Consider the following 55,829-nt stretch of genomic DNA (forward strand, 5'->3'; position numbering starts at 1 on the left):
CCCCACGCTGGACCGGCCGTTCGCCGGTTCACCCGCGCTGAGCTGGGCGGACGGCGCGGCCGGTATCGTCCTGCCGCCGGCGAAGGCGGTGGGCGCGTTCTCCAAGGAGCGGGTCCAACTCGCCCTGCGACAGACCCGGAAGCTCCTCGTCGACGCCAACCTGAACCCGAAGACGCTCGCCGGTGCCCGCCCGGCCGTCGCGCTCTCGGTGCTCGACCCCGAACAGCCCGGGATAATCGAGGAGTTGAACACCTCCCTGAAGACCCCGGGCAAGGCCCACGACCCGCTGCACCTGTTCAGCCGCTTCGACCCCGAGGACGTACGGCTCGTCGGTGACGTCGTGAAGACCCGCGGCCGGATCACCTTCGAGGAGGGCGAGCACTCCGGCCTCCTCATCCACACCGACTACACCTTCGTCTACCCGGTCGTCCGCACGAACGGTTCCACCGAGGTCACCCGCACCATCGTCCGCCGCGTGATCGACCTCGAACTCCTCGACCCGGCCCGCTACCAGGTCACGTCCGGCCGCATCAGCGTCAACCGCTACAACTCGGACTTCGGCAACAGCGCCTGTGACGTCTACGACGGCTACTTCCACCCGGAGTTCTCCTCGCCGTCCGCGTCCGAGCCCACGGCGCCGGAGCCGTCCGGTCCGACGACGGACCCGTACGACCGGAGCAAGGAACTCGGCGGCGGAGAGAACGAGACGTGCGGGACGGTGAGCCGGACCTAGCGGCGCGTCGGCCGGGGGCAAGCGAAGGGCCCCGCGGGACGGAGCCGCGGGGCCCTTCTCCGTCAGCACCGACGTCAGGGCAGCGCCGGTGCCTGGCAGCGGCGCCGGGGGGTTGCGCCGCTTGTCTCGCGTGCCCTGGGTCGGCGCCCCGGCGCACACGGGGCGCGCGCTTGGTCTCGACCTTTGGCAGAAGGACAGTGCACTGCAAAACGGTTGTCTGCTCCGGGATTTGGGGGCTGTGAAGCCCCCGGTGCCCTCTACGCATCGTGCTGGATGGACGCGGCCTCCGCAACCGTTCGATCCGGCTTTGTGCATTTTTGCAGTTTCCGCCGGGCGGCCCCGGGCGTCCCCGGGACCGACCGTTCTCTTGGGTGACCGGGCTGCTGTCCCCTGCGGTCCGGTCACGACCCTGGAGCGAGGTCCCACGACGCACGGCACGTTCCGTACGTCTCATCGCCCCAGCGAGCCACGCGTGGTTCTTTCGGGCCCGCCCCTGGCTGGCACGGACACCACCACCAACGAAGCGGTTCACGGGCCGGTCACGCGCCGTACGGGTGAGAGCGGGACCGAACTCAGATACGACCCCGGGACAGTTCGAGCAGCGTCATCGCGAGGGTGGTGCCCGGCTTGCCGAGCGCGTCGCTGTAGTGCCGGAGGATCTCGTTCTCCCGGGCCAGGCTCACCCGTCGCCCGCCGGACGCGATCCGCGTCTCCTGCACCACGGCGGAGACGGCGACCCGTTCCTGGATCAGCCCGATGATGCGGTCGTCGAGGGCGTCGATACGGGCGCGGGCGTCGGTGATCGTCTGCTCGGGAGTGGTCGTCGGCGCGGTCGTGGATGCGGTCGCGGTCGCGGACGTCGTCGTCGGTGCGGCCGTCGATGTGGCCGTGATGGCGGTCATGCGGGGCTCCTTGTCGGAATGCGGACGCGGTACCCCGGGGCGGCGGATCCGGGAAGACAACAGGCGCCCCGGACCTGTCGGCCCGGGGCGCCTGGGAAGTCGCTTGTCAGTAGCTCAAGCAGCACGACCATGGCAGCCGGCGGGCCGGTTGCCATAGGTAAAGAGGTAGGTCGGGTGCGTGAGCATGGGGGCGAGTATGGCACAGAACGGATTCGGCGGCGGAGCGCCCGGGGACGACCAGGTGTCCCACCGGAGCCCCGTTAGAATCGATGACCAGAACCCCGCCCAACCGCCGGAAGGCCCCCGTGTCAGCAGCGACCCCCGCCCCCGACACCGTCCTGGTCGTCGACTTCGGCGCGCAGTACGCCCAGCTCATCGCCCGCCGCGTCCGCGAGGCCCGGGTCTACAGCGAGATCGTGCCGAGCACCATGCCGGTCGCGGAGATGCTCGCCAAGAACCCGGCGGCGATCATCCTCTCCGGCGGCCCCTCGTCGGTGTACGCGGAGGGCGCCCCCCGCCTCGACCGCGCCCTCTTCGAGGCCGGCGTCCCGGTCTTCGGCATGTGCTACGGCTTCCAGCTGATGGCGACGACCCTCGGCGGCACCGTCGACAACACCGGCGCCCGCGAGTACGGCCGCACGGGACTGCACGTCTCCAAGGCGTCCTCCACCCTCTTCGAAGGCACCCCGGTCGAGCAGTCGGTGTGGATGTCGCACGGCGACGCCTGCTCCGCGGCCCCCGAGGGCTTCACGGTCACCGCGTCCACGGACGTCGTCCCGGTCGCCGCCTTCGAGAACGACGAGAAGAAGCTCTACGGCGTCCAGCACCACCCCGAGGTGATGCACTCCACGCACGGCCAGCAGGTCCTGGAGCACTTCCTGTACCGCGGCGCGGGCCTCACCCCGAACTGGACCACCGGCAACGTCATCGACGAGCAGGTCGCCCTGATCCGCGAGCAGGTCGGCGACAAGCGCGCCATCTGCGGTCTCTCCGGCGGTGTCGACTCCGCGGTGGCGGCGGCCCTGGTCCAGAAGGCCATCGGCTCCCAGCTCACCTGCGTGTACGTCGACCACGGCCTGATGCGCAAGGGCGAGACCGAGCAGGTCGAGAAGGACTTCGTGGCCGCGACCGGCGTCCAGCTGAAGGTCGTGGACGCCGAGGAGCGGTTCCTGACCGCGCTCGCCGGGGTCTCCGACCCGGAGCAGAAGCGGAAGATCATCGGCCGCGAGTTCATCCGGGTCTTCGAGCAGGCGCAGGCCGAGATCATCGCGGACGAGGGCCCCGAGGTCGCGTTCCTGGTGCAGGGCACGCTCTACCCGGACGTCGTCGAGTCCGGCGGTGGCACCGGCACGGCCAACATCAAGTCCCACCACAACGTGGGCGGCCTCCCCGAGGACCTGGAGTTCCAGCTCGTCGAGCCGCTGCGCAAGCTGTTCAAGGACGAGGTCCGGATGGTCGGCCAGGAGCTGGGCCTGCCGGAGGAGATCGTCCAGCGCCAGCCCTTCCCCGGCCCCGGCCTGGGCATCCGCATCGTCGGCGAGGTCACCAAGGACCGCCTCGACCTGCTCCGCGAGGCCGACGCGATCGCCCGCGAGGAACTGACCGCGGCCGGTCTCGACCGCGACATCTGGCAGTGCCCGGTGGTCCTCCTCGCGGACGTCCGCAGCGTCGGCGTCCAGGGTGACGGCCGCACCTACGGCCACCCGATCGTCCTGCGCCCGGTCTCCTCCGAGGACGCGATGACCGCCGACTGGTCCCGCCTGCCCTACGAGGTCCTCGCGAAGATCTCCACCCGCATCACCAACGAGGTCGCCGACGTCAACCGGGTCGTCCTCGACGTCACGTCGAAGCCGCCGGGGACCATCGAGTGGGAGTAGTCCCCACCGTCACCGTCTCCGGAGTGTGCGCACCGGCGCTCCGGGGTGCCAGATCTGCATGACGAGATACGTCTCGTCCTCGACGAAGGTCCGCACGACCTCCGTCACCTCGGTGCGGAAGAGGTGGAACGGCTCCGGCGGTTCCACCTCTTTGCTGTACGCCCCCTTCACCCCGGCGTCGGTGACCTCCACCGCCCGCCCGCCGATCCGCACGTCCCCGCCGCCCATCTCCGTCCCCGCCCCCTGATTCGCCTGGAGCGCGAACCGCGGATCCCGCCGCAGATCCAGCGCCTTCAACGAGTCGGGCATCATCCCGAACCACAACTCCCCGTCCAGGAACCGCACTTCGATCCCGCTCGTCCGCGGCGACCCGTCCTTGCGCAGGGTCGCGAGGGTGTGGTGCGTGTAGTGCTCGGAGGGAAACGCCTCCGCACCCCCGCCCCCGCCCGCGAAACGCCTCTCCACGGTCGCGGCCAGCTCGGGTTCGGCGGCCACGAATACGGCCCAGTTCGATGTCATACGGTCACTGTCCCGCCGATACCCGACATCCACTGTCCGGATTGGAAGCCGCCCGGCACGCTTGGTGCCGCATCTTTACAGAACACCACTGCCCTTTTCGCCTCACCGACGGTAACTTCCGCCGGTAACCAGGAACCCAGTGCTGGAGGACCGATGCACGGGCCGACGCCGCCCTCCCCCCTGCCCACCGACCGGCTGCAGTTCGCCATGCCGCCGATGCACGAGTCGGTCGAGGACGAACGCCGGCACCGCAAGGAACGCCTCGCGGGCGCTCTGCGCCTGTTCGGCCGGCTCGGCTTCGAGGACGGGGTCTCGGGGCACATCACCGCGCGCGACCCCGAGTTCACCGACTGCTTCTGGGTCAACCCCTTCGGGATGCCCTTCCGGCACGTCACCGTCAGCGATCTGGTGCTGTCCAACTCGGACGGCCAGGTGCTCCAAGGGCGCCACCATGTGAACCAGGCCGCCTTCACCGTGCACTCCCAGGTCCACGCCGCCCGCCCGGACGTCGTCGCGGTCGCCCACTGCCACTCCGTGCACGGCCGCGCGCTCTCCGCCCTCGGCGACTTCCTCGACCCGATCAGCCAGGAGAGCTGCGCCTTCTACGAGGACCACGCGCTCTACGACGCCTACAGCGGGGTCTCCGTCGACGCCGAGGAGGGCAAGCGGATCGCCGCCGGGCTCGGCTCCCGCAAAGCGCTCGTGCTGCGCAACCACGGACTGCTCACCGTGGGCGACTCGGTGGACGCGGCGGCCTGGTGGTTCCTGTCCATGGAACGCTCCGCGCAGGTCCAGCTCCTCGCGAAGGCCGCGGGCCGTCCCCTCCTCATCGACCACAAGCTCGCCGTCGCCACCCGCGAACAGACCGGCGGCGACCTCGTCGCATGGATCAACTACCAGCCCCTGTGGCAGGACATCAGCCGCAGCGAACCCGACCTCCTCAGCTGAGGCACCTACCGGAAACCCCGCAGCACCGCCGCCTTGGTCATCGTGAACTCCTCGTCCGTGAGCACCCCTTCGCGGTGCAGCTCCCCCAACTCCCGGAGCCTGCGCAGGAGTACGTCGTGATGATCGGCCGGAGGCGGGATGCGGACCGCTCGCGGCGGACGGTCCCGGAACCCGCCGTCGCCCGCGCCCTCGCCGTCGCTCCCGCCGCGTGCCGACGGATGCGGCAGCCGCGAGGTCACCGCCGTGGCGACCAGCGCGGTGAGCAGATCCCGGCGGGTGCTGCCCCACAGATCGAGGGCGTACGGGTCCTTCTCCGGCGGCAGCTTCGAGAACACCGTCTCGCGGGTCACGAACCGCATGAACCCGTCCTCGTGGCCGGTGTTGGGCAGCCACTCCACCTGCACCAGATCGCCCACGGCCACGATTCGCGGCCCGGTCGCCCGCTTGACGCGCTCCGAGGTGTCGGACCAGTCGATCCGCACCTGCGCGCCGTCGAAGGACACCGTGCCGTCGGACGACCGCACCGAGACCGGGACCGGCGGGCCGGGCAGCAGATACGCCTTGGTCGGGTCCTTGGGGATCTGGTCGAGGAGCAGCGCGTGCCGGATCTCCTCCGCCAGGTACTCGGCGACCCCGGACCGGTCGATGTCCACCAGCAGCCGGTACGGATCCGCCGCGTCCGGCAGCCGTCCGCCGGTCGCCTGGAGCAGCGGGTCGGCGCCCTCGCGCAGCCTCAACCGCAGGCGGCCACGCCGGCGTTCGGGTTCGTAGACGACGCCCGCGACGGCTTCGAGGGGCACGGTGATCTCCCCGTACGTCTGCCGGAACAGCGGCACGGAGCGGTGAAGTCCCGGCGTGATCCGGACCGTTGTGCCGTCGAAGGCCCAGGTCCCGTCGCGCTGGATGATCTCGGCCATAGGGGAATTCTCGCAGCCGGGTCAACACGGCGGCCGTCACGTCACCCGCCCTGACCAGACCTGCCGAACGCGGGCCGTGTCCCGTAGGGCACAATCCGCTGTTGTCGTACGGGAGTTGCGAGGCGGTGGCCAAAGGCTCGGAAGCCGGTCGCCGAACAGGAGGGCCCGGGGTCGCGGGCCGCGGGGCATGGGGAAGGCAGGCGTCGGGCGTGGCGGTGCAGGAGGCGAGACAGGGCGGCGAGCACGTCGGTGTCCACGGGGGCGGCTGCACCTGCGGGGACTGCCCGCACGGAGCACGCGAGGGACACCGGCGCGCGGTCGCCGCGTTCCTGCTCAAGCGGGACGGGTTCGCCGCCGGGGAGGGGCTGCCGGCGGCGGTGGCGCACTCGGCGTCCGCCTCCCGGCAATGGGTCTCCGACGAGCTGACCCAGTCCGCCGACGTCGTCGCCGAACGCGGTCGCGCCGAGGGCGGCGCCTGGCTGGCCCGGCTCTGGCACCGCACGGCCTTCGCGGTGTGGGGCGCCTTCGTCGTGCTGCTCCTGGTGCAGGCGCTCACCGCGATCGGCGCGGGCTGGACGGCGGCCCGCACGGCGGGACTGCTCGCCGCGCTCGTGGTCGCGGCCGCGCTGACGGCGGCCTCCTGGTTCCACCGGGCGCGCGGCGGGGCGCTGGCCCCGGTCATCGGCGAGGACAACCGGCTGTCGACGTCCCGTGCCGTGGCCGTGTCCTGGGTGCTGTTCGTGGCGTACGCCGTGCTGGTCCTGGCCGGGCGCCTCGCCGCCGCCTCCGACCACGCCGAACGCGACGCCCTCATCTCCGGTCTCGAACTCGCCCGCGCCGCCGGTGCGGTGACCGTCCTCGCCGTGGTCTGCGCGATCGCTGTGCTCGTCCGCCGTGTCGTCGGCCTGCGGGTGCTGGGCCAGCGCCTCCAGAAGCTCCCCGCGGACCGTCCCCGCGCGGCCGACCTCCTCACCGACGACGCGGGCCGCGGCACCTTCGCCGACATCCAGTACGTCGCGATCAGCGCCGTCGCCCTCGTCTTCGCCGCCGTCCGCCTGGCCCGCCGCCCCGACCAACTGCCGGACCTGCCCTGGGGGCTGGCGGTCGTGGTGCTGATCTCCGCCGCGACATACCTGGCCGGCAAGTACGCCGAGGGTGGTCGCCCGGTCATCCTCTCGGTGGTGCGTTCCCGTGAGGCGGGCGACCTGGACGCCCCCATCCGGACCGGCGACGACATCGAGATCCGCGGCGCCGGTTTCGTCCCGCCGGGCGCCCAGACCGCCGACCGGCTCTCCCGCATGGTCGTCCGCATCGGCCCCGTCAACGTCCACGTCCCCCTCGTCCCGGTCACCGGCGGCTTCTCCAACCCGACGGACACCCTCCTCACCGTCCCGGTCCCGGCCGACGTCGAACCCGGCCGCGTGGAAGTACAGGTCGTGACGGCCGCCGGCCTGGAGACCAACGCCTGCGTGGTCGACGTCACGGACTGACGCCCCCGACGGGCCGCCCACCGCGCGAGCCGTGCCAAGGTCGCGAAAACTGGTTGAAGAATCATTGAGCGGGTCCCCCTATTCGTACGTATGGTCTGTTGAGGGGTCACGGCACAGCGGGCGAGAGGCGGCTAAGGGCGATGACTCACGGCACTCGAATGGATACGCAAACCCCGTACCTCGACGGCGACCGGAACTGGCGGGACACCGCCACCCGATACGCCCTGCTCCCCCTGCGCGTCTTCCTCGGCGTCACCTTCATCTACGCGGGCCTGGACAAACTCACCGACAGCGCCTTCATGAAGTCCTCCGGCGCGGGCTCGATCGGCGAGACGATGCGCGCGGTCCGCGACTCGTCGGCGATCCCGGCCCTGGTCGACCTCGCCCTGAAGAGCCCCGTCGGCTTCGGCTACGCCATCGCCTTCGGTGAACTCGCCGTCGGCATCGGCACGTTGATCGGCCTGCTGGCCCGCCTCGCCGCACTCGGCGGCGCCCTGATCTCGCTCAGCCTGTGGCTGACCATCAGCTGGGCCAACGACCCCTACTACTACGGCAACGACCTCGCCTACCTGATGGCCTGGCTGCCTCTCGTCCTCGCGGGTGCCTCCATGTTCTCCCTGGACGCGGTGATCCGCGGCAGGCGACGGCAACGGGGCGGGGGCTACCGGTAGTTCCGGGCGGTTGCTCCGGTTGCCCTTGTCGCTCCAGTTGCTCCGGTGGTTTCCGGTCGCTCGGGTAGGCCGCGAGAAGCCGGGTCCAAGTCGGAGTCCGGGGCCGGGGTCGGCCGTCCGTACCGTCCGTAGGTGATCGTCAGCCGGATATGTCCGGACCAGGGTCGGCCGTGTTCCTGCGGCCGGCCCCTCGGCGTCTGCGGATCGCGCCGTTGATGCCCGCCGTCACTCCGGCCAGGAGCAGGCCGACCGTGACCAGCGGGATCACCGCGAACCACTCGGTCACCCACAGGCCGCCCGCGTCCCCGGCGTAGACCACGCCCGCGGCGGCGAGGAAGAGGCCGGCGACCAGCTTTCCGGGCTGGAACTCATGACGCAGCACGGCTGACCTCCGCCTGTCCGAGGCCGACATGGAGATCCAGGGACAGGGTGCCGGTGCTCTTGACGCCCGTCTCCGGGGTCAGGGTGACCCGCTGGTGCTTGCCCGGCTCCACATCCACGTCCTTCTTGTCGTCACCGGGCAACTGGATGTCCCCGACGCCCACGTCCACATTCAGCTTCACCGTCACGTCCGGCGGGACGATCACGCGCAGCTGTCCGACGCCGACCTCCGCGTCCGTCGCGACCGTCTGTCCCTTGGCCAGGCGCAGGCCGGTCAGGTCGAGCGTCCCCACCCCGTTCCCCAAGTCGTACTTCTCCTGCACCTCCGCGACCGTCGTCGGCTGCCAGCTCACGCGCTCCCAGTGCGTGGTGAGGTCCTTGGGCAGGGCCGCCGAGGCGGCGAGCAGGCCGGCCGTGACGATCGCGAGGAACACCGAGCCCGCCCCTGTCCGCCCGAGGAACGCGCTGACCGCGATGCCCAGACCGAACACCACGAGCGCACAGGCGAGACCCGCTTGCAGGCTGGTGCCGAGCGCCTGGTCGTCCCACTTCGCGGCGGTGCCGACCGCTCCCGCACCGAGCGCGAGGAGGAAGATCCAGCCGCCGATCCAGCGCGGGCCGCGCGGCTTCGGGGGCGCCGGGCGCGGGGTGCGCTGGTCCTCGCGCCAGTGCGGGTACGACGGGGCGAGCCTCGCGTCGATCACGCCCGCGATGTCCCGGTCGCGGGAGTCGCCGGGACCCCACAGATAACCGGTGCCACCGACGTGCGTGCCGTCCTTGACGATCGGATCACGCCACCAGGAGGGATAGGAGGTGACCACCGGCGGTGCCTGGGCCTCCGGCGGAGCATCGGCGACGGCCTGCGCGGCCAGCGGGTCGGGGTCGGGGGCGCCGCGCTGCTGCGACCAGTACCCCGCGCCCGCCAGCAGGAGGGAGAGGACGACGGCGAACGTCAGCACACTCGCGTTGCTCAGCATCGACAGGAACACACCGCAGCCCACCAGCGCGAACAGCACGGCCGCCAGGGCCTGGCCGTCGACGCGGCCGGTGAAGAGCTTGCGGACCTCGTTCTCGTCCTCGTCCTCGTACGGGACGAAGAGCCAGGCGAAGCCGTAGAAGATGAGGCCGATGCCGCCCGTCGCGGAGAGCACCGCGAGGGTGATCCGGAAGATCACCGGGTCCATGTCGCACTGGCGCCCGAGCCCCGCGCACACTCCCGCGAGCACCTTGGACCGCCGGTCCCGCCGGAAGCGGTGCGGAGCCGCGGCCGCGGTGCCCTCGCCGGGCACGGCGTCCCGCGGCCCGCCGCCCGCTTCCGGGGCCGGGCCGGAGCCGGGTCCCGGACCCGTCGCGGCGTGCTCGTGATCTGTCATGCGTCCATGCTGCCCGCCGCGAGCCGCCGATGGCAGTCGGGACAACCCTGGCCGAACCCTGAGATCCGCCCCGACCCGGACCGGGGGAGTGTTGGACAGCGCCCACGATTCCGTGAAAGCTGCTGAGTGAGTTCGCGGACGCTGCTTCGCGATCGGCGCGGATGCTGTTCTGCGATCGGCGCGGATATCGCTCCGCGATCGGTGCGACCGCCGTTTCACGATTCGTGCTGACGTTGTTCCGCGATCGGTGCGGATGTCGCCTCACGGTCGGCGCGGTCGCCGTTTCACGATCCGTGCTGACGCTGTTTCGCGATCGGCGCGCCCGCCGCCCTACGATCCGCGCGCCCGCCGCTCCACGAGCAGCGCGCACCGTCGCTCGGCGACCCCGCCGAAGCCGCTCGCCGTGGGCCGGTTTCGGGGGCGCGGTCCGGCGGATTCGAAGATCAGGGGAGTCTCGGGGGTCGACCCTGATGCTCTGAACGGCGGGGCGTGTGAACATCGGTGGCATGCCGGAAGCCGCAGCTTTGCCAGTCGAGGACCCGCGGCCGCCGCGCAAGCTCTACCGCAGCAGTGACGGTCGCTGGCTCGGTGGAGTGGCGCGGGGGCTCGCCGGGCATCTCGGCCTGCCGGTGATCTGGGTGCGGCTGGTGTTCGTCGGGCTGTTCCTCGCGGACGGACTCGGCGCGTTGTTGTACGCGTCGTTCTGGTTCTTCGTGCCGCTCGGCGTCGGCGGTGTCGCCGGCCAGCGTCCCCCGTCGCTCGTCTCCACCGAGACCTCACCCGACGGCCGCCGCAGACTCGTCGCCCGCAAGCCGGACAAGGGCCAGATCGTCGCCCTGCTCCTCATGGTCGTCGTGGCCCTGGTCTTCGTCGGCAATGTGAACCTGGGCAACGGTGCGAAGGCCTACCTCTTCCCCACCGTCCTCGTCGGCGCGGGCGTAGCCCTCGTCTGGCGCCAGGCGGACAACGCGCGCCGCGCCCGCTGGGCCGAGGTCGGCAGCCGCCGCCGTACGCTCAGCCTGCTGCGCGCGGGCGGCGGGGTCCTGCTCGTCACCGCCGGGGCCACCGCGATCTTCGTGCTGCAGGGCTCCGCCGACCACCTCGGCTCGGTCCTCCAGGCGGCCCTCGCGGTCCTCGTCGGCATCACCCTGCTCGCCGGCCCCTATCTCGTGCGGATGACCCAGGACCTCTCCGAGGAGCGCCTGATGCGCATCCGCGCCCAGGAGCGCGCCGAGGTCGCCGCCCATGTCCACGACTCCGTGCTGCACACCCTGACCCTGATCCAGCGCAACGCCGACAGCCCCGGCGAGGTGCGCCGCCTCGCCCGCGCCCAGGAGCGCGACCTGCGCGCCTGGCTGTACAAACCGGAGGGCACGGGCAAGGACGAGGCCGACGAACCCGACACCCTCGCCGAGGCGGTCCGCCGCAGTGCCGCCGAGGTCGAGGACAAGCACGGCGTTCCCATCGAGGTCGTCGTGGTCGGCGACTGCCCGCTCGACGAGAGAATCGGCGCCCAGATGCAGGCCGCGCGCGAAGCGATGGTCAACGCGGCCAAGTACGGTGGCGAGGGCGGCGCCGTGCAGGTCTACGCCGAGGTGGAGGGGAAGAAGGTCTTCGTGTCCGTCCGCGACCGCGGGCCGGGCTTCGACCTCGACTCGATACCCGCGGACCGCATGGGCGTCAGGGAATCGATCATCGGCCGTATGGAGCGCCACGGCGGGACGGCACGGCTGCGTGCCGTGCCGGACGGCGGCACCGAGGTCGAGCTGGAGATGGAGAGGGCGGAGAAGACGTCATGAGCGACACGACCGAGACGAGCGAACCGGCGGAGCCGACCGGCGGGAGCGCGGGCGGGCGTCACGTGCGCGTGGTCCTCGTCGACGACCACCGCATGTTCCGTACGGGGGTCCAGGCCGAGATCGGCCGGACCGACGAGACCGGCGTCGAGGTGGTCGGCGAGGCCGCGGACGTCGACCAGGCGGTCACGGTGATCACCGCGACCCGCCCCGAGGTGGTCCTCCTGGACGTCCACCTCCCGGGCGGCGGCGGGGTCGAAGTGCTGCGCCGCTGCGCTCCGTTGATGAGCGACGCCGAGCAGCCCGTCCGCTTCCTCGCCCTGTCCGTGTCGGACGCGGCGGAGGACGTGATCGGCGTGATCCGCGGCGGCGCGCGCGGCTACGTCACCAAGACGATCACCGGTACGGACCTCGTCAACTCCATCTTCCGTGTCCAGGAGGGCGACGCCGTCTTCTCCCCGAGGCTGGCCGGCTTCGTCCTCGACGCCTTCGCGTCGACCGACGCCCCGCCGGTCGACGAGGACCTCGACCGTCTCACCCAGCGCGAGCGCGAGGTGCTCCGCCTCATCGCCCGCGGGTACGCGTACAAGGAGATCGCCAAGCAGCTGTTCATCTCGGTGAAGACGGTCGAGTCCCATGTCTCGGCGGTGCTGAGGAAGCTCCAGCTGTCGAACCGGCACGAGCTGACGCGGTGGGCGACGGCACGGCGACTGGTCTGACCCGCGAGGGAGTCCACCCGGGGACTCACACCACCCGGGTCGCCCCCGCGAACGGCATCTGGTCGATCGGTGCCAGCCGCACCGGGGCCGACGGGTTCGGGGCGTGGATCATCTGGCCATCGCCGACGTAGATGCCGACGTGACTGATGCCGGAGTAGAAGAACACCAGGTCGCCGGGGCGCAGTTCGGACCGGGAGACGCGCTGCCCGGCGTTGATCTGGGCGTACGTCGTGCGGGGCAGGGAGACGCCGGCGGAGTTGTAGGCGGCCTGGACCAGGCCCGAGCAGTCGAAGGCGTGGGGGCCGGTGGCGCCCCAGACGTAGGGGCTGCCGAGCTTCTGGTAGGCGTAGGAGACGGCCGCGGCGGCGCGGGAGCTGGGGGCGTCGGCAGCGGCGGCGGAGGAGCCGGGGGCGGCCAGCGCGCTCCGGCCCGCGGTGGAGGAGCGGGAAGCGCGGACGCCGGGCGTGGGGTCCGTGACCTGGGCCTGCTGCTGCGGGGTCAGGCCGGAGAGCAGGCGGCGGGCCTGGTCGAGCTTGCCGGTGATGGTGGTCTTCTGTTTCTTCAGCTCGGCCTGGCGTGACTTCAGCGAGGTCAGTTCGATGTGCGCGGCACCGCGCAACTGCTCGATCTCGCGCAGCTGTTGGCGTACGAGCTGCACGGCGGCCGTCTGCCGGTGGCCGACCCGGTCGGCGAACTCGGCGCCGTCCAGATACCGTTCGGGGTTGCTCGACAGCATGAGCTGCACCGCGGGGTCGATCCCGCCGCTGCGGTACTGCGCGGCGGCGACATAACCCAGCGCGTCGCGGGCCGAGTTGAGCTTCTCCGTCTTGCGTGCCGCTTCGTCCCGCAGGGTGTTCAGCTGCTTCTCCGCCGCGTCCGCCTTCTCTTTCGCGCCGTCGTACTTGTCGGTCGCGACCTCCGCCTCCTGGTACAGCTTGTCCACCTTCGCCTTGACCTGGGTCGGTGTCAGCTGCGGCTCGGCGTTCGAGGTGCCGTCGAAGGCCGTCGCCGTCGCCGCGCCCGCGAGGGCGATGGTGACGGCGGTGCGGGCCGTATTGCCGCTGAGCGAGCGCTGTCGGAGCTTGCGGTGCGCTGCCACGTGGACTGCACGTCCTTTCGTACGACCGCCGGGGGAGCGGGCGATTGCGCGTCCGGCGGCGGCCCGCACAGGGGGAGCGGGGCCGCCGCCGGACCTCTTCGGCGGTGGTGCCCGACTGCCGCCCCTGGTCCGGGCGGCGGTGGGGAGCCGGTCACCTGGTGGAGGACGCTAAACCTGACGGTGACAGCCCGGTAACGCATGTCCGGAACTGACAGGAGGTGACCGCCGATTGACCATGGATGACGGTGATCGCGGTCCGGGGCCGCCGCCTTCTCGCGGCGCGCTGACCGATGCGGCGGTTCCGGCGTGGGGCGGGAGGGCACGGTGCTATGGGCCGCATATATGCGACAACCAAGGGTCGGCCCGGAAGGCGGCCAGGAAAGCGGCCCGGGAGGCGGCTTGGGAATCGGGTCGGGAAACGGCTCGGGGCGCTACGCAGGGGCGGTGTCGGGCGGCCTCAGGACCCCGGATTAGGCTCCGGACCCATGGACGTACTCATCCATCTCTTCGTCGGCCTGCACATCATCGGCATCGCCGCGCTGCTCGGCGGCTTCCTCACCCAGATGAAGGCGATGGGCCAGGGCACGGCCCGCTTCGTTCCCGGCATGCTGCACGGCGCGCTGACCATGCTGGTCACCGGCGCGGTCCTGGTCGGCCTCAACCAGGCCGACGACCAGCACGTCAACAACATCAAGATCGGCGTCAAGCTCGCGCTGCTGATCGTGATCCTCGGGCTCGTCTACGTGAAGCGGGACGAGGAGACGGTCGACAAGAGCCAGTTCGCACTGGTCGGCGGCCTGACCATGGTGAACGTCTTCATCGCGGTCCTGTGGACGTGACCTGTCCCTCGGGCCCCGTGTAGCACCTCACCGCCTCGGCCGCGACCACCAGCCAGCCCGCCACCGCGATCCACACCAGCACCTGTCCGGGCGTCCTGAGCCACGGAATACCCAGCGCGGTCCCCACGGAGAGCACGGCCACCGCCGTCATCCCCAGGGGGAACACGGTCGCCCAGCGCCGCACGTCGTAGCGCGGCCGGGGCCGGACGACCTCCGCGACCGCCAGGACGACGTACCAGGCCATGACGATCACCAGCAGCGCCTCCGTCACGCCGCGCAGGACGCCTCGGTCGTCGGAGTTCCACAGGTACATCCCCGTGTCGCCCGCCGCGACCAGCTTCGACCCGGCCAGCGTCGAGATCGCCAGCGCGCCGCCCACCACCCAGTGGTCCCCGGCGCCCGTCACCACCTGCCGTACGTCGAAACGGGGCAGCGCGACCCCGTAGAGCACCAGTCCCAGCCAGAACAGCACCAGCGCGGTGTGGGCGAGCCAGGCCACCGACTCGGCCGCGGCGAGCGTGGCGCCCAGCACGGCGAGGCCCTGGGTGGCCACGCAGACGAGGAACACCGCGCCCGCCATCCCGCGCTTCCAGTGCCGTACGACGTCGATGAGCAGCCCTGGCCACAGCACCGCGGCCAGTGCGAGCAGCGCCTCCGCGAGGGTCTGCCAGCCGGCCGCCGAGAAGCGGGTGCCGATGACGGTGGTGGCGGCCACGGCGGTCAGTCCGGCCGGTGTCTCCGCCTCCGCGAGCCATCGCCGACGGTTGACCAGCAGCCGTACGACGAAGTCCGCGGCCAGGGCCAGCCAGGCGGCGCAGGCCAGGGCGAGGAGGATGCGGGACAGCGTCTCCCGGCCGATGAGGTGCAGGCCGATCGACACGATCGCGGCGGCCATCACGGCGGTTCCGGCCGCCGCGGGCCGCTGGGACCACCAGGCGCGGAAGCGGGACATACCGGTAGCGGACATGGGCCGATGCTAGGGAGCGGCCCCGGTGCCGACGACGGGCCACGCGCGCGTGGAGCTCAAAAACACCTGCACGCGTGTGTGCGTGCCGGGAACCGGCTCAGGCCGGCCGCACCACGCTGTGGACGATCGCCGTGCCGTCGTGGTGGACCGACTCCTCGCGGACGTAGGCGCCGGGCTTCGGGGCGTGGATCATCAGGCCGTCGCCCACATAGACACCGACGTGGCTGATGTCGTCGTGGAAGAAGACCAGGTCACCGGGTTGTGCGTCGGCCAGGGGGACCGTGGTGCCGGCGCCGGCCTGGTCGGCGGTCGCGCGCGGGAGGGTGACTCCGGTGGCCTTCCAGGCGGCCTGGGTGAGGCCGGAGCAGTCGTAGGAGCCCGGGCCGGTGGCACCCCAGACGTACGGCTTGCCGACCTGGGCGCGGGCGAAGGCTATGGCCTTGGCGGCCTTCGTGGCGTACGAGGAGTCGGCCGGGGTGACCTTCGCCGTCTCCGTCCGCTGCTCCTGCGCGGTGAGCTGCGCCAGCAGTTCGCGTGCGGTGGCGAGCTTCTTCTGGACGGCGGCCTTGGCCGTGCCCAGGTCGCACTGCGGGGCTTCGGGGGCTCGGAGGCTTTCGGTCGCCTGCTGGGGCTTCGTGGCGGCCGTCGGGCGCCCGGTGGCCGACGCGGCGCCCGCGTCCCTCCGGCGCATGGCCAGGCGGCTCATCAGCTGGGTCTGGTCGAAGTAGTCCGGCGGGATGTCCGCGAGCTGGAAGGAGGAGGCGTCCGGAGCGGAGGCCCCGGCGCGGTACGGCGCGGTGGTGAACGAACCCAGCCATTCCCGCGCGGAGTTGGGCCTCGCCCTGGGCGTGCTGTGCCGCTCGGTCGTCGACTCCGCCCGCCGGTAGAGGTCGTCGATCTTCCTCTCGACCTCTCCGAGGACCGGGTTGTCTGCGGTGCGCCTGCCCGAGGAACGCGGCTTGCGGTGCGACGACGCCAAGGATGCGACCCTTTCCAGATGGTGCCCCAAGGGCCGTGACCGTTCGGTGGGTTGTGTCTGTCCTGCGGCCGCGGTCGGCTACGGTCCGTGCCCGGAAAGGGAGTTGGACCGACGCGCCCCAGGTCGGCGGGGCCGTGCGGCTTGACCGAACGCTAACCAATATGTGTGGCTCATGTGAAGGTTGATGTTCGGTTTGCCCGGAACGCGCCCGTGACCTTGGCCATGTGCGGGACCGCTCCTCGCTGATCGTGACGGGGCGGTTCTGTTCCGTGAATTTTCCCGAGTTCTCGGGGTGGCGGCCGGTTGTCAGTGGGGCGCCCTAAACTCGGAAGGCGATGAGCAGCCTCTTTGACGACAGCTTCCTGGCGGATCTCCAGGGCCCCCGGGCCCACGAGGGAGAGCCCCCGCCCCCGCCCGAGGACGAGCACGGCCCTGAGCCGATTCCGGACGACCTGTTCGGCGGGAAGTTCGACGTGCCCGCGAGCAGGGACGCCCACTACCGGGACGGCGCCCCCCGCCCGGTGGCCGACCCGGCGGCCCTCCTGGACGGGCTGAACGAGAACCAGCGCGCGGCCGTCGTCCACTCCGACACCCCGCTGCTCATCGTGGCCGGCGCCGGCTCCGGCAAGACCCGTGTGCTCACCCACCGCATCGCCTACCTCCTCGGCGAGCGCCACGTGCACCCCGGGCAGATCCTCGCGATCACCTTCACCAACAAGGCCGCGGGCGAGATGAAGGAGCGCGTCGAGCAGCTCGTCGGCCCGCGTGCCAACGCGATGTGGGTGATGACCTTCCACAGCGCGTGCGTCCGCATCCTGCGCCGCGAGTCGAAGAAGCTCGGCTTCACCTCCTCCTTCTCGATCTACGACGCCGCCGACTCCAAGCGCCTGATGGCCCTGGTCTGCCGCGACCTGGACATCGACCCGAAGAAGTTCCCCCCGAAGTCCTTCAGCGCCAAGATCTCGAACCTGAAGAACGAGCTGATCGACGAGGAGGACTTCGCCGCCCAGGCCACCGACGGCTTCGAGAAGACCCTCGCCCAGGCCTACGCCATGTACCAGTCGCGGCTGCGCGAGGCCAACGCCCTCGACTTCGACGACCTGATCATGACGACGGTCAACCTGCTGCGCGCCTTCCCGGACGTCGCCGAGCACTACCGCCGCCGCTTCCGGCACGTCATGGTCGACGAGTACCAGGACACCAACCACGCGCAGTACGCGCTCGTACGGGAACTCGTCGGCACCGCCGCGCACGACGAGGACACCCCGCCCAGCGAACACGACCTGACCCCCGCCGAGTTGTGCGTGGTGGGTGACGCCGACCAGTCGATCTACGCCTTCCGGGGCGCGACGATCCGCAACATCCTCCAGTTCGAGGAGGACTACCCGAACGCGACGACGATCCTCCTGGAGCAGAACTACCGCTCCACGCAGACGATCCTGAGCGCGGCCAACGCGGTCATCGAGCGCAACGAGTCCCGCCGCCCCAAGAACCTGTGGACCAACGCGGGCGCGGGCGCGCAGATCACCGGCTATGTCGCCGACACGGAGCACGACGAGGCGCAGTTCGTCGCCGAGGAGATAGACCGTCTCACCGACGCGGGCGACGCGAAGGCCGGGGACGTCGCCGTCTTCTACCGGACGAACGCGCAGTCCCGTGTCTTCGAGGAGATCTTCATCCGCGTCGGCCTGCCCTACAAGGTCGTCGGCGGAGTCCGCTTCTACGAGCGCAAGGAGGTCCGGGACGTCCTGGCCTACCTCCGCGTGCTGGCCAACCCGGAGGACTCGGTCCCGCTGCGCCGCATCCTCAACGTCCCCAAGCGTGGCATCGGCGAGCGCGCCGAGGCGATGATCGACGCCCTCTCGCAGCGCGAGCGGATCAGCTTCCCGCAGGCGTTGAAGCGCGTCGACGAGGCCTACGGCATGGCCGCGCGGTCGACGAACGCGGTCAAGAAGTTCAACACGCTGATGGAGGACCTCCGTACGATCGTCGACTCCGGGGCGGGCCCGGCGACGGTCCTGGAGGCCATCCTCGAACGCACCGGCTACCTCGCCGAGTTGCAGGCCTCCACCGACCCCCAGGACGAGACCCGCATCGAGAACCTCCAGGAACTGGCCGCCGTGGCCCTGGAGTTCGAACAGGAGAACAGTGACGGGGAGGGCGAGACGCCGGTCGGGCTCGCCGCGTTCCTGGAGCGGGTGGCGCTCGTCGCCGACTCGGACCAGATCCCCGACGAGGACGAGGACGGCTCCGGAGTCATCACGCTGATGACGCTGCACACCGCCAAGGGGCTCGAGTTCCCGGTCGTCTTCCTCACCGGCATGGAGGACGGCGTCTTCCCGCACATGCGCGCCCTCGGCCAGACCAAGGAGCTGGAGGAGGAGCGGCGCCTCGCGTACGTGGGCATCACGCGCGCGCGGGAGCGCCTCTACCTCACCCGCTCGTCGCTGCGCAGCGCCTGGGGGCAGCCGTCGTACAACCCGCCCTCGCGCTTCCTGGAGGAGATCCCGGCCGCGCACGTGGAGTGGAAGCGGACCGGTGCCATGGCGGCTCCGCCGTCGACGGGTCCGGCCTCGGGCATCGCGGCCTCGCTGTCCTCGTCCCGCTCGCGCTCGTCGGCGTCGGGGGCCTCCGGCTTCGCCACCCGCCGTACCTCGGAGAAGCCGGTCGTGGCGCTGGCCGTCGGCGACCGGGTGACGCACGACCAGTTCGGCCTCGGCACGGTCGTCGGCGTGAAGGGCACGGGGGCGAACGCGGAGGCGACCGTCGACTTCGGGGAGCCGAAGCCGAAGCGGCTGCTGCTGCGGTACGCGCCGGTGGAGAAGCTGTAGCCCGTAAGGGAGTTGCCCTTACGGGGTCTGCCCGTAAGGGAGCCGGGGCGGCGGTCCAGGGGCCGGACAGGCCCTAGGTCGGGTCGAGTCCGTGGCTGCGGAGCCACGGGAGCGGGTCGATGGCCGCCCCGCCCGCCGGGCGCACCTCGAAGTGCAGGTGCGGGCCGGTGGAGTTGCCCGAGTTCCCGGAGTACGCGATCGGGTCGCCGGCCTTCACCGTCGTGCCGGAGGAGACCCGGTAGCTGGAGAGGTGGCAGTACCAGGTCTGCGTGCCGTCCTTCTCCGTGAGGATCAGCATGTTGCCGTAGGCGCTGTTCCACTTCGTGCTGACGACGCCGTCGGTCGCGGCCATCACCGTCGTGCCGTACGAGACGGGGAAGTCGATGCCGGTGTGCACGGACATCCAGTTGACGCCCGCCTGGCCGAAGTAGGCGCTGAGGCCCCTCTGCGTCACCGGCAGCACGTACTTGGGGCGCAGCCGCTCCTTGCGGGCCGCCTCCGCCGCCGCCTTCTTCTTGTCGGCTTCCTGCTGTGCCTTGAGGTCGATGCGTTCCTGCGTGCGGCTGGCCCGGTCGGCGAAGTCGTCGGCACCGGCCGACAGGCTCTTGATCTGGGCGTCCAGCTTGTTGTTCGCGACGGACGGCTGCACCGTGGTCGCGTCGGCGGCGGACGCGGTGGTGTCACTGCCCCCGGTCAGCGTGCCGACGGACGCGGCGGCGATCCCGGCGACACCCATCACACACGCGGACGGTACGGCGATGGTCATCAGCGCGGACCGCTTCGGGGGCGTACGGCGCCGGGAACGGCTGCCATTGCGGGACGCGACCTGTGAGGCGTTCTCCGGGCCGGGGGTGAACTCCTCCTCGTCTTCGAGGAGTTCGTGGTGCGGCTGGGCCTCGTCGTGGTCCGGGTCGGCGTCGTCGAGGGCGGGTAGCTCGCCGGTGGCGGTCAACTCGCCGTCCTCCGGGGCCGGTTCGCCGTACGACTCGCCCGCTCCGCCGTAGGTCCCGTCGTACGAGGCCTGTTCGAAGGTGGTGGTGGCCTCGGCGGGGGTGCCGTCGGCGTTCCACTGCGTGGCGTCGTAGGCGCCGGTGTCGAAGGCCTGCGTGCCCCATTCCCACTGCTGGGTCTGGTCGGCCGGGGCCGGGTGATGGGCCGAAGTGTCGGGCTGGAGCCAGGCGTTGGCGTCCCACTGGCCGCTCGCGTCGTGACCGGCGGTCTGCGGCGGGATGGCGGACAGCTGCTGGTAGTCGGCCGACCAGGCGGTGGTCTCGTAGGCGCCCGTGTCGTAGCCGGCGTGGTGCTGGGCCGCGTACGGGTCGTAGTTCAGGGTGTGCTGGGCGCCCGTGGACCAGGCGGCGGAGTCGTAGGCGCCGGTGTGGTGCGATCCGGTGCCGTGGCCGTGGCCCGACATGTCGCCGAAGAGGGGGTCGGTCGCGAAGCTCGCGGTGGCGTGGCCGCCGGCCGCGCTCTGCTGAAAACCCGTGGCGGTGTGGTCGCCGTAGGTGAAGTCACCGTACTGGGCGTCCTGCCCGCCGTACGACGCGTAGTGCGCCGAGGTGGCATCGGAAGCCGGAGCCGGGGTGGTCATGGTCCCCGACGGGTGACGATCGTTCACCAACTTCTCTATTCGCCTCGACAACAGGGGCTGCCAGAGCAGTGCGGTGGACTGTACCCGGCAGTATGCGGGCACGACAATCTTCGCCAGGTTTCGCGTCAGCAGGAAACGGGCATTCGGCCGTGTTTCGGGGGACGGCGGGCACGGGTTTGGCCGTGGGTTCGAATAGCGTTCGATCTTCTGGGGTCTGTGAGCCCTCCGTCGGTCTCCGGTCAGGCCACTGTCAGCCCGCCGGCGCGGGTCGCGGGCCGGGCTTCCGGCAGCGGGGTGTCGAGAGCCTGGCGGATGCCGGTCGCGACGGCCGGGTGGACCGGCAGGGCGAGATGGCCGATACCGCTGACCTGGACGTTCTGCGCGATCAGGTCGGGGTGGTCGACGCAGGCCGTCTCCAGCGGCTCCATCAGGTGGTCGAGATCGCTCCAGAAACCGACGAAACGCGTGCGGCAGCCGGGCGCGGGCCGGGTCAGCTCCTCGATCACCGGCGAGCCGGGCCGCATCTGGCGGACGATCGGGTGCGCGTTCGCCAGCGGGACCACGGCGGTGCCCGAGTGCGGTGTGCCGAGCGTCACCAGCGTGCGGACCCGCAGGTCGCCGCCGAGGCGCTGCACGTAGTAGCGCGCGATCAGGCCGCCGAGGCTGTGCCCGACGATGTCGACCTCCCGGCTGCCCATGCGCTCGCAGATCTCCTCGACGTGCCGGCCGAGCAGCTCGGCGGCGGCGCGGATGTCGCAGGTCAGCGGCGAGTAGTTCAGCGACTCGACCTGGCGGTGGCCGTGCTGGGCCAGGGAGCGGCGCAGCAGCACGAAGACCGAGCGGTTGTCGATGAACCCGTGCAGCAGCACCACCGGGGGCTTCGCCTCGGTCGGCAGCTGGGTCGCGTCCTGCGGGGACGGCGGCTCGGGCAGCGGTTCCCGGCGTTCCTGGGTGATGCCGGAGGGATAGAGGAGGAGGTGGCCCGCGAGGATCACGATCTCCAGGGCGGTCGCTTTGAGGAGGGTCATGGAGAGGTTCGCCAGCCTGCCGGGCAGGAGGCGCTGACCGAGCGGGAGAAAGGGCGCTGCGGCCCCGGTGACCTTCATGGCCGACCTCCTGTCGGCACACGGAACGACAGCTCCGTCCCCCGTGTGCCCTCATGGGAGGCCGCGACGAGGATCACCGACGGTGCGCGAAGGGTGGGCGTGGGGTGGGCGCGCCGTGCGGCGGAACCGATGCCGTCGACCGGACGGGGAACCCTGCCGAGGTGGCGACGAGGCTGCCCGCTGTCGTGCCGTACCTGCCCTGCGTGCCCTTCGTGCCTGCGCCGATGCGCCGCACCACCACGGCGCGCGGCCTGCGGCGCGGTGGTGCGGCGACCTCGTTGCGGCTCCCGGTGCGCTTGTTCCCGCTGGAACGTCGCGCGGTGAACGTGTCCCATTGTGTGATTTCCCCCTCGGTATCCGCCGCGAAACTGCCGGTTGCGGGATGCTGGAGATAACGTTCGTTCACTTCCCGCACTGACGCGGGTGCCGCGGTACCCGTGGGTAGGGATGAACGCAGTCGCTTCATGGAGGCAGTGATGGGTGTGGCAGCCGGTCCGATCCGCGTGGTGGTGGCCAAGCCGGGGCTCGACGGTCACGATCGCGGGGCCAAGGTGATCGCGCGGGCGCTGCGCGACGCCGGTATGGAGGTCATCTACACCGGCCTCCACCAGACGCCCGAGCAGATCGTGGACACCGCGATCCAGGAGGACGCCGACGCGATCGGCCTCTCCATCCTCTCCGGCGCGCACAACACGCTCTTCGCCGCCGTCATCGACCTGCTGCGGCAGCGCGAGGCGGAGGACATCCTCGTCTTCGGCGGCGGCATCATCCCCGAGGCGGACATCGCCCCCCTCAAGGAGAAGGGCGTCGCGGAGATCTTCACCCCCGGGGCGACCACACAGGCGATCGTGGACTGGGTGCGGGAGAACGTGCGACAGCCCGCGGGGGCGTAGGCCCCGGAACGGCAGGGGAGTCCGGGGGCCCAGCCCCCGGGCTTCTACGGCGCCTCCAGCTCCCGGACCATCGCGTCCCGCAGCCGCAGCGTCGTGACCAGCCGCTGGAACGCCTCCGCCCAGTAACTCCCCGCTCCCGGCGCCGCGTCCTCCGCCTCGTCCGGCACCGCCAGCAACCCGTCGAGCCGCCCCGCCTCGCCCGGATCGAGACACCGCTCGGCCAGCCCCATCACCCCGCTGAAACTCCACGGGTAACTCCCCGCGTCCCGGGCGATGTTGAGCGCGTCCACGACAGCGCGCCCCAGCGGCGCAGCCCACGGGACCGCACAGACCCCGAGCAGCTGGAACGCCTCGGACAGCCCCTGCGCCGCGATGAACCCGGCCACCCACTCCGCGCGCTCGCCGCCGCCCAACGTGCTCAGCAGCTTCGCCCGCTCGGCCAGCGACACCGCCCCGGGCCCGCCCGCCTCGGGCGCGGACGGCATCCCGAGCAGCGCCCGGGACCAGTCCGCGTTCCGCTGCCGTACGGCCGCCCGGCACCACGCCGCGTGCAACTCGCTCCGCCAGCCGTCCGCGACCGGCAGCGCCACGATCTCCTGGGGCGTACGACCACCGAGCCGCCGCTCCCACGTCCCGAGCGGCGTCGCCTCCACCAACTGGCCGAACCACCACGAGCGTTCACCTCGTCCCGCCGGAGCCTTCGCCACGACACCGTCTCGCTCCATGCTCGAGTCGCACTCGTGCGGTGCCTCGACGACCAGGCCAGGCTCCTCGCGCGTCCGGTCGACGGCCACGCAGGCCGACGCCCGCACCGCCATCCGCGCGGCGAGCGCCGAGTCCGGCAGCGCCGACAGCAACTCGGCCGCCGTGGACCGCACATTGCGGCTCCGGTCCGCCAACGCCTGCTCAAGGAACGGCTCGTCCCCGGCCGCGAGCCCCGCCCGCAGCGAGTCGAGGAACATCAGCCGGTCCTCCGCCCGCTCCGTCGCCCACGTCGTGGCGAGCAACTCGCGCGCGGCGTCCGGCTGGTGCGCCCGAATCGCGGCCAGCAGGGCGACCCGCTCGGCGAACAGGCCCTCCTGCCACAGCTGTTCCACCTGGTCCGGGGCGTCGAGATCAGGCAGCGCCGTGCCGCCGCCCGGTGTCGCGCGCAGGGCGAACCGCCAGTCCGGGTTCAGCCTGGACAGCCACAACGCGCGCGGGCCCGCGAACTCCAGCGCCGCAGGCCGCAGATCCGTACGCCCCCGCGCCGCGTCCAGCAACGCCGGCAACGCCTGGACGGGCGCGGCGAAACCCCGCGCGTTGGCCGCCGTGAGCCACTGGGGCAGCAACTCCATCAGATCCGGCGAGGTGCCCCTACGGCCGCCACCGCCGGCGCCGGGACGGTCGGCCAGCAGCATCGCCAGCCTGCGCGCCGCCGCGGCGGGCAGCGCCGGACGCGTGTCGGGCGCGGCCGGCTCCGGCCGCCGGGCCGCCGGCGCCGGACACAGCCCGGCCCGCCGCCGTACGGTCTCCACGGCCGCCGCGTCCAGGAGGGTCACGGGTGCGTCCTGGCCGGGGGCGTGCCCCGGAGGCGTACGGCGGTCCGTGCCGAGCAGGGCCGTGGTGACGAGGTCCTCCCAGTCGCCCGCGGGGGGCGCCGGAGCGGAGGCGCTGTTCATGCGGTGCCTTTCCGTCGGTGTGTCTGAGGGGTGGGGTTCAGCGGTTCAGCACAGGGACACGGCCTCTCCCGCCCCCTCCGGCCAGGCCGTCAGCGGGGTGAAGCCACGGTGGCCCAGCTCGCCGAAGACCTTCACCGGGGCACCCCCGGAGAGCGCGACGAGCCGCCACAGACCGGGGCGGGAACGGGTGCCCGGAGTGAGCGGCACCGCCAAGTCCTCGTCGGCGTCCGCCAGTTGCCAGGAGTCGCCGTCCGGGGTGGGTACGACCCGGTCCAAAGTCACCGGGACCGCGTCCAGCCACGGGTCGTGCCGGAGGGCCTCCCCGTAGCGGGCGGTCGCCCGAGCCGTCGACATCCCGCTCGGCCGGGCCGTCGTGGGAGACGGGGCCGCGAACTGCTCGCCCAGAGCCGCCCGGAGCTGCCCCGCGCCCGGGAACGCCGATATCTCCGCGTCCAGGGCCAACCCCATCGGCAGCGCCAGCTCGGGGGCGCGGCCCCCGGCGCCGTAGGAGAGGAGGAGGGACGTGCGGTCCGACTCCGTGCCGTGCAGCCAGATTCTTCGGGTCGTCAGTTTCGGGTCCACCGTGTCGTACTGGGCGAGGACCAGCCAGTGGTCGCGCAGGGGCGGGCCGTCCGCCGTGCCGGACAGGCCGATGCGGGAGCGGACCGTCGCCGCCAGGTCGTCGGGCAGCCGCTCGCGGCGCAGCCAGGCCTGGTCGAGGAGATGGAGCAGCGCGCACTCCTCCAGCAGCCGGACGGGCCAGCCGGGACCCGAGGCCGGGATCGCCCCCAACTCCCGCGCCCGCGCGGCCAGTCCCGGCGCCTGCGCGTCGACCATGCGGGCCGCCGTCTCCTCCCACAGCGCGTACCCGCCCTGCTCCGCCGAGGCCAGGCCGGTGCGCAGCAGGTCCGTCAGCCGCTGCTCCAGCTCACCCGCGCCCGCGCTGATCCGCTCGGCCCGGCGCTCCGCCCGGCGCCGCGCGGCCTCGGGATCAGCGGCGGCCTGCGCACCGGACGCGCCCGCCGCCCGCTTCTCCTCCGTCCGCTTCCGCCGCCCCGCGAGCCACTCCTCCGCCCAGTCCGGCGCCTGGTCCGACGACGGCACCGCGCCGTCCTCGCCGGCCCACAGCAGCAGCAGTCCCAGCGCGTGCTTGCACGGGAACTTCCGGCTGGGACAACTGCACTTGTACGCCGGACCCGCGGTGTCCGCGATGTCGACGACCGTCTGATACGGCTTGCTGCCACTGCCCTTGCACAGCCCCCACACCGTCCCCTCGTCAGAACTGCCCGCCTCGGACCACGGCCCCGCCGCCCCGAGCTTGCTTCCCGCTTTGCGTGACGCTGCGTCAGGCGCCAGTGCCAGCACCTGGTCAGCCGTCCAGCGCACCCCCTGCTGAGTCATGTCTTCGACGGTAGATCCCCCCACTGACAATCGGCCCGCGAGCGGAGGCCGATCCACTGGCGCGAACGCGTTTCCGCAGGTCGGAACGGATTGTCAGTGGCGTGGTGCACGGTGGACACCAGATCCGAACCGGCCGAGCTGGAGGGGGCCTCAGCCATGACTGTGTCCGTAGAACCCACACCGTCGACGTCCGCGGCGGCGAGCGGGAATCCGTCGAGCGAGGCGTTGCGGCCGCACGCCGAGGACGCCTTCGCCGATGAACTGGCCGCGCTGGCGGCGCAGGACGACCGGCCGCGTCCGGTCCGCTGGAAGATGTCGCCGTGGGCGGTCGCCACGTATCTGCTCGGCGGCACGCTGGCGGACGGCACGGTGATCACACCGAAGTACGTCGGCCCGCGCCGCATCGTCGAGGTCGCCGTCACCACCCTCGCCACCGACCGCGCCCTGCTCCTGCTCGGCGTGCCCGGCACCGCGAAGACCTGGGTGTCCGAGCACCTCGCGGCCGCGGTCAGCGGCGACTCGACCCTGCTCGTGCAGGGCACCGCCGGCACCCCGGAGGAGGCGATCCGCTACGGCTGGAACTACGCGCAGCTGCTCGCCAACGGCCCGAGCCGCGCCGCACTCGTGCCCAGCCCCGTCATGCGGGCCATGGCCGAGGGGATGACCGCCCGCGTCGAGGAGCTGACCCGTATCCCGGCCGACGTACAGGACTCGCTCATCACGATCCTGTCCGAGAAGACGCTGCCCATACCGGAGTTGGGCGGCGAGGTGCAGGCCGTCCGCGGCTTCAACCTGATCGCCACGGCCAACGACCGCGACCGCGGGGTCAACGACCTCTCCAGCGCGCTGCGCCGCCGGTTCAACACGGTGGTGCTGCCGCTGCCGGAGAGTGCCGATGCCGAGGTCGAGATCGTCGCCCGCCGCGTCGACCAGATCGGCCGCTCCCTCGACCTCCCCGCGGTGCCCGAGGGCGTCGACGAGATCCGCCGCGTGGTGACCGTCTTCCGTGAACTGCGCGACGGCATCACGGCTGACGGCCGCACGAAGCTCAAGTCGCCCAGCGGCACGCTGTCGACGGCCGAGGCGATCTCCGTCGTCACCAACGGCCTCGCCCTGGCGGCCCACTTCGGCGACGGACTGCTGCGCCCGAGCGATGTGGCCGCGGGCATCCTCGGCGCCGTCGTCCGCGATCCTGCGGCCGACCGGGTGATCTGGCAGGAGTACCTGGAGGCGGTCGTCCGCGAGCGGGACGGCTGGAAGGACTTCTACCGGGCCTGCCGCGAGGTGAGCGCGTGAGCGGGTTCGGGCGGCAGGACGACGAGGACTCCAGCTGGAACTACTCGAACTACCCGGCCTATGCGAACTACTTGAACCGCTTGAACCACTGGAACTGCTGGAACTGGCGGAGCGGGATCCGGACGGGAGGGGGACGACGTGGCAGGGACTGAGGGGGGCCGGGGCGCCGGGCCGCTGCTGCTCGGGGTGCGGCATCACGGACCCGGTTCGGCGCGCGCCGTACGGGCGGCCCTGGCCGCGGCCCGGCCCCGGGTCGTCCTGATCGAAGGGCCGCCGGAGGCCGACGCGTTGATCCCGCTGGCCGCCGACGAGGGCATGCGGCCACCGGTCGCGCTGCTCGCCCACGCCGTGGACGAGCCGGGCCGCTCGGCCTTCTGGCCCCTGGCCGAGTTCTCCCCGGAATGGGTCGCGATCCGCTGGGCCCTGGAGCACGGGGTCCCGGCCCGCTTCATCGACCTCCCGGCCACCCACACCCTGGCGTGGGGGAAGGACGACAAGGCCGACGACAAGGCCGACGCCGAGGACGGGCCGACGGGGGAGGAGCAGCCGCCGGACCCGACCGCCCCTGACCCCGCTGTCCCGGACCCCGCCGCCCAGGACCCCTCTGACCCGGACGCCGACATCCGCGTCGACCCGCTCGCCGTCCTCGCCGAGGCCGCGGGGTACGACGACCCAGAGCGCTGGTGGGAGGACGTCGTCGAGCACCGGGGCGCGGGCGAGCGGGACGCCTTCGCGCCGTTCACCGCGCTGGAGGAGGCGATGGGGGCGCTGCGCGAGACGTACGGGGTCGGCGGGCACGACCGGGATCTCGTGCGCGAGGCGTACATGCGGCTTCAAGTGCGCTCGGCGCAGCGGGAATTCGGGGACGACGTGGCCGTGGTGTGCGGGGCGTGGCACGTGCCCGCGCTGCGGCGGAAGGCGTCGGTCGCCGCGGACCGTGCGCTGCTGAAGGGGCTGCCCAAGGTCAAGGCCGATCTGACCTGGGTGCCGTGGACGCACCGCCGCCTGTCGCGGGCCAGCGGCTACGGCGCGGGGATCGACTCGCCGGGCTGGTACGGCCATCTCTTCGGCGCGCCGGACCGGCCGGTCGAGCGGTGGATGACCAAGGTCGCGGGGCTGTTCCGGGAGGAGGACCGGATCGTCTCCTCGGCCCATGTCATCGAGGCCGTACGGCTGGCGGAGACCCTCGCCGTGATGCGCGGGCGGCCGTTGCCGGGGCTCGGGGAGACCACCGACGCGGTGCGCGCGGTGATGTGCGAGGGCTCGGACGTCCCGCTGTCGCTGGTGCGGGACCGGCTCGTGGTCGGGGATGTGCTGGGCGAGGTGCCGCCGGGAGCGCCCGCGGTGCCCCTGCAGCGCGACCTCGACCGCGCGCAGCGCAGGCTGCGGATGAAACCGGAGGCGCTGGAGCGGGAGGTGGAGCTCGACCTGCGCAAGGAGATCGACGCCGGGCGCAGCACGCTCCTGCACCGGCTGCGGCTGCTGCGCATCGAGTGGGGCGAGCCGACGGCGTCGCGGGGGAGCACGGGGACGTTCCGGGAGACCTGGCGGCTGCGCTGGGAGCCGGAGTTGGCGGTGCGGGTCGCCGAGGCGGGGGTGTGGGGCACCACGGTGCCGGCCGCGGCCACGGCCAAGGCGGAGGCGGACGCCGTCGGGGCGGAGAGCCTCGCCGACGTCACCGCACTCGCCGAGCGCTGCCTGCTGGCCGAACTGCCGGACGCGCTCCCGGTGGTGATGAAGGTCCTCGCCGACCGCGCGGCCCTGGACACGGACGTCGGCCATCTCGCCCAGGCGCTGCCCGCGCTGGTCCGCTCCCTGCGCTACGGCGATGTCCGCGGCACCGACACCGGCGCGCTGACGGAGGTGGCGGCGGGCCTCGCCGAGCGGGTCTTCGTCGGGCTGCCCCCGGCCTGCGCGGCCCTCGACGGGGACGCCGCGGAGGAGATGCGCCGGCATGTGGACGCGGTGCACGGGGCGGTGGGTCTGCTGGGCGACGCGGGCGACCCCGGATCCGGTCATGGTGACCTGCGGGCCCGGTGGCGCGCAGTGCTCCGCACGCTCTCGGCGCGGGACACCGTTCCCGGAGTCATTCGCGGGCGGGCCGTCCGACTTCTGCTCGACGAAGGGGAGTTGGGGCCGGACGAGGCGGCCCGGTTGATGGGGCTGGTGCTCTCGCCCGGGACACCTCCGGCGGACGCGGCGGCGTGGATCGAGGGGTTCGTGGGCGGCGGGGGCGGTCTGCTCCTCGTGCACGACGAGCGGCTGCTCGGGCTGGTGGACGAGTGGCTGACCCGGGTGCCGGCGGAGGCGTTCACGGACGTCCTGCCGTTGCTGAGGCGGACGTTCTCGTCGTACGAGCCGGGGGTGCGCCGGACACTCGGGGAGTTGGTGCGGCGCGGGCCGGGGAAGCAGACGGGTACGACGACGGCGGCCGCCGGGATACCCGGCTTCGGCGCGGAGCCGGACGCCGGGCGCGCGGACGCGGTCGTGCCGGTGCTGCGGCTGCTGTTGGGGCTGGACGACAACGAGCTTGTGGAGGCGGCGGGATGACGAACAACGGCAGGCAGGCCAGCAGGAAGCCGGAGACGCCGGGTGCGGGCGAGGGTGTGCGCGGGCGGCGGGCCGAGGGCGGCCAGACGAAGGGCGTGCGGGTCGTACCGCTGTGGGAAGGGCTGCGTACGGGGGTGCGCGGATGAGTACGGGCACCACCGGGACGGCCGGCAGCACCGGGGCCGCCGAGGCGGTCGCGGTCGGTGGGGCCGGCGGGGTCGCTGACCCCGGGCAGGAGCGGTTGCGGCGGTGGCGGCTGGTGCTCGGGGGCGGGGCGGCCGACGGCACCGGGTGCGAGCTGGCCGGGCAGGACGTCGCGATGGACGGGGCGCTGACCGCGCTGTACGGCAGAGGGGACAAGGGGTCGACGGCGAAGGACCGTTCGGCGGGGCTCGGGGCGTCGGCGCCGTCCGTCGCGCGCTGGCTCGGGGACATCCGGACGTACTTCCCGTCCTCCGTCGTCCAGGTCATGCAACGCGACGCCATCGACCGGCTCGGGCTGTCCGCGCTGCTGCTCGAACCGGAGATGCTGGAGGCGGTCGAGGCGGACGTGCATCTCGTCGGCACGCTGCTCTCCCTCAACAAGGCGATGCCGGAGACCACGAAGGAGACGGCGCGGGCAGTCGTCCGCAAGGTCGTCCAGGACCTGGAGAAGCGGCTCGCCACCCGCACCCGGGCCACTCTCACCGGCGCGCTCGACCGCAGCGCCCGGATCAACCGGCCGCGCCACCACGACATCGACTGGAACCGCACGATCGCGGCCAACCTCAAGCACTACCTCCCCGAGTACCGGACGATCGTGCCGGAGCGGCTGATCGGCTACGGGCGCGCGTCCCAGTCCGTGAAGAAGGAGGTCATCCTCTGCATCGACCAGTCCGGCTCGATGGCGGCGTCCGTCGTCTACGCCTCCGTGTTCGGCGCGGTGCTCGCCTCCATGCGGTCGATCAACACCCGGCTCGTCGTCTTCGACACGGCGGTCGTCGACCTCACCGACCAGCTCGACGATCCGGTGGACGTGCTCTTCGGGACCCAGCTCGGCGGCGGCACGGACATCAACAGGGCGCTCGCGTACTGCCAGTCGCAGATCACCCGGCCCGCCGAGACGGTCGTCGTGCTGATCAGCGACCTCTATGAAGGGGGCATCCGCAACGAGATGCTCAAGCGGGTCGCGGCGATGAAGGCGTCCGGGGTGCAGTTCGTGACGCTGCTCGCGCTGTCCGACGAGGGCGCGCCCGCCTACGACCGCGAACACGCCGCCGCGCTGGGCGCGTTGGGTGCACCGGCGTTCGCCTGTACACCGGATCTGTTCCCGGAGGTGATGGCGGCGGCGATCGAGAAGCGGCCGTTGCCGATACCGGACACGGCGTGATGAACCGCCCTGCGCCCTCGTGGTGAACTGCCCTGAGCCGGAGGGGGCTTGTGCGGTCGCCGGACACCCGTGCGAGGATCGTCACCTCATGAACTGGCCCGCCGCACTGCCCGGTGCCGCTGTGCGCGTGACGCGTACGGCGGTTGGGCGGCGTGTGCGTCGACGCGTGCTTCAAGTCGCGCTGCTGGTGGGCGGGTTGTTCGTGCTCGGGTTCCTGTGCGGGGGACAGGCACAGGCGGCGGACGGGGTGACGGGGCACCGCCCGGTGACCCCGCTGGCACCTTCGCCGACCAAGCCCGCCCTTGCGGCCAAGCGGATTCCGACGGCCGAGCCTGGTTCGTCGGCCGGCCTCGTTCCGGTGGCCAGGAAGGCTCCGCTGCCCAAGCCGGTCCCGTCGGCCAAGCCCATCCTGGCGGCCAAGTCCGTCACGTCGGCCAAGTCCGTCACGGCGGCCGAGGAGGCTCCGTCGGCGCCGTCCGTTCCCGTGGCCGGGCATGCCCGGGCCTCGGTTCCTGTTCTCGGTCCGGTGCTGACCCCCGTGCTGGCTTCGGTCTCGGACACCGTGGAGCGGGTCGTGCGGCCGGTGACGGACGTGGTGACGCAGACGGTGACCGAGGTGTTGACCAGGACACCCTTGCTGCCGACCCTGCCCACGCTGCCGTCGGTCCCCACGGTTCCCTCGGTGCCCACGTCGCCCTCGGTCCCGGTGGTGCCGGGACAGCCGGCGTCTCCGGCACCGGCGTCTCCGGCGGACACCGCGCCCGTGCCGACCCCGGTGCCCGCGCGGTCCGCCCCGCAGCCCTCGGACGCCGGGCAGCACCCGGACGCGACGCCCGCCGAGGTGACGGTAGGCGTGGGCGACCCGTACGGGCCGCGCTTCGTGGACACCGGCGATGCGCCCGGCGCCGTAGGACATGCGGTCGTGAGGCATGTCCCGGGTCCGTCCGTCGGGGGCGCGCCCGCACGGCATCAGGCGCCCGCCGGTGATCCCGACGGCGCCTCGCGGGATCAGTCGGGTGTGGACGGCGGGGCGTCGCGGCACTGCGACGCGCAGGCCGTGACGTCGGAGTACCGGGTGGCCGTGCGGATCGTGCCCGGTGTCGTGGCACGGGTGGACGCGGCGGAGACACGGGACAGGTACCGGGACGTTCCCGTCTTCCCGGGTTAGGCAAGGCCCTTCCGGCAGCTGAGCTGTCCGGAATGTCGCCATGTCTCCAGCCCCGGAATCTCTGAGGAACCGACGTACGCATGAGCATCAACAGCCTGAGCGCGAACTCCGACTTCACCCCCGCCGAACTCCGCCGACGCCTCGTCGACGCCCATGTCTCCGTCCCCGGGCACTCCAGGGTCCGGGCCGCGGCGGCCATCCAGGGTGCCCAGGCCGCACGCAATGTCTGCATCCGGAAGACCGCCCCCGCCCCCGAGGCGCGCCGGGCCCGGCACTGGGAGTGACCGACTCCGTGAGGCGGTGACCCCGGACGGTCGAATGCCGTCGTTTCGTCCGGAGCACGTCTCACGGTCCGGGGCCTCGCCGGGCCAACCCCAACCCGGCGAGGCCCCTCACCCGTACCCTGGCCCGTCCCCCCACCCTTCCCTGGCCCGGGACCGCCTCCGGACGGCATCCGGTCCGCGTCCGGACCTCACGCGAACGACCTGCCCGTTCCTCCCCATGAGCGGCACTCCGTGTCACGAATTCCGGCATCATGTGACAGGTATCACCGCTCAGGTGTGACCCTCGATTTAGGGGCCCCCTGCAAGCAGGGATAACCTGCGAGACGGACATGCCGCGCGCTCGGTCACCGTGTGCGCCTCCCTTGTGACAGCGGACGTCACGTTGCCCTTCGCGGCACGCCCACGCATCCAACGAACCGCGATATCACTGAGGACGGAAGCGCGTGGACCTGTTCGAGTATCAGGCGAGGGACCTCTTCGCCAAGCACGATGTACCGGTGCTGGCCGGTGAAGTCATCGACACGCCTGAGGCGGCCCGCGCAGCCACCGAGCGGCTCGGCGGCAAGTCCGTCGTCAAGGCCCAGGTGAAGGTCGGCGGCCGTGGCAAGGCCGGTGGCGTGAAGCTCGCCGCCACCCCGGACGAGGCAGTCGCCCGGGCGACGGACATCCTCGGCATGGACATCAAGGGCCACACGGTCCACAAGGTGATGATCGCCGAGACCGCGCCCGAGATCGTGGAGGAGTACTACGTCTCCTTCCTCCTCGACCGCACCAACCGCACCTTCCTCGCCATGGCGTCCGTCCAGGGCGGCGTGGAGATCGAGGTCGTCGCGGAGGAGAACCCCGAGGCCCTCGCGAAGGTCCCGGTCAACGCCAACGAGGGCGTGAGCATCGAGAAGGCCCGCGAGATCGTCGCGCAGGCCAAGTTCCCGGCCGACGTCGCCGAGCAGGTCGCCGAGATCCTCGTGACGCTGTGGGACACCTTCGTCAAGGAGGACGCCCTCCTCGTCGAGGTCAACCCGCTCGCGAAGGTCGCCGACGGCCGCGTCATCGCGCTCGACGGCAAGGTCTCCCTCGACGAGAACGCCGAGTTCCGCCAGCCGGAGCACGAGGCGCTGATCGACCACGACTCCGCCAACCCGCTCGAGGCCGCCGCCAAGGCGAAGAACCTCAACTACGTCAAGCTCGACGGCGAGGTCGGCATCATCGGCAACGGCGCGGGTCTCGTCATGAGCACCCTGGACGTCGTCGCGTACGCCGGTGAGAACCACGGTGGCGTGAAGCCGGCCAACTTCCTCGACATCGGCGGCGGCGCGTCCGCGGCCGTGATGGCGAACGGCCTGGAGATCATCCTCGGCGACCCGGACGTCAAGTCCGTGTTCGTCAACGTCTTCGGCGGCATCACCGCGTGCGACGAGGTCGCCAACGGCATCGTCCAGGCGCTGCAGCTGCTCGCGGACAAGGGCGAGGAAGTCACCAAGCCCCTCGTCGTCCGCCTCGACGGCAACAACGCCGAGCTGGGTCGCAAGATCCTCTCCGACGCCAACCACCCGCTGGTCCAGCGCGTGGACACCATGGACGGCGCGGCCGACAAGGCCGCCGAGCTCGCGGCTGCGAAGTAAGGGACGAGGGACAAAACAGCCATGGCTATCTTCCTCACCAAGGACAGCAAGGTCATCGTCCAGGGCATGACCGGCTCCACGGGCATGAAGCACACCAAGCTCATGCTGGCCGACGGCACCAACATCGTCGGTGGCGTGAACCCCCGCAAGGCGGGCACGTCCGTCGACGTCGACGGCACCGAGATCCCGGTCTTCGGCACGGTCGCCGAGGCGATGGAGAAGACGGGCGCGAACGTGTCCGTCCTCTTCGTACCGCCGGCCTTCTCCAAGGCCGCCGTCGTCGAGGCCATCGACGCCGAGATCCCGCTCGCGGTCGTCATCACCGAGGGCATCGCCGTCCACGACTCGGCCGCGTTCTACGCGTACGCCGTGGCCAAGGGCAACAAGACCCGGATCATCGGCCCGAACTGCCCCGGTCTCATCACCCCGGGCCAGTCGAACGCCGGCATCATCCCGGGCGACATCACCAAGCCGGGCCGTATCGGCCTGGTCTCGAAGTCCGGCACGCTCACGTACCAGATGATGTACGAGCTGCGTGACATCGGCTTCTCGTCCGCCGTCGGCATCGGTGGCGACCCGGTCATCGGCACCACGCACATCGACGCGCTCGCCGCGTTCGAGGCCGACCCCGACACCGACCTGATCGTCATGATCGGTGAGATCGGTGGCGACGCCGAGGAGCGGGCCGCGGACTTCATCGCGAAGAACGTGACGAAGCCGGTCGTCGGCTACGTCGCGGGCTTCACCGCGCCCGAGGGCAAGACGATGGGCCACGCCGGTGCCATCGTCTCCGGTTCCTCCGGTACGGCCGCGGCGAAGAAGGAGGCCCTTGAGGCCGCCGGCGTCAAGGTCGGCAAGACCCCGACCGAGACGGCGAAGCTGGCCCGCGAGATCCTGGCCGGCTGATCCACCGCGCTTCACGTCGATGGGCCCGTTCCCCTGAGTGGGGGCGGGCCCATCCGCGTCATGGGGTGCCGGGTCCGGTTGTCGAGCTACTGCGCGACCAACCCCCACCGGCCTGCCCCCGACGACCTACCGGCTCAACGGGGCCAGTCTCTCCGGACCGCTGGTCATCCCGCTCCGCAACCGGTCCCGGAGGGCGATCTCCGCCTCCGACAGGGACCCCTGCACGACCCGTGCGGGCACCCCTTCCACCCGTTCCCCCACGGGAACCGGCGCCTCGTAGCGCGTGGGTGCCACCTGGAGCGTGAACGCCGTCGCCCCGATGATCGCGACGGTGAACGCGATCGCCGCCCGGGTCCAGAACACGGTCCGCCGTTCCCCCACGAACCGCACCGTCGGCGGCTTGGCGGCGTGCAACCGCCCGGTGGAGGCGAGTTCGGTCATCCGCCGGCGCAGCTCGCCCGGGTCGGACAGGTCGGGCAGCTGCGCGGCGATGGCCTCCCGCGCGTGCAGCAGCCGGTTGGCCGCCGCGGGCGTGCTCGCCTCCGTCTCCGCCGCCGTCTCCGCGAGCCCGAGCCCGACCCCGTCGTAGAGGAGAAGCGTGCGGCGGTAGGACGGCGGGAGGTTGAGGAGGGCGGTCAGCAGGGCGCGGTCGGACGTGTCGGGGGGTGGCGGCTCGGGGTGGCGGTATCGGGGGCGGAACCGGTGCCAGGGGGAAAGCGCGTACTCGTAGGCCACCGACCGCACCCAGCCGGCCGGGTCTCGGTCGACGGCGACCTCGGGCCAGCGCTGCCAGGCGGTCTGGAAGGCCCGCTCGACGGACTCGCGCGCCAACTCCCGCCGCCCGGTCAGCAGATAGGCCTGCCGTACGAGGGCGGGCGCGCAGAACGCGTAGAGCGCGTCGAAGGCCTGAGCGGGCGTCAGGGAGGCGCGCGCCGGTACCTCGATCGGCACGGGGACGAGGACGGGTGCGAGCACGGCGGTGTCGTCCGCCGTGACCGTCTCGTCAGCCGTCGCCTCCGCATCCACCGTCACGTCCTCGTCGACCGTCGCGCCCGCATCCGCCGTGACCGCCTCGGCCGGCACCACCGTCTCGGCCGCCGTCGGCACCTCGGCCGGTACCTTCGCCGCGAGGGTCTCGGGCACCGGTACCCGACGCTTCACCGGTGCGTCCGTCACCGTCGTCTCTTCACCCAGACCGGTGAGCAAGGTCGCGTACGCCTCCCGTTTCGCGCCGCGAGGTGTCGTCCGGCCGGTCTCCCACGACCGCACCGTCTCGCGGCTGACGCCCACCCGCTCGGCGAGCTGAGCCTGTGTCAGCGAGGCCGCCTCGCGCAGGCGTCGGCGTTCCTTGGGCGGGGGGAGGGGGGTTGCAGGGCTCTGCGTCACCGGACGCCCCTTCGTACGAAAAAGTACATAAACATATATTGAGCGACACTTCCGAGGTTCGCCTGTTACGACGGGAAAGCGCGTGTCGTTGGGAGCATGGCGGGTGTGATGCCGATGACCCACCGCCGAGCGCTGCTGTCGCCCCTGCTCACCCGGATGCGCGACCGATCCCCCGGACTGGCCGCCAGCCTGTTGGGTGGCGCGGTCGCGGCGGGCCTCGGACTCGGCTCGTTCGCGGTGCTCGTGATGGTGCTGTGGATCAGCTCGCCCTACCCCGACAGCGGACCCGGCGGCGCCCTGCACGTGGCCGCCGCCCTGTGGCTCCTCGCGCACGGCGTCGAACTGGTCCGCACCGACACCCTCTCCGGCGTCCCCGCACCCGTCGGCGTCACCCCGCTCCTGCTCCTCGCTCTGCCGCTGTGGCTGCTGCACCGGGCCGCACGGCACGCGGTGCTGGGCGGCGAGACCGGCGAGGACGACCCCGAGGGCCCGCCCCTGATCGCCGCCCGCACCGCCTGGACGGGCGTCGCCGTCGGCTACCTCGCCGTGGGCACCGCCGCCGCCCTCTACGCGTCCGGCGGCGAACTCTCCCCGTCCTGGAGCTGGACCGCGGTCTGCCTGCCCCTGCTCGCGGCGGGCGCGGCCGGCTCCGGCGTGTGGACGGCCTACGGGCGCCCGCGTGAACCCGTGCTGAGCGTGCTGATCCTGCTGCCGTCGGGGCTGCGACGGCTCGTCCTCGGCCCGGAGGCCCGCGAGTCCCGGGCCCGCATCGGCACCGCCGTACGCGCCGCGGCGCTCGGCACGGCGGTCCTGGTCGGCGGTGGCGCGCTGCTGCTCGGGACGTCCCTGATCTGGCACGGCGGTGCCGCCCGGACCTCGTTCCTCCAGCTGACGGAGGGCCTGTCGGGCCGGTTCGCCGTCCTGCTGCTCTGCCTCGCCCTGATCCCGAACGCGGCGGTGTGGTCGGCGTCCTACGGACTCGGCCCCGGCTTCGCCCTCGGCGTCCACCACACCGTCGCCCCCCTCTCCTCGGCCCCTGCTCCCCTCCTCCCGCCCTTCCCGCTCCTCGCGGCGGTGCCGGACGCGGGCGCCGGAACCCCGCTGAACTGGCTCGCCGGGCTGCTGCCGGTGGTCGCCGGGGTGATGGCGGGATGGTTCGTGGCGCGGGTCGCGGTGGGCGGCACCGCGGATCAACATGCGCACAGCACAGGCGAGTTGACGGAGGAGCAGCGGCGGCGGGCGGCCGGTGCCGGACTCAGGCAGCAGCCGGCCCAGACGTTCCCGGGGAAGGCCCACGCGATCCGGGCGCCCTGGGCGCGCGGCCGTACCGCCGCCACCGCCCTGCTCGCCGCCGCGCTCTGCGCCGTGGTGCTGGCGCTGCTCGCGGAGTTGTCCGGCGGGCCGCTCGGCGGTGCGGCGCTGGCACGGTTCGGGCCGGTGTGGTGGCAGACCGGGGGAGCGGCGCTGGTGTGGATCGCGGCGACGGCCGTGCCCACGGCGGTGGGGCTGCGGGCGTGGCGGCTGCGGGAACGCCGGGTGCCCGTGCCGACGATCGGGAGGCCGCGGGAGGGCGGAGCCGCCGTCACCCCGGCACCGGCGTCCGCGCCCGCCTCGGCTGCCGCGCCTGCCTCTGCGTCCTCGCCGGTCTCCGTACCGGCGCCCGCCTCCGTCCCCGCGCCGGTGTCCGTCGGAGACGTCTCGGAGCGCTGGTTCCGGAAGCCGTTCGCGGTCGTCCGGGGCTGGTGCACGCGCGGGCCGGGGAGGGCGGAGCAGCCGGTGCCGGTGCCCGCACCCGCGCAGGGGCCCGTCGACCAGCCGTACATCGCCTACGACCACGACCCCACGTTCGACCCGTACGACTTCCTGCCCGTCGACGTGCCCTCGGAGCCGTCGCCCACCCCCTGGTACGACGACGCCTCCCGCGAGGCCCGTTGGGCTGCCCTGCGGGAGGCGTCGACGCCACCGGAATCCTCGGAACCCGCGGACGGGCCGGAACCGCCGCCGGCGAACTGACCGGCCCCGCCCGCGCGTCGGATCAGTTGCTGGTGCCCAGGATTCCGCGCAGGTCCTTCGGCAGCAGATCGTTGCAGGACTGCTTCGCCTGGTTCGTGAGGGCGTCGTTGGCGCAGGTGTAGTAGTCCTTGTAGGCCAGCTGCGCGGCGAACATCGCGGCGACCAGGGCGATCGCCAGGGACGCGGTGACCAGACCGCTCACCGCGGCCGTCGTCTGCGGGCGGGCCTGCGACTCGGGCACCGCCGGGGTGCCGGGGTCGCCGGCCGCGGGCTTGGCGCGCAGGGCGCTGCCGCCCCAGTAGAGGGCGAGCGCGCCGAGCAGCAGGGCCACGTACGGCCAGCTGAAGAGGGCGAAGAAGAACGCCCACATACCGCTCAGCAGCGCGTACCGCGCACGGCGCTGTGCCGGGTCCGTCGGGTCCCAGCGCATGCCTCCCTGGCCGGGACCGCCGCCGGGTCCCTCGGGTCCGCCCTGGCCGCCGGGTCCGCCCTGCCGGCCGGGCCGGTCGCCGAAGCCGCCCTGGGAACGGCCGGGCTGCTGGTCGCTCCACTGACTGCCCCACGGCGAATGCCCGCCGTCGCCCCGCGGTCCTTCACCGCCCTGACCGCCCTCCGGCCGCCGCGGCTGCCACGGCCGGTCCGGGGTGCCTTCGGGCGGCGGCGCGAACGGATTGTCGTCCTGGCCCGAGCCGCTCGTCCCGTCGGAGGGGGCGTCGGGCGGTGAGGTGGGCCGCTCCCGGAGCAGTACCGACTGCGGCGGGAACGTGAGAAGTCGCAGACTGCGGTCCGGCATCAAAAGAGCGTCTTCCCCTTGGTGGATACGTCTCCGGCATGAACTGTCATTCATGAGCTGTCACTTCGTGAACGCGTCGCACGAGGGCGGCGTTCCCGAACCCGCTCGCCCCAGACGCTACCTTCCGGCCACGCCCCCGTCCCGTGGGGGCCGTCCGGTGTGCCGGTATCGTTGCTGACGGTCGGCCGCTTCGTAGACTTCCCCGTATCCCGGGGCGCGAAGCATTCGTATGAACGCACGAGACGTACGGATGCGCGCGCCGGCCGCACAAGACGACGCTCCCCCGAGAAAGGGCCCCGCCGTGGCCGCCAAGCCCGTGGCCAAGCGCCTCGTCGTGCTGGTCTCCGGATCCGGTACGAATCTGCAGGCGCTCCTCGACGCCATCGAGACCGCAGGCACCGAGGCCTACGGCGCCGAGATCGTGGCCGTGGGGGCGGACCGCGAGGGCATCGAGGGGCTCGCCCGCGCCGAGCGGGCCGGGCTGCCCGCCTTCGTGTGCAAGGTGAAGGACTTCGGGACGCGCGAGGAGTGGGACGCGGCGCTCGCCGAGGCCACCGCCGCGTACGAGCCGGACCTGATCGTGTCGGCGGGGTTCATGAAGATCGTGGGCAAGGAGTTCCTGGCCCGCTTCGGCGGCCGGGTCGTGAACACGCATCCCGCCCTGCTGCCCAGTTTTCCGGGGGCCCACGGCGTACGGGACGCGCTCGCGTACGGCGCCCGGGTCACCGGCTGCACCGTCCACTTCGTCGACGACGGCGTCGACACCGGGCCGATCATCGCTCAGGGCGTGGTCGAGATCCGGGACGAGGACGACGAGGGCGCTCTGCACGAGCGCATCAAGGAAGTCGAGCGCACGCTGCTCGTCGATGTCGTGGGGCGGCTCGCCCGCAACGGCTATCGCATTGAGGGACGAAAGGTAGTTATCCAGTGACCGCCGAGAGCAACAAGCGAGCCATCCGTCGCGCGCTGGTCAGTGTCTACGACAAGACCGGCCTGGAGGAGCTGGCCCGCGGCCTGCACGAGGCGGGCGTGGAGCTCGTCTCCACGGGTTCCACCGCCGCGCGCATCGCCGCGTCCGGTGTGCCCGTCACCAAGGTCGAGGAGCTGACCAGCTTCCCCGAGTGCCTGGACGGCCGGGTCAAGACCCTGCACCCCAAGGTGCACGCCGGCATCCTCGCCGACCTGCGCCTGGAGAGCCACCGTCAGCAGCTCGACGAGCTGGGCGTGGCCCCCTTCGACCTCGTGGTCGTCAACCTGTACCCGTTCCGGGAGACGGTGGCGTCGGGCGCGTCCGCCGACGAGTGCGTCGAGCAGATCGACATCGGCGGCCCGTCGATGGTCCGCGCCGCCGCCAAGAACCACCCGTCGGTCGCGGTCGTCACCAGCCCCGCGCGCTACGCCGACGTCCTGAACGCCGTGCAGAACGGCGGCTTCGACCTCACCACCCGCAAGCGGCTCGCGGCGGAGGCGTTCCAGCACACGGCGTCCTACGACGTGGCCGTGGCGAGCTGGTTCGCGAGCGAGTACGCCCCGGTCGACGAGTCCCAATTCCCGGACTTCCTGGGTGCCACCTGGGAGCGCGAGAACACCCTGCGCTACGGCGAGAACCCGCACCAGCCCGCCGCCCTCTACGTCGACGGCAGCGGCGGTGGCCTCGCGCAGGCCGAGCAGCTGCACGGCAAGGAGATGTCGTACAACAACTACACGGACACGGATGCCGCCCGCCGTGCCGCGTACGACCACGACGAGCCCTGTGTCGCGATCATCAAGCACGCCAACCCCTGCGGTATCGCGATCGGTTCGGACGTCGCCGAGGCGCACCGCAAGGCGCACGAGTGCGACCCGCTGTCGGCGTTCGGCGGGGTGATCGCGGTCAACCGTCCGGTGACCAAGGAGCTGGCCGAGCAGGTCGCGCCGATCTTCACCGAGGTCATCGTCGCGCCCGACTACGAGGACGGCGCCCTGGAGGCGCTGGCCAAGAAGAAGAACATCCGGGTGCTGAAGGCGCCGGGCGGCCCGTCGAACGCCGTGGAGATCAAGGCGATCGACGGGGGCGCGCTGCTCCAGGTGACCGACCGCCTCCAGGCCGACGGCGACGACCCGGCCAACTGGACGCTGGCGACGGGCGAGGCGCTGTCCGCGGCCGAGCTGGCCGAGCTCGCCTTCGCGTGGAAGGCCTGCCGGGCCGTGAAGTCCAACGCGATCCTGCTGGCCAAGGACGGCGCCTCGGTCGGCGTCGGTATGGGCCAGGTCAACCGCGTCGACTCCGCGAAGCTGGCGGTCGAGCGGGCCGGGGCGGAGCGGGCGCAGGGTTCGTACGCGGCCTCGGACGCGTTCTTCCCCTTCCCGGACGGCCTTGAGGTCCTGCTGGAGGCCGGGGTCAAGGCCGTTGTGCAGCCCGGCGGTTCGCTCCGCGACGAGCTGAGCGTCGAGGCGGCGAAGAAGGCCGGCGTCACGATGTACTTCACGGGGACGCGGCACTTCTTCCACTGAGGTCGGGCGTGCGGTGCGGGTGCGGGCCGTCGAGTTCGCACCACACCGTCTTGCCCCGTGGCCCCTGCTCGACGCCCCATCGCACGGCGAGCGCGTCGAGCAGCAGCAGCCCGCGCCCGTTCTCGTCGTCCGGCCCGGCATCCCGTACGACGAGCCAGGCGTACGGCTCCGGGTCGCTGACGGAGACGCGGACCCGGCCGCCGGTCCGGGTCAGCCGGAGGGTCACGGGGGTGCCCTCGCCCAGGTGCTTGATCACGTTGGTCAGCAACTCGCTGACGCAGAGCTGGACTTCGGGACACGGGACGCCGAGGTGATCCCGTACGGCACGACGGGCCTCCGGTACCGCCTTGGCGACGGCGAGGAGTTCGAGGCGGAGCGACGTCACCGGTCGGCCGCCTTGCGGAGGGCTGCGGTGAGGGCCCTGGCGGTGTCGAGGCTGCAGTTGCCGAGTTCGACGAGCGGGGCGCGGTAGGTCTGGACGACCGAGGGCAGGTCGACCCCGAGGGACGGCAGGATGATCCCGTGCGCCGCCAACGCGGCCTGCAGCTCCGCGACGCGGGTGGTGGCCTCCTGGGACCGGGGACTGATCATGGTCGTACGCCTCTCTCTGTGACGAATCACTCACAGAGTGACGCGAAGTCTCGTACCGTGACAGTGGTTTGGGTTGCACCCGGGAACTGGCAAAAGGCGGTGGTGAGTTGTGCCCCCACGCAAGGACACCGACGCGTCGGCGAACGTCCCCTCTTTCTACGGCGCGGAGTTGCGCTTCAAGAGGGAGACGGCGGGCCTCACGCTCGAACAACTGGCGGAGGGAAGCTTTCGCGGTGTCCCGTTCCTGAGCCAGATCGAGCGCGGCGAGCGGAGAATGCCGTTGGACCTGGCCCAGCACGTCGACCAACGCCTCGGCACGGACGGCTTTTTCGCCCGCCGCTGCGAAGACGCCCGAAAGGCGAAGCAGGCGGGGCATGCAGAGTACTTCGCGGATGTGGCGGAGATGGAGAAGAGCGCGGAGTCGATCGAGGAGTGGGCACCGTCGCTCATCCCCGGACTGTTGCAAACAGAGAGCTATGCCAACGCAGTTGTCCACACCTCGCTGCCTTGGCTGCCGCCTGAAACCGTCGAGAAGCAGGTCGCGGCTCGCTTGGACCGCGCGAAGCTCTGGGAACGGGACGAGCGTCCGTCGTTCTGGGCCGTGTTGCACGAGTCGCTGATCTGTAAGCCGCTGCTGCCGCCAGAGGAAATGGCGGTCCAACTGGAGCACATCGGGCAGGTGATCAGACGTAATCAGGGCGTTTTGCAGATCCTGCCGGAAACGGCGGTGGCGCACCCGTTCATGATGGGCATGATCAAAGTGATGACCTTTCCGGACGCGCCACCGGTGGTGTACACGGAGGGCCTGCACAGTGGCCAACTGATCGACTATCCAGCCCTCGTGAAGGACTACCGCAGGTCGTACGATCTGCTCAGGGCCGCGGCACTACCACCAGATGCGTCCCTGACTATGGTTGAGCGACTGGCAGAGGACTGTCGAAATGGCAAGCACAGGGCCTGACTTGAGTACTGCGGTGTGGCGTAAGAGCAGTTACAGCAACGGCAGCGGCGGTGACTGCGTCGAGGTCCGCGACGATCTCGCCGGCCTCGTCCCCGTCCGTGACTCCAAGGTCCCGCAGGGCCCGGCGCTGCTCATTCCCGCTTCCGCGTGGGTGCCCTTCGTCGACTGGGCCGGCCAGGCCTAGCCTTCTACCTCGGAGGATCACGGAAATGGCAAGCGCAGAGCCTGACTTAAGCGCTGCGGTGTGGCGCAAGAGCAGCTACAGCAACGGCACCGGCGGCGAATGCGTCGAGGTCGCAGACCTCTGGCGCGCGAGCAGCTATAGCAACGGCAGCGGTGGCGAATGCGTCGAGGTCCGCGACGGACTCGCCGGTCTCGTCCCCGTCCGGGACTCCAAGGTCCCGCAGGGCCCCGCCCTTCTCGTTCCCATCGCCGCCTGGGCCCCCTTCGTCCAGTGGGCCGGTTCCGTTGAGTGGGCTCCTGCATGACACTGCGGGCCCTCCACCGCAGGCTCTGCGAGAACGCGGCGTTTCACGTCCGGGCCGTTCCCGAGTGCTGATCCAACAGGCCCACGGCCGGTCCGACGCGAAACGGCCGCTGGTTCCCGTAATCCTGCGTGTACGGGAACCAGCGGCCGTCATGTTCTCCGGCGGACCGCCGACTACTGCGTGCGGATCACGATCGAGCCGCAGACCTTGTCCGCGAACGTCTGGCGCTTCGCGTCCCACGCCGGCCACAGCCAGCCCAGGTAGCACGCTATGGAGTCGAGGAAGTGGGCGAGGCGGCGGACGAACGCCATGCCGACACCGAGGGGCTGGCCGTCGCTCTCGCGGACGAGGCGGATGCCCAGCGCCTTCTTGCCGACGGTCTGGCCGGTCCTGCCCTCCTGGATCAGCTGCCAGATGGCGACGCCGATGATGATGAGGGCGCCGATCGCGACCAGCGCGCCCTTGCCCTTGCCGACGATGATCAGGATGTACGGCACCAGGAAGATGAGCCCGTCCACCAGCGTGCCCAGGAAGCGCTGGCCCCAGTTCGCGTACGGCGGGGTCGCGCCGTAACCGGCCTGCTGGTAACCGGGGTAGGCCGGCTGCTGCGGGTAGCCGTAGCCCTGCTGCGGCGGCACGCCCTGGGGGGCGCCCTGCGGGTAGCCGTAGCCGGGCTGGCCCTGGGGCTGGCCGTAACCGGGCTGGCCCTGCGGCTGGCCGTAGCCCTGCTGGGGGTTCTGCTGCGGCTGCCCGTAGGGGTTGTTGGGGTCATAGCTCATGGCGGGTTTTCCTCCGTTGGCAATGCGGGGACGATGCGGATTGCGCGGAGGTACGTCACGATATGAGCGGCTTGCCCCCCAACACCTACCGCAGTGCTGCGCCGTTCATCGTTCTATTCGGGGCGAGTTTTTGTCCAGCGGCATTCCATAGGTGTTGTGTAAGTGCAACATCAGTGATCATGGTGATACACCCGGCGTGTACCCGGATTGGAACCCGGAGGGCGTCATCCGCGAGGATGGGTCCATGACCGCCCAGATTCTCGATGGCAAGGCCACCGCAGCCGCGATCAAGTCCGATCTGACCGCCCGCGTGGCGGCGCTGAAGGAGAAGGGCGTCACGCCCGGCCTCGGCACGATCCTGGTCGGGGACGACCCCGGCAGCCAGAAGTACGTCGCCGGCAAGCACCGGGACTGCGCGCAGGTGGGCATCGCGTCCATCCAGCGCGAACTGCCCGCCACCGCCTCCCAGGAGGAGATCGAGGCGGTGGTGAAGGAGCTGAACGAGGATCCGGCCTGCACCGGGTACATCGTCCAGCTCCCGCTCCCCAAGGGCATCGACGAGAACCGCATCCTCGAACTGATGGACCCGGACAAGGACGCCGACGGCCTCCACCCGATGAACCTCGGCCGCCTCGTCCTCAACGAGCCGGCCCCCCTGCCCTGCACCCCGAACGGCGTCCTCACCCTGCTCCGCCGCTACGGCGTGGAGATCAAGGGCGCGGAGGTCGTGGTCGTCGGCCGTGGTGTGACCATCGGCCGTCCCATGCCCCTGCTCCTCACCCGGCGCAGCGAGAACGCCACCGTGACCCAGTGCCACACCGGCACCCGCGACCTCTCCTCGCACCTCAAGCGCGCCGACATCATCGTGGCCGCCGCCGGTTCGGCCCATCTGATCCGTCCGGAGGACGTGAAGCCGGGCGCTGCCGTCCTTGACGTCGGTGTCTCCCGCAATGCCGACGGCAAGATCGTGGGCGACGTCCACCCCGGTGTCGCCGAGGTCGCCGGGTTCATCTCCCCGAACCCCGGCGGAGTCGGCCCGATGACCCGCGCCCAGCTGCTCGTCAACGTGGTCGAGGCGGCGGAGCGCAGTGTCGCCTGACAGCAACCCCGGCAAGACCGAGGGCACCCAGGACACCCAGGACGCCGCTGTCACCGACGTCACGGACGACATCGAGGTCACGGACCCGGTCAGCGCGCCCGACGCCGAGGGCAGGCCGCGCCGGGTGACCCGCCGCTTCCCCCTCTTCACCCGGGACACCGCACGCCCCGAGGGCGGCGGCCGGGCGGCTCCGCGGGACGCCCCGGCCCCGGCCCGCCAGTGGCCGATCCTCGCCGTCCTCGGCACGGTCGGCCTCGGCCTCCTGCTCACCGCCTTCGACGTCTTCCGCTACGGCATCCTGCTGATCGGCGCCGCCCTGCTGGCCGGTGCCGTGCTGCGCTGGGTCATGCCGGACGTCGGCATGCTCGCCGTCCGCTCCCGCTTCACCGACATCGTCACCTACGCCGTCCTGGGCGTCGCGATCGTCCTGCTGGCGCTGATGGCGCAACCCAAACCGTGGCTGACGATCCCGTACCTCAAGGACACGCTGCACTACACGGTCAACAGCAACTAGCGCCCGGCACCGGGCGGTTCGCGGTGCACGACGGCGGCCCGTCCTCTCCCCCGAGGAAGGACGCGCCGCCGTCTGCATGCAGCCTGGCGCGCTGTCGACGCCCTGTTCAACGGCTGTCGGCACGCTGTGGCAGGGGGGTGACCGTTTCGCTACGTGGCCCGCACCGTGCGGCGACGAGGGAACCGTTCCCCTTCCGATGTCGTCATTTCGCTCGGAGCGGGCGCAAGGGGACGCGGGGGACACCGGGGAGGTGCGATGGGCGGCTGGCAGCCGCTGCCGGACGAACTGCCGGCGGAGGTACGGCACTTCGTGGAGCAGCTGCGCCTCCTCAAGGACCGCACCGGGCTCAGCCTGGTCGCGCTCGGCGCACGCACCGCCTACAGCAAGTCCTCCTGGCACCGCTATCTCAACGCCACCCAGCCCCCGCCCCGGCAGGCCGTGCTCGCCCTGTGCCGGGTGGCCGGCGTCGACCCCGAACGCATAGGGGTGCGCTGGGAGTTGGCGGTCCAGGCCTGGCCCCGGCCGGTGCCGGTCCCCGAACGGCCGGACGGCGGGGACGAGTACCGGGACGACCCGACCCTGCCCTGGTGGGACACGCCTCCCGAGGAGCCGGCACAGCGGCCCGGCGGACGGCTGCTCCGGTACACGCTGGTGCTGTTGCTTCTGCTGCTCCTCACCGCCGTGGTGGGAGTCGCGGCCCTTGTGTCGACGTATTGACACGTCTGAGGATATGCAACGAAGCCGGCCGACAACCGCGTCAGTGTGGACAATTCAGGGCAGAGGGGGAAGCAATGCCTCGTTGGAAGGCCTTGCCGGATGAACTCGATCCGCAGGTCAGGGAGTTCGCGAGCCAGTTGCGCAGACTCGTGGACCGCAGCGGGCTGAGCATCGCGGCGCTGGCCGACCGCACGGGCTACGGCAGGACGTCCTGGGACCGCTATCTCAACGGACGGCTCCTCGCTCCCAAGGGCGCGGTCATCGCCCTCGCCGAGGTCACCGGCACCAGCCCCGTCCATCTGACCACGATGTGGGAGCTGGCCGAGCGCGCCTGGAGCCGTTCCGAGTTGCGGCACGACACGACCATGGAGGCGCTCCGGATCTCCCGGGCGCGGGCGGCGCTGGACGGGCCCGCGGCGGCCCCGGCCGCCCCCGCCAAGGGCGGCAGGATGTTCCGCAAGGGCGGCGGCGTCACCGCGACCCCGGGGATCGCCGGCCCGGCGGGCGTGTCCCCGACGGTGCCGCCGCAGCCGACGGCGCCCGACCGGGGCGTACGGGAAACTCCTTCGAAGGGGGTGCCGGCAGGTGCTCCGGGGGGTGTGCGGGAGGGGGCCGGGAAGGTCGCCAACTCGTGGGGGATCGCCGGGTATCCGGGGCCGGCCCGGCCCGCTGCCCCGGCGCCCGTCGCGAAGCCGGGACCCGGGGCGCCGGTCCCCGGTGCCGAACCCGTACGGCCCGCACCGCCCGAGGGCACGGGCGGTGCCCGGCGCCGGGCACTGATGTTCGGTGCCGGGGTGCTCGGGGCTCTCGCCGTGATCGGGGCCGTCTTCCTGTTCACCAACGGCAATGACGGCGACGGCGGGAAGGCCGCGGCCGCGCACACCTCGGCCTCGGCGTCCACCGGCGCGACCACCGAGCCGCCGGCCGGGGTGAAGTGCGTGGGCGACGGCTGCACCGGCAAGGACGCCGAGGCGATGGGCTGCACCACGGAGGCGGGCGCGGTGACGACCGCGAGGACCGCGACCGTCGGCACGACCGTCGTCGAGGTCCGCTACAGCAGGACCTGCGGCGCCGCCTGGGGCCGGATCACCACGGGTGTCGCCGGGGACTCGGTGCAGATCAGTGCGGGCACCGTCAAGGAGACCGACACGATCACGGCGGCCGGTGACGCCATCGCGTACACCCCGATGGTGGCCGTGAAGGACGCCGGTGAGGCGAGGGCGTGTGTGACGCTGGCGTCGGGGCAGAAGGGGTGCACCGCCTAGCCAGGGCCTGTCCGGCGGATCAGGCCGCAAGTGTGGGGATTCGGTGTACGTGCGGAATGGCCGTTCCGGGAGCGGGCAGACGAGAAGTACCCCCACGGGAGTTCCGGACCGCGGTCCCCCCACGGCGGTCGTCCGGTGTTCCTCTCCCGAGCCGGACGGCCGCCTTTCGCGCTTTCCGGCCCCGGTCACCGCTGCCCCCGGTCCCGGCTCTGTGGGGTGGGCCACACGGACCCGGGAGTCCGGGATCGCGGATGCGCGATAGCCTGACCGGTGGATCTCTTGATGCCAAGAGATCGATCATTTGTACGTCCCGCACCCCGGGGCAGTGCCGCCCCACCGCCAGCTGTCATAACGGAGAACGCCATGACCCGCACTCCCGTGAACGTCACCGTCACCGGCGCGGCCGGCCAGATCGGTTACGCCCTGCTCTTCCGCATCGCCTCCGGCCAGCTGCTCGGCGCGGACGTGCCGGTCAAGCTGCGTCTCCTGGAGATCACCCCGGCGCTCAAGGCCGCCGAGGGCACCGCGATGGAGCTCGACGACTGCGCCTTCCCGCTGCTCCAGGGCATCGACATCACGGACGACCCGAACGTCGCCTTCGCCGGCGCGAACGTCGCCCTCCTCGTCGGCGCCCGCCCCCGCACCAAGGGCATGGAGCGCGGCGACCTGCTCTCCGCGAACGGCGGCATCTTCAAGCCGCAGGGCAAGGCCATCAACGACAACGCCGCGGACGACATCAAGGTCCTCGTCGTCGGCAACCCGGCCAACACCAACGCGCTCATCGCGCAGGCCGCCGCCCCGGACGTACCGGCCGACCGCTTCACCGCGATGACCCGCCTCGACCACAACCGCGCGCTGACCCAACTCGCGAAGAAGACGGGCACCACGGTCGCCGACATCAAGCGGCTGACCATCTGGGGCAACCACTCCGCCACCCAGTACCCCGACATCTTCCACGCCACGGTCGCCGGCAAGAACGCCGCCGAGACCGTCAACGACGAGCAGTGGCTCGCCGACGACTTCATCCCGACCGTCGCCAAGCGCGGCGCCGCGATCATCGAGGCCCGCGGCGCGTCCTCGGCGGCCTCCGCCGCGAACGCCGCCATCGACCACGTCCACACCTGGGTCAACGGCACGGCGGACGGCGACTGGACCTCGATGGGCATCCCGTCGGACGGCTCCTACGGCGTCCCCGAGGGCCTCATCTCGTCCTTCCCGGTCACCACGAAGGACGGCGTCTACGAGATCGTCCAGGGCCTGGACGTCAACGAGTTCTCCCGCGCCCGCATCGACGCGTCGGTGAAGGAGCTGGAGGAGGAGCGCGAGGCGGTCCGCTCCCTCGGCCTCATCTGAGCCGAACTCGTGGGCCCCGCCCCGGTTGCGACCGGAGCGGGGCCCTATTCCATGCCCCGCTTGCCCGGTGCCCAGAACGGCTTCGTGAGCACCGCACGCCGGTCCCACCCCAGGTCCCGCACGAGCACCTGCCGGACCTGCTGCACGGTACGGGCCTCCCCGGCGACGTACGCGATCCCGCCCGGCTCCGGCGCGAGCTCCCGCACCGCGTCCGGGAGTGAAGTCCCGCCCCTGGTCAGCCAGTCGAGGCGGTCCGAGTGCGCCATCGGCAGCCGGTCCGCCGCCGTCTCCGTCTCGACGCAACCGGAGATGCGCGCCTCCTCGGGCAGCGCGTCCAGCATCGCGGCGAACGCGACGGAGGCCGTCTCCTCGCCGACGAAGACATGGTGGGACGCGTCCGGGCGGAGCGTGAAGGTGCCCTCGGGCTTCCGCAGCCGCACCTGCTCGCCGACGCCGACGCTCTTCCCCCACCGCGCCCCGGGTCCCCCCTCGGAGTGGTCCAGCACGCACAACTCGACGACGCCGGACGGGTCGTGGCGCCACACCGAGTACGTCCGCAGGGTCAGACCGGTGACCAGGACGCGGACCTGCTGGCCGGGGCGGACGTCCAGGCCGGCGAGGGCGTCACCCTCGATGCGCAGACGGCGCATGCGGTCGGTGATCTGTTCGGCCGCGGTGACGGTCGCGCGGAGGGTGACCAGGTCGAGGACGGGGTTCAGGAGGGCGGTGGGCACGGGTGGCTCCTCAACTGGATGGCACGTAGGGGGAGTTGGCGATCAGGACCGGCCGACTGGACGCGATAGTACGCGTTCCTCCTCGGACGCGATAGTGCGTGTGCTCGCCGTGCGGGTGCGGTGGCCGACGGTCACCACCGCCGTGGCGGCCAGGACGATCACCGCGACCGTGCGCAGCGCCGGGCCCATGCCGTGCCCCAGATCGGGGTGGGCGGCCAGGATCGTGCCGGTCACCGCCACGCCGAGCGCCGCGCCGAGTTCACGGGCCGAGGTGCCGAGACCCGAGCCGAGGCCCGTCTGGTGCGGCGGCAGCGAGGTGACCACCCCGACCGTGAGCGCCGGCATGGAGAGCCCGGTCCCCGCCGAGATCACCAGCAGCCAGCAGGCGTAGGTCCAGTACGGGGTGCCCGCGTCGGCGGTGGACGCGCCCAGCAGGCCCAGGCCGATCAGGGCGAGGCCGGTGCCGATGACCGCGCGGGGGCGGTGCGACCAGCGGACCGCGAGCTTCGGGACCAGCGCCATGCCGATCGTCAGCGGCACGATCGCGACACCGGTGACGGCGGCGCCGTAGCCCTTGATGCCTTGCAGGTACTGGGAGTTGACGTAGAAGAGGGAGAACAGGCCGAAGAAGCCGGTGGCCGTGCCGAGGGTGGCCGCGCGGAGGGTGGGGGAGGCGAAGACGCGCGGGTCGAGGAGCGGGGCGGGGGAGCGGAGGGCGTGGCGGGTGAAGGCCGCGACGAGGAGGGCCGCCGCCGCGAAGGCCGTGACGATGCGCGGGGACGTCCAGCCGTAGGCGGGGCCCTCGATGATGCCGAAGAGCAGCGCGACCAGGCCGGTGGTCAGCAGCGCGGTGCCCGCGGGGTCGAGGTTGCTGCGCGCCGAGCGGGCCGTGTGCGGTGTCGTGAGCGCGACCGCGATGGCCAGCAGGGCTGCCAGCGGGACCATTGCACCGAACAGGGCACGCCAGGACAGGAATTGACCGACCAGGCCGCCGCCGAGGTTCCCGGCGAGTCCGCCGAGGCCGAGCGCGAGGGTCCAGGACGCCAGCGCCCGTGACCGGTGTTCCGGCGCGGAGAGGTGGACCAGGACCGACATCGTCGCGGGCGTGATCAGTGCCGCGCCCGCGCCGGACAGACCGCGGCCCGCGATCAGCGTCGCCGGGTTCTGCGCGAGCGCGCTGGTGGCGGCGCCCGCCGCGAACAGGGTGAGACCGGCGAGCAGCGCGCCCTTGCGGCCGTGCCGGTCGCCGAGCGCGCCGGCCGGGATGAGGAGTCCCGCGAAGACGATGACGTACGCGTCGACCATCCACAGCAGCTCGGTGTGCGAGGGGTGCAGGGAGGACGAACTCAGCTGCGGGATCAGGAGGTTGATGGCGGCGACCATGCTCTGCGCGACGAGGACGCAGGCGCAGAGGGTGAGGAGGGTGGAGCGCTTCAGGGTGCGTGCGGGTGCGGGTGCGGGTGCGGGCGCGGGTCCGGAGGCGGGCTCGGGGGTCGGCCGGTGGGCAGGAGAGGGCACGGCTCCTCCAGGGAGTCCGGTGTGGTGGTGGGTGCCCTGTCACCGTAGGCTCGGAGGTGACCTGCTTTCCAGTGCAACCTTTGCAAGGGGAGAATGCGTGTGACGCAATCCGGCGATTCCGGGGGAGCCCGGCGGTCGGAGGCCGGCCTCGACCTCAATCTGCTGGTCGCCCTCGACGTGCTGCTGGAGGAGCAGAGCGTGCAGGGTGCCGCGCGCCGGCTGCATCTCTCCGAACCCGCGATGAGCCGCACCCTGGGCCGGATCCGCAAGGCGCTCGGTGACCCCGTGCTGGTGCGCGCCGGGCGCACGATGGTGCCCACCCCGCGCGCGCTGGCCGTGCGCGCCGAGGTGAGCGCGGTGGTGGAGCGTGCGCGGGCCCTCTTCGCGCCGGGCCACGACACCGACCTCAGAAACGTCAGCCGCACCCTCACGATCATCGGCCACGACTCCTTCCCGGCCCTCCACGGCGCCCGGCTGCTGGCCCGCGCCGCCGCCGAGGCACCCGGCATCCGTCTCCGGTTCCTCACCGAGAGCCATGTGGACACGCCCTATCTGCGCCAGGGCACCGCCGACCTGGAGGTCGGGGTCGTCGACTCGACGGCGCCCGAGGTCCATGTCGAGATGCTGCACGAGGACCGGATGGTCGGTGTGGTGCGGACCGGACACCCGTTGCTGGAAGGGGAGTTGACGCCCGAGCGGTTCGCCGGGGACGCCGACCACCTGATCGTCTCCCGGCGCGGCAAACTGCACGGCCCCATCGACACCAGCCTTGCCGAACTGGGCCTGAGACGCCGGGTGGTGGGCACCGTCGGCACCTTCCCGGCCTCGCTCTTCGTGCTGCGCGACACCGACCTGGTCGGCCTGATCAGCCTCTGGACCGTGCCCATCGCCCACTCCCTGGGCCTGGCCACCTTCGACGTGCCGCTCCGACTCCCCGTCCTGGAGGTCGGGTTGGCCTGGCATCCGCGCCACGACGCCGACCCGGCCCACGCCTGGCTGCGCGCGTGCGTGCGGGAGCTGCTGGCGGAGGAACGCTCAACGCGCCCCGGTTAGCCGCTTCTCGAACCAGTGGTCCGCGTAGACATGGTCGACGTAGGCCGGGATCTCCGTGTACCCGCACGCCCGGTACATCGCCCGCGCCTCCGTGAGCACCGCGTGCGTGTCCAGCCGTACGACGGTCAACCCGTGCTCCACGGCGGCCTGTTCGAGCCGCGCGAGGATACGGCGGGCGAGGCCGAGGCGGCGGGCGCCGGGGTGCACCCAGACGTGCCGGATCTCGCCCGTGCCCGGCTCCAGGGTGCGCAGCGCCCCGCAGGCCACCGGACGGCCCTCCTCGTACGCGACGAGGAACGCGCCCGCGTCCCCCGTGACCTCCTCCGGCCGCACGAGATCGGTCTTGTCGAAGCCCTCGGGGAAGCGGGCGTCGATGTCGGCCGCGTAGGCGTCGAGGCAGGCGCGGGCATCCTCGGCGGCGCCGTCGACCAGCGCGACCGTGATGCCGGCCAGCCGGAGGAGACGGTGCGTGGTCGCCAACGCGTCGGCCAGTTCGGTGCGTTGGGGCGGGGTGAGGGCGGTGAGGAGACCCGCGGCGAGCGCGTCGGCGCGGCGGTGCTGCTCCTCGACCTCGACGCGGCCCGCGTCGGTCAGCTCGACCAGGCGCAGCCGGGTGTCGTGCGGAGGCACGGTCAGCCGCACCAGGCCCTGCGCCTCCAGGGACTTCGCCATCCGGCTCAAGTACCCGGCGTCCAGGGCGAGTCGGCCGCGCAGCTCGCGCAGCGAGACCCCGGCGCCGATCTCGAACAGCAGCCGGGCCTCGCCGAGCGGGCGGTCTTGGCCGAGGTAGTGGTCGTCGAGGGCGCCGATGCGGCGGGTGAAGGAGCGGTTGAAGCGGCGGAAGGACGCGACGTCCTCCGGCGACACCGGTTCAGGTTCAGGTTCCGGTTCCGTGAGGGGCCTCATATTTCTTTGACTTTAGTCAAAGGATTAATTGGTGTCCATGGTCGCGCAGCGCGGGTCTATGCTGACTCTCCGTTAGTGACTGCTGGGGTGCGGGTGTTCAGCAGGCAGGTTCCGCGTATCGGGGGAGTCGCGTGAGTACCGCTTTCGTGCCGCAGCAACCGCAACCGCAGCCACAGCCGCCGCCCGTCCCGCCGCACGCCAGCGAGGCCGGCCGGCTGCTGTGCGCGGGCACCTATCTGGACCCCGGCTACCGCGACCGCGTCATCGACGAGCTGCACCTCAACGAACAGCGCATCGTGGCCCCTTCCCTCGGCTTCGACGCGGCCCGCGTCCTCGCGCACGCGGTGCGCGCCCGCCGCCAGGAGCTGCAGTGGGCCGGGGCGATCCTCGGCCTGTGGGTGGTGGGCACGCTGCTCAGCGGCGGACTGCTGGCCCTGTTCCTGGTCCCCAGCCTCTACCTCGCACTGGGCGGCTGGATCAGGGGCCGCGCCACGCACCCGCCGCTGTACCGGCTGATCACCGCCTTCGTGCTCCGCTGGTGGGGCCGCGTCATGGTCGCGTTCCTGCTGGTCTTCACGGTGGTGATCGCCTTCGGCGGCGGCTCGGACGACTCCTCGTCGTCCTACGGCTCGACCTCCGGGCCCTACGGTTCCTCCGGCCCCTCCAGCGCCACCGATCTCCTGTTCCCCGGCACCGACGACTTCGACGGCCTGATCAAGGTCTGGCAGGCCTGGCTCACGCTCGCCCTGTTCGCGCTGATCGCGTACTGCCTGGCGGCCCAACGCGGCCAGTTCGCACGGGCGTTGGGCGCCGAGCTGTCCCCGAAGCGCTTCCCCGACATCGCGAACGACCCCGCCGAGCGGGGCGAGGGCCGGCGCTTCCAGCGGCTCAGGGACCGGATCCGGATCGAGCAGCACGCACCGCTGGTCATGTACCACGAGGCCCGCCCGTTCTGCGGGGCCGGGGAGGCGTACGAGACCTGGGTGCTCGCCGCCGAACTCCGGCCCGACCCCGAGAAGGAACAGCGGCCGATCAGCAACCGCACGGTCCTGGAGACGATCCGCCCGCTGCTCGCCCAGCTCCGGCTGCCCGCCGACCACGCCGTCCACCTGGGCCGCGACCGGCTGCGCCGGCTGGAGATCGACGAGTGCGTGTTCCTGCCCGCCGAGGGACTGATGCGGCGCGACGAGGCGCCGTACCATCCGCAGGCCTTCGAGGAACACCGGGCGCGCTCGGTCGAGGAGGGCGCCGAGAAGCGGCGGCACTTCCTGCGCATCCGCGTCGGCGGCTGGGAGGAGGAGCTGGTCGTCACGGTGTTCGTGCGCGTGCACACCCAGGGCCGCATGCTCACCCTGGAGATCGCCCCGCACGTCCTGCTGCCGGTCCGCGAGGACTTCAAGAACGCGGACCGCACGGCCCACCGCTTCCGCCACAACAGCGCCTTCGGCAAGGCGGCCTGGGCCGTCGCGCGGGTGCCCCGCTCCGCCGTCGGCTCCCTCGCCGTGCTCGCCCAGGGCGCGCTGTACGCCTGGCGGCTGCTGACCGGGGGCTACGCGGGCGCGCTGCCCGACGGACCTGCCCTGTCCGTACGGGAGTTGGGGTCGGCGTCGGCCGGGTCCACGTTCCAGGAGATGGACGTGCGGCGGTATCTGCGCAATGTTCAGGACCGGGTCGCCCACGGAGTCGCCGACGCGCTCGCCGCATCGGGGTACCTGACCGGCGAGTTCGTCCAGAAGATCACCCACGTCAGCAACAACACCGTGCACGCGGACAAGGTGGAGGGCAGCACGTTCGTGGTCGGCGATCACGGGTCGGCGTCCTCCACGAGCACGACGCATTCCACGAACGCCACGCATTCCACGGACGCTCCGAACTCCACGAGCGCCGCGAGTTCCACGCATTCCAAGCATTCCACGCATTCCACGAGGGGGACATCGACCAATGGCAACGGATGAGCCACACGTCAGTTTCGGGGACGTCTCCCACAGCACCTTCGCCGTGGGCAGCCACGCGCGGGCCGTCAGCCATCACGGCGCGGCACCCGGGCGCGACCAGGCGACCGAGGAACTCCTCAAGGCGGTCAGGGAGTTGCGCGCCGATCTCACGCGGGTGCGGGCCACGGACCGGACGGCGGCGCTGGACGCCGCGCTCGCCGACACGGAGGACGAGATCACCCGCACCGGACAGGCCGCCCCGACGCGCCGGGAACGTCTGCGCGAGCTCCTGTCCGACTCGCAGGCCCTCCTGGGCGTGCTCGCTTCGGCGGGGGCCGTGGCGG

At 71.9% G+C, this 55,829-nt stretch carries 52 protein-coding genes (2 of these 52 only partly in view); 32 read left to right on the forward strand and 20 right to left on the reverse strand.

Annotated elements, in window-relative coordinates; genetic code table 11:
- Positions 1–733 carry the 3' portion of a hypothetical protein gene (locus tag ACIPTO_RS08565; RefSeq protein WP_401190246.1) on the forward strand. 428 nt of this gene lie to the left of the window's left edge, so only the last 733 of its 1,161 coding nucleotides appear in the window; its start codon lies off the left edge, out of view; its stop codon occupies positions 731–733.
- A 572-nt stretch (positions 734–1,305) separates the two neighbouring features.
- On the opposite strand, the gene ACIPTO_RS08570 is transcribed toward ACIPTO_RS08565, so the two are convergent.
- On the reverse strand, positions 1,306–1,635 hold the full coding sequence (locus ACIPTO_RS08570; protein WP_401190247.1) for a chorismate mutase: 330 nt from the start codon (positions 1,633–1,635) through the stop codon (positions 1,306–1,308).
- 305 nt (positions 1,636–1,940) lie between these two features.
- Between ACIPTO_RS08570 and guaA the strand changes: the two genes are divergently transcribed.
- A complete protein-coding gene (gene guaA, locus ACIPTO_RS08575) occupies positions 1,941–3,512 on the forward strand; it encodes a glutamine-hydrolyzing GMP synthase (RefSeq protein WP_366316429.1) in 1,572 nt (523 codons plus the stop codon).
- A 9-nt stretch (positions 3,513–3,521) separates the two neighbouring features.
- Here guaA and ACIPTO_RS08580 read toward each other — a convergent pair whose 3' ends face one another.
- Complete coding sequence (locus ACIPTO_RS08580) at positions 3,522–4,031, reverse strand: pyridoxamine 5'-phosphate oxidase family protein (protein WP_401190249.1); 510 nt, start codon at positions 4,029–4,031, stop codon at positions 3,522–3,524.
- Positions 4,032–4,184: 153 nt separating this feature from the next.
- Here ACIPTO_RS08580 and ACIPTO_RS08585 point away from each other — a divergent pair, with 153 nt between their 5' ends.
- A complete protein-coding gene (locus ACIPTO_RS08585) occupies positions 4,185–4,979 on the forward strand; it encodes a class II aldolase/adducin family protein (protein ID WP_366316425.1) in 795 nt (264 codons plus the stop codon).
- A 5-nt stretch (positions 4,980–4,984) separates the two neighbouring features.
- On the opposite strand, the gene ACIPTO_RS08590 is transcribed toward ACIPTO_RS08585, so the two are convergent.
- Positions 4,985–5,896, reverse strand: a complete 912-nt coding sequence (locus tag ACIPTO_RS08590) for a DUF4429 domain-containing protein (protein ID WP_401190251.1) — start codon at positions 5,894–5,896, stop codon at positions 4,985–4,987.
- A gap of 209 nt (positions 5,897–6,105) precedes the next feature.
- Between ACIPTO_RS08590 and ACIPTO_RS08595 the strand changes: the two genes are divergently transcribed.
- The gene (locus ACIPTO_RS08595) at positions 6,106–7,386 is read left to right on the forward strand and encodes a hypothetical protein (protein WP_401190253.1); all 1,281 of its coding nucleotides are present in this window, start codon (positions 6,106–6,108) and stop codon (positions 7,384–7,386) included.
- A 140-nt stretch (positions 7,387–7,526) separates the two neighbouring features.
- On the forward strand, positions 7,527–8,057 hold the full coding sequence (locus ACIPTO_RS08600; RefSeq protein ID WP_366316419.1) for a DoxX family protein: 531 nt from the start codon (positions 7,527–7,529) through the stop codon (positions 8,055–8,057).
- 139 nt (positions 8,058–8,196) lie between these two features.
- Here the strand turns inward: ACIPTO_RS08600 and ACIPTO_RS08605 are convergent, their stop codons facing one another.
- Both ACIPTO_RS08605 and ACIPTO_RS08610 read right to left on the reverse strand, forming a co-directional pair.
- On the reverse strand, positions 8,197–8,439 hold the full coding sequence (locus ACIPTO_RS08605; RefSeq protein ID WP_401190255.1) for a hypothetical protein: 243 nt from the start codon (positions 8,437–8,439) through the stop codon (positions 8,197–8,199).
- Positions 8,426–9,811 (reverse strand): PspC domain-containing protein, encoded by a 1,386-nt coding sequence (locus ACIPTO_RS08610; RefSeq protein ID WP_401190257.1) that lies wholly within the window; start codon positions 9,809–9,811, stop codon positions 8,426–8,428. The genes ACIPTO_RS08605 and ACIPTO_RS08610 overlap by 14 nt, the downstream gene beginning before the upstream one ends.
- 506 nt (positions 9,812–10,317) lie before the next feature.
- Between ACIPTO_RS08610 and ACIPTO_RS08615 the strand changes: the two genes are divergently transcribed.
- Together ACIPTO_RS08615 and ACIPTO_RS08620 are read left to right on the forward strand one after the other, a co-directional pair.
- Positions 10,318–11,610 carry a PspC domain-containing protein gene (locus ACIPTO_RS08615; protein ID WP_401190259.1) on the forward strand — a complete coding sequence of 431 codons (1,293 nt, stop codon included), beginning with the start codon at positions 10,318–10,320 and terminating at the stop codon, positions 11,608–11,610.
- A complete protein-coding gene (locus ACIPTO_RS08620; protein ID WP_366316411.1) occupies positions 11,607–12,326 on the forward strand; it encodes a response regulator transcription factor in 720 nt (239 codons plus the stop codon). The genes ACIPTO_RS08615 and ACIPTO_RS08620 overlap by 4 nt, the downstream gene beginning before the upstream one ends.
- 25 nt (positions 12,327–12,351) lie before the next feature.
- Here the strand turns inward: ACIPTO_RS08620 and ACIPTO_RS08625 are convergent, their stop codons facing one another.
- Positions 12,352–13,425: an NlpC/P60 family protein gene (locus tag ACIPTO_RS08625; protein ID WP_401190261.1), complete on the reverse strand. Its 1,074-nt coding sequence runs from the start codon at positions 13,423–13,425 to the stop codon at positions 12,352–12,354.
- 485 nt (positions 13,426–13,910) lie between these two features.
- Between ACIPTO_RS08625 and ACIPTO_RS08630 the strand changes: the two genes are divergently transcribed.
- Positions 13,911–14,264: a hypothetical protein gene (locus tag ACIPTO_RS08630; protein ID WP_366316407.1), complete on the forward strand. Its 354-nt coding sequence runs from the start codon at positions 13,911–13,913 to the stop codon at positions 14,262–14,264.
- Here ACIPTO_RS08630 and ACIPTO_RS08635 read toward each other — a convergent pair.
- Both ACIPTO_RS08635 and ACIPTO_RS08640 read right to left on the reverse strand, forming a co-directional pair.
- On the reverse strand, positions 14,242–15,231 hold the full coding sequence (locus tag ACIPTO_RS08635; protein WP_401190263.1) for a tellurite resistance/C4-dicarboxylate transporter family protein: 990 nt from the start codon (positions 15,229–15,231) through the stop codon (positions 14,242–14,244). The genes ACIPTO_RS08630 and ACIPTO_RS08635 overlap by 23 nt on opposite strands.
- 97 nt (positions 15,232–15,328) lie before the next feature.
- A complete protein-coding gene (locus ACIPTO_RS08640; protein ID WP_401190265.1) occupies positions 15,329–16,210 on the reverse strand; it encodes a C40 family peptidase in 882 nt (293 codons plus the stop codon).
- Between the two features lie 335 nt (positions 16,211–16,545).
- Here ACIPTO_RS08640 and pcrA point away from each other — a divergent pair, with 335 nt between their 5' ends.
- Positions 16,546–19,041, forward strand: a complete 2,496-nt coding sequence (pcrA, locus tag ACIPTO_RS08645; protein ID WP_401190267.1) for a DNA helicase PcrA — start codon at positions 16,546–16,548, stop codon at positions 19,039–19,041.
- 73 nt (positions 19,042–19,114) lie between these two features.
- Here pcrA and ACIPTO_RS08650 read toward each other — a convergent pair whose 3' ends face one another.
- Both ACIPTO_RS08650 and ACIPTO_RS08655 read right to left on the reverse strand, forming a co-directional pair.
- Positions 19,115–20,632, reverse strand: coding sequence for a M23 family metallopeptidase (locus ACIPTO_RS08650; protein ID WP_401190847.1), 1,518 nt, complete (start codon positions 20,630–20,632; stop codon positions 19,115–19,117).
- 239 nt (positions 20,633–20,871) lie between these two features.
- A complete protein-coding gene (locus ACIPTO_RS08655) occupies positions 20,872–21,738 on the reverse strand; it encodes an esterase/lipase family protein (RefSeq protein WP_401190269.1) in 867 nt (288 codons plus the stop codon).
- Positions 21,739–22,214: 476 nt separating this feature from the next.
- Here ACIPTO_RS08655 and ACIPTO_RS08660 point away from each other — a divergent pair, with 476 nt between their 5' ends.
- Positions 22,215–22,631 (forward strand): cobalamin B12-binding domain-containing protein, encoded by a 417-nt coding sequence (locus tag ACIPTO_RS08660; RefSeq protein ID WP_328679952.1) that lies wholly within the window; start codon positions 22,215–22,217, stop codon positions 22,629–22,631.
- Between the two features lie 44 nt (positions 22,632–22,675).
- On the opposite strand, the gene ACIPTO_RS08665 is transcribed toward ACIPTO_RS08660, so the two are convergent.
- Together ACIPTO_RS08665 and ACIPTO_RS08670 are read right to left on the reverse strand one after the other, a co-directional pair.
- On the reverse strand, positions 22,676–24,292 hold the full coding sequence (locus ACIPTO_RS08665) for a DUF5691 domain-containing protein (RefSeq protein WP_401190271.1): 1,617 nt from the start codon (positions 24,290–24,292) through the stop codon (positions 22,676–22,678).
- Between the two features lie 45 nt (positions 24,293–24,337).
- Positions 24,338–25,693 carry an SWIM zinc finger family protein gene (locus ACIPTO_RS08670; protein ID WP_366316395.1) on the reverse strand — a complete coding sequence of 452 codons (1,356 nt, stop codon included), beginning with the start codon at positions 25,691–25,693 and terminating at the stop codon, positions 24,338–24,340.
- A 156-nt stretch (positions 25,694–25,849) separates the two neighbouring features.
- Between ACIPTO_RS08670 and ACIPTO_RS08675 the strand changes: the two genes are divergently transcribed.
- The 8 genes from ACIPTO_RS08675 to sucD all read left to right on the forward strand — a co-directional run bounded on the left by ACIPTO_RS08675 (position 25,850) and on the right by sucD (position 34,888).
- Positions 25,850–26,989: an AAA family ATPase gene (locus ACIPTO_RS08675; RefSeq protein WP_401190273.1), complete on the forward strand. Its 1,140-nt coding sequence runs from the start codon at positions 25,850–25,852 to the stop codon at positions 26,987–26,989.
- 138 nt (positions 26,990–27,127) lie between these two features.
- Entirely contained in the window at positions 27,128–29,539 is a 2,412-nt protein-coding gene (locus ACIPTO_RS08680; RefSeq protein ID WP_401190275.1) for a DUF5682 family protein, read from the forward strand.
- Entirely contained in the window at positions 29,536–29,685 is a 150-nt protein-coding gene (locus tag ACIPTO_RS08685) for a hypothetical protein (RefSeq protein ID WP_401190277.1), read from the forward strand. The genes ACIPTO_RS08680 and ACIPTO_RS08685 overlap by 4 nt, the downstream gene beginning before the upstream one ends.
- Positions 29,682–30,908: a VWA domain-containing protein gene (locus ACIPTO_RS08690; RefSeq protein WP_401190278.1), complete on the forward strand. Its 1,227-nt coding sequence runs from the start codon at positions 29,682–29,684 to the stop codon at positions 30,906–30,908. The genes ACIPTO_RS08685 and ACIPTO_RS08690 overlap by 4 nt, the downstream gene beginning before the upstream one ends.
- A gap of 166 nt (positions 30,909–31,074) precedes the next feature.
- Positions 31,075–32,076, forward strand: coding sequence for a hypothetical protein (locus ACIPTO_RS08695; protein WP_401190280.1), 1,002 nt, complete (start codon positions 31,075–31,077; stop codon positions 32,074–32,076).
- Between the two features lie 80 nt (positions 32,077–32,156).
- Complete coding sequence (locus ACIPTO_RS08700) at positions 32,157–32,360, forward strand: hypothetical protein (protein ID WP_366316381.1); 204 nt, start codon at positions 32,157–32,159, stop codon at positions 32,358–32,360.
- Positions 32,361–32,803: 443 nt separating this feature from the next.
- A complete protein-coding gene (gene sucC, locus ACIPTO_RS08705) occupies positions 32,804–33,982 on the forward strand; it encodes an ADP-forming succinate--CoA ligase subunit beta (protein WP_366316380.1) in 1,179 nt (392 codons plus the stop codon).
- 21 nt (positions 33,983–34,003) lie between these two features.
- On the forward strand, positions 34,004–34,888 hold the full coding sequence (sucD, locus tag ACIPTO_RS08710; protein ID WP_366316378.1) for a succinate--CoA ligase subunit alpha: 885 nt from the start codon (positions 34,004–34,006) through the stop codon (positions 34,886–34,888).
- Between the two features lie 126 nt (positions 34,889–35,014).
- Here the strand turns inward: sucD and ACIPTO_RS08715 are convergent, their stop codons facing one another.
- The gene (locus tag ACIPTO_RS08715; RefSeq protein WP_401190282.1) at positions 35,015–36,274 is read right to left on the reverse strand and encodes a sigma factor-like helix-turn-helix DNA-binding protein; all 1,260 of its coding nucleotides are present in this window, start codon (positions 36,272–36,274) and stop codon (positions 35,015–35,017) included.
- Positions 36,275–36,370: 96 nt separating this feature from the next.
- Here ACIPTO_RS08715 and ACIPTO_RS08720 point away from each other — a divergent pair, with 96 nt between their 5' ends.
- Positions 36,371–38,287: a DUF6350 family protein gene (locus ACIPTO_RS08720; protein WP_401190284.1), complete on the forward strand. Its 1,917-nt coding sequence runs from the start codon at positions 36,371–36,373 to the stop codon at positions 38,285–38,287.
- A gap of 22 nt (positions 38,288–38,309) precedes the next feature.
- Here ACIPTO_RS08720 and ACIPTO_RS08725 read toward each other — a convergent pair whose 3' ends face one another.
- Positions 38,310–39,080 carry a hypothetical protein gene (locus ACIPTO_RS08725; RefSeq protein ID WP_401190286.1) on the reverse strand — a complete coding sequence of 257 codons (771 nt, stop codon included), beginning with the start codon at positions 39,078–39,080 and terminating at the stop codon, positions 38,310–38,312.
- Between the two features lie 301 nt (positions 39,081–39,381).
- Here ACIPTO_RS08725 and purN point away from each other — a divergent pair, with 301 nt between their 5' ends.
- Both purN and purH read left to right on the forward strand, forming a co-directional pair.
- Complete coding sequence (purN, locus tag ACIPTO_RS08730) at positions 39,382–40,011, forward strand: phosphoribosylglycinamide formyltransferase (RefSeq protein WP_366316370.1); 630 nt, start codon at positions 39,382–39,384, stop codon at positions 40,009–40,011.
- The gene (gene purH, locus ACIPTO_RS08735) at positions 40,008–41,573 is read left to right on the forward strand and encodes a bifunctional phosphoribosylaminoimidazolecarboxamide formyltransferase/IMP cyclohydrolase (protein WP_401190288.1); all 1,566 of its coding nucleotides are present in this window, start codon (positions 40,008–40,010) and stop codon (positions 41,571–41,573) included. The genes purN and purH overlap by 4 nt, the downstream gene beginning before the upstream one ends.
- Here the strand turns inward: purH and ACIPTO_RS08740 are convergent.
- Both ACIPTO_RS08740 and ACIPTO_RS08745 read right to left on the reverse strand, forming a co-directional pair.
- Complete coding sequence (locus tag ACIPTO_RS08740) at positions 41,545–41,958, reverse strand: ATP-binding protein (RefSeq protein WP_366316366.1); 414 nt, start codon at positions 41,956–41,958, stop codon at positions 41,545–41,547. The two genes, purH and ACIPTO_RS08740, sit on opposite strands and share 29 nt — an antisense overlap.
- On the reverse strand, positions 41,955–42,164 hold the full coding sequence (locus ACIPTO_RS08745) for a hypothetical protein (protein ID WP_401190290.1): 210 nt from the start codon (positions 42,162–42,164) through the stop codon (positions 41,955–41,957). The genes ACIPTO_RS08740 and ACIPTO_RS08745 overlap by 4 nt, the downstream gene beginning before the upstream one ends.
- Before the next feature lie 109 nt (positions 42,165–42,273).
- Here ACIPTO_RS08745 and ACIPTO_RS08750 point away from each other — a divergent pair, with 109 nt between their 5' ends.
- The 3 genes from ACIPTO_RS08750 to ACIPTO_RS08760 are packed head-to-tail and all read left to right on the forward strand — an operon-like array spanning position 42,274 to position 43,613.
- Complete coding sequence (locus ACIPTO_RS08750; protein WP_401190292.1) at positions 42,274–43,125, forward strand: helix-turn-helix domain-containing protein; 852 nt, start codon at positions 42,274–42,276, stop codon at positions 43,123–43,125.
- Positions 43,106–43,309, forward strand: coding sequence for a DUF397 domain-containing protein (locus ACIPTO_RS08755; RefSeq protein ID WP_401190294.1), 204 nt, complete (start codon positions 43,106–43,108; stop codon positions 43,307–43,309). The genes ACIPTO_RS08750 and ACIPTO_RS08755 overlap by 20 nt, the downstream gene beginning before the upstream one ends.
- 25 nt (positions 43,310–43,334) lie before the next feature.
- The gene (locus ACIPTO_RS08760) at positions 43,335–43,613 is read left to right on the forward strand and encodes a DUF397 domain-containing protein (RefSeq protein ID WP_401190296.1); all 279 of its coding nucleotides are present in this window, start codon (positions 43,335–43,337) and stop codon (positions 43,611–43,613) included.
- Between the two features lie 173 nt (positions 43,614–43,786).
- Here the strand turns inward: ACIPTO_RS08760 and ACIPTO_RS08765 are convergent, their stop codons facing one another.
- On the reverse strand, positions 43,787–44,392 hold the full coding sequence (locus ACIPTO_RS08765) for an RDD family protein (protein WP_401190298.1): 606 nt from the start codon (positions 44,390–44,392) through the stop codon (positions 43,787–43,789).
- A gap of 244 nt (positions 44,393–44,636) precedes the next feature.
- Here ACIPTO_RS08765 and ACIPTO_RS08770 point away from each other — a divergent pair, with 244 nt between their 5' ends.
- The 5 genes from ACIPTO_RS08770 (at position 44,637) to ACIPTO_RS08790 (ending at position 49,340) form a co-directional block, all read left to right on the forward strand.
- Positions 44,637–45,491 (forward strand): bifunctional methylenetetrahydrofolate dehydrogenase/methenyltetrahydrofolate cyclohydrolase, encoded by an 855-nt coding sequence (locus tag ACIPTO_RS08770; RefSeq protein ID WP_366316357.1) that lies wholly within the window; start codon positions 44,637–44,639, stop codon positions 45,489–45,491.
- Complete coding sequence (locus ACIPTO_RS08775; RefSeq protein WP_401190299.1) at positions 45,481–46,005, forward strand: DUF3017 domain-containing protein; 525 nt, start codon at positions 45,481–45,483, stop codon at positions 46,003–46,005. Before ACIPTO_RS08770 ends, ACIPTO_RS08775 begins: the two co-directional genes overlap by 11 nt.
- A gap of 255 nt (positions 46,006–46,260) precedes the next feature.
- A complete protein-coding gene (locus tag ACIPTO_RS08780; protein ID WP_401190301.1) occupies positions 46,261–46,722 on the forward strand; it encodes a helix-turn-helix domain-containing protein in 462 nt (153 codons plus the stop codon).
- Positions 46,723–46,796: 74 nt separating this feature from the next.
- On the forward strand, positions 46,797–47,987 hold the full coding sequence (locus ACIPTO_RS08785; RefSeq protein ID WP_401190303.1) for a DUF2690 domain-containing protein: 1,191 nt from the start codon (positions 46,797–46,799) through the stop codon (positions 47,985–47,987).
- Between the two features lie 363 nt (positions 47,988–48,350).
- A complete protein-coding gene (locus ACIPTO_RS08790) occupies positions 48,351–49,340 on the forward strand; it encodes a malate dehydrogenase (RefSeq protein WP_366316351.1) in 990 nt (329 codons plus the stop codon).
- A gap of 44 nt (positions 49,341–49,384) precedes the next feature.
- On the opposite strand, the gene ACIPTO_RS08795 is transcribed toward ACIPTO_RS08790, so the two are convergent.
- Together ACIPTO_RS08795 and ACIPTO_RS08800 are read right to left on the reverse strand one after the other, a co-directional pair.
- Entirely contained in the window at positions 49,385–50,074 is a 690-nt protein-coding gene (locus ACIPTO_RS08795) for a siderophore-interacting protein (protein WP_401190305.1), read from the reverse strand.
- Positions 50,075–50,116: 42 nt separating this feature from the next.
- The gene (locus tag ACIPTO_RS08800; protein WP_401190849.1) at positions 50,117–51,511 is read right to left on the reverse strand and encodes an MFS transporter; all 1,395 of its coding nucleotides are present in this window, start codon (positions 51,509–51,511) and stop codon (positions 50,117–50,119) included.
- Positions 51,512–51,685: 174 nt separating this feature from the next.
- Between ACIPTO_RS08800 and ACIPTO_RS08805 the strand changes: the two genes are divergently transcribed.
- Positions 51,686–52,645 (forward strand): LysR family transcriptional regulator, encoded by a 960-nt coding sequence (locus ACIPTO_RS08805; RefSeq protein ID WP_401190307.1) that lies wholly within the window; start codon positions 51,686–51,688, stop codon positions 52,643–52,645.
- Here the strand turns inward: ACIPTO_RS08805 and ACIPTO_RS08810 are convergent.
- Positions 52,628–53,551 carry a GNAT family N-acetyltransferase gene (locus ACIPTO_RS08810; RefSeq protein ID WP_401190309.1) on the reverse strand — a complete coding sequence of 308 codons (924 nt, stop codon included), beginning with the start codon at positions 53,549–53,551 and terminating at the stop codon, positions 52,628–52,630. The two genes, ACIPTO_RS08805 and ACIPTO_RS08810, sit on opposite strands and share 18 nt — an antisense overlap.
- 131 nt (positions 53,552–53,682) lie before the next feature.
- Between ACIPTO_RS08810 and ACIPTO_RS08815 the strand changes: the two genes are divergently transcribed.
- Entirely contained in the window at positions 53,683–55,506 is a 1,824-nt protein-coding gene (locus ACIPTO_RS08815; RefSeq protein WP_401190311.1) for a hypothetical protein, read from the forward strand.
- On the forward strand, positions 55,493–55,829 hold the 5' portion of the coding sequence (locus ACIPTO_RS08820; protein WP_366316342.1) for a hypothetical protein. 17 nt of this gene lie beyond the right edge of the window; the window shows 337 of its 354 coding nt (coding positions 1–337); its start codon is at positions 55,493–55,495; its stop codon lies off the right edge, out of view. Before ACIPTO_RS08815 ends, ACIPTO_RS08820 begins: the two co-directional genes overlap by 14 nt.

The organism is Streptomyces sp. NPDC090083, from assembly GCF_044747445.1.
Classification (GTDB): Bacteria; Actinomycetota; Actinomycetes; order Streptomycetales; family Streptomycetaceae; genus Streptomyces.

Bases quoted from the DNA above. Each gene is read 5' to 3' on its own strand.
- ACIPTO_RS08805 (WP_401190307.1), top strand. From the start codon at position 51,686: ATGCGTGTGACGCAATCCGGCGATTCCGGGGGAGCCCGGCGGTCGGAG.
- ACIPTO_RS08690 (WP_401190278.1), top strand. From the start codon at position 29,682: ATGAGTACGGGCACCACCGGGACGGCCGGCAGCACCGGGGCCGCCGAG.
- ACIPTO_RS08665 (WP_401190271.1), bottom strand. From the start codon at position 24,292: ATGAACAGCGCCTCCGCTCCGGCGCCCCCCGCGGGCGACTGGGAGGAC.
- ACIPTO_RS08685 (WP_401190277.1), top strand. From the start codon at position 29,536: ATGACGAACAACGGCAGGCAGGCCAGCAGGAAGCCGGAGACGCCGGGT.
- ACIPTO_RS08660 (WP_328679952.1), top strand. From the start codon at position 22,215: ATGGGTGTGGCAGCCGGTCCGATCCGCGTGGTGGTGGCCAAGCCGGGG.
- ACIPTO_RS08700 (WP_366316381.1), top strand. From the start codon at position 32,157: ATGAGCATCAACAGCCTGAGCGCGAACTCCGACTTCACCCCCGCCGAA.
- ACIPTO_RS08650 (WP_401190847.1), bottom strand. From the start codon at position 20,632: ATGACCACCCCGGCTCCGGCTTCCGATGCCACCTCGGCGCACTACGCG.
- ACIPTO_RS08590 (WP_401190251.1), bottom strand. From the start codon at position 5,896: ATGGCCGAGATCATCCAGCGCGACGGGACCTGGGCCTTCGACGGCACA.
- ACIPTO_RS08765 (WP_401190298.1), bottom strand. From the start codon at position 44,392: ATGAGCTATGACCCCAACAACCCCTACGGGCAGCCGCAGCAGAACCCC.
- ACIPTO_RS08580 (WP_401190249.1), bottom strand. From the start codon at position 4,031: ATGACATCGAACTGGGCCGTATTCGTGGCCGCCGAACCCGAGCTGGCC.
- ACIPTO_RS08745 (WP_401190290.1), bottom strand. From the start codon at position 42,164: ATGATCAGTCCCCGGTCCCAGGAGGCCACCACCCGCGTCGCGGAGCTG.
- ACIPTO_RS08635 (WP_401190263.1), bottom strand. From the start codon at position 15,231: ATGTCCGCTACCGGTATGTCCCGCTTCCGCGCCTGGTGGTCCCAGCGG.
- ACIPTO_RS08725 (WP_401190286.1), bottom strand. From the start codon at position 39,080: ATGCCGGACCGCAGTCTGCGACTTCTCACGTTCCCGCCGCAGTCGGTA.
- ACIPTO_RS08770 (WP_366316357.1), top strand. From the start codon at position 44,637: ATGACCGCCCAGATTCTCGATGGCAAGGCCACCGCAGCCGCGATCAAG.
- ACIPTO_RS08630 (WP_366316407.1), top strand. From the start codon at position 13,911: ATGGACGTACTCATCCATCTCTTCGTCGGCCTGCACATCATCGGCATC.
- ACIPTO_RS08600 (WP_366316419.1), top strand. From the start codon at position 7,527: ATGACTCACGGCACTCGAATGGATACGCAAACCCCGTACCTCGACGGC.
- pcrA (WP_401190267.1), top strand. From the start codon at position 16,546: ATGAGCAGCCTCTTTGACGACAGCTTCCTGGCGGATCTCCAGGGCCCC.
- ACIPTO_RS08785 (WP_401190303.1), top strand. From the start codon at position 46,797: ATGCCTCGTTGGAAGGCCTTGCCGGATGAACTCGATCCGCAGGTCAGG.
- ACIPTO_RS08585 (WP_366316425.1), top strand. From the start codon at position 4,185: ATGCACGGGCCGACGCCGCCCTCCCCCCTGCCCACCGACCGGCTGCAG.
- ACIPTO_RS08675 (WP_401190273.1), top strand. From the start codon at position 25,850: ATGACTGTGTCCGTAGAACCCACACCGTCGACGTCCGCGGCGGCGAGC.
- ACIPTO_RS08780 (WP_401190301.1), top strand. From the start codon at position 46,261: ATGGGCGGCTGGCAGCCGCTGCCGGACGAACTGCCGGCGGAGGTACGG.
- ACIPTO_RS08720 (WP_401190284.1), top strand. From the start codon at position 36,371: ATGGCGGGTGTGATGCCGATGACCCACCGCCGAGCGCTGCTGTCGCCC.
- ACIPTO_RS08755 (WP_401190294.1), top strand. From the start codon at position 43,106: ATGGCAAGCACAGGGCCTGACTTGAGTACTGCGGTGTGGCGTAAGAGC.
- ACIPTO_RS08810 (WP_401190309.1), bottom strand. From the start codon at position 53,551: ATGAGGCCCCTCACGGAACCGGAACCTGAACCTGAACCGGTGTCGCCG.
- ACIPTO_RS08790 (WP_366316351.1), top strand. From the start codon at position 48,351: ATGACCCGCACTCCCGTGAACGTCACCGTCACCGGCGCGGCCGGCCAG.
- sucD (WP_366316378.1), top strand. From the start codon at position 34,004: ATGGCTATCTTCCTCACCAAGGACAGCAAGGTCATCGTCCAGGGCATG.
- ACIPTO_RS08615 (WP_401190259.1), top strand. From the start codon at position 10,318: ATGCCGGAAGCCGCAGCTTTGCCAGTCGAGGACCCGCGGCCGCCGCGC.
- ACIPTO_RS08655 (WP_401190269.1), bottom strand. From the start codon at position 21,738: ATGAAGGTCACCGGGGCCGCAGCGCCCTTTCTCCCGCTCGGTCAGCGC.
- ACIPTO_RS08760 (WP_401190296.1), top strand. From the start codon at position 43,335: ATGGCAAGCGCAGAGCCTGACTTAAGCGCTGCGGTGTGGCGCAAGAGC.
- ACIPTO_RS08670 (WP_366316395.1), bottom strand. From the start codon at position 25,693: ATGACTCAGCAGGGGGTGCGCTGGACGGCTGACCAGGTGCTGGCACTG.
- ACIPTO_RS08620 (WP_366316411.1), top strand. From the start codon at position 11,607: ATGAGCGACACGACCGAGACGAGCGAACCGGCGGAGCCGACCGGCGGG.
- ACIPTO_RS08610 (WP_401190257.1), bottom strand. From the start codon at position 9,811: ATGACAGATCACGAGCACGCCGCGACGGGTCCGGGACCCGGCTCCGGC.
- ACIPTO_RS08570 (WP_401190247.1), bottom strand. From the start codon at position 1,635: ATGACCGCCATCACGGCCACATCGACGGCCGCACCGACGACGACGTCC.